50 protein-coding genes (2 of these 50 only partly in view) are annotated in these 57,208 nt (G+C 63.8%); 28 read left to right on the forward strand and 22 right to left on the reverse strand.

What is annotated here, in order from left to right; translation table 11 throughout:
- Positions 1–1,133, reverse strand: partial view of an amidohydrolase family protein gene (locus ACYG9R_RS07840; RefSeq protein WP_023816924.1) — the 5' portion only. The gene continues 148 nt to the left of window position 1, outside the view; only the first 1,133 of its 1,281 coding nucleotides appear in the window; its start codon is at positions 1,131–1,133; the stop codon falls past the left edge of the window.
- A gap of 175 nt (positions 1,134–1,308) precedes the next feature.
- Between ACYG9R_RS07840 and ACYG9R_RS07845 the strand changes: the two genes are divergently transcribed.
- Complete coding sequence (locus ACYG9R_RS07845) at positions 1,309–3,066, forward strand: ABC transporter ATP-binding protein (RefSeq protein ID WP_023823792.1); 1,758 nt, start codon at positions 1,309–1,311, stop codon at positions 3,064–3,066.
- 68 nt (positions 3,067–3,134) lie between these two features.
- Here the strand turns inward: ACYG9R_RS07845 and ilvD are convergent, their stop codons facing one another.
- Positions 3,135–4,979 carry a dihydroxy-acid dehydratase gene (ilvD, locus tag ACYG9R_RS07850; RefSeq protein WP_023823793.1) on the reverse strand — a complete coding sequence of 615 codons (1,845 nt, stop codon included), beginning with the start codon at positions 4,977–4,979 and terminating at the stop codon, positions 3,135–3,137.
- Positions 4,980–5,247: 268 nt separating this feature from the next.
- Here ilvD and ACYG9R_RS07855 point away from each other — a divergent pair, with 268 nt between their 5' ends.
- On the forward strand, positions 5,248–5,718 hold the full coding sequence (locus ACYG9R_RS07855; protein WP_023823794.1) for a VOC family protein: 471 nt from the start codon (positions 5,248–5,250) through the stop codon (positions 5,716–5,718).
- Positions 5,719–5,896: 178 nt separating this feature from the next.
- Here the strand turns inward: ACYG9R_RS07855 and ACYG9R_RS07860 are convergent, their stop codons facing one another.
- Complete coding sequence (locus ACYG9R_RS07860) at positions 5,897–7,489, reverse strand: peptide chain release factor 3 (protein ID WP_023692644.1); 1,593 nt, start codon at positions 7,487–7,489, stop codon at positions 5,897–5,899.
- 140 nt (positions 7,490–7,629) lie between these two features.
- Here ACYG9R_RS07860 and ACYG9R_RS07865 point away from each other — a divergent pair, with 140 nt between their 5' ends.
- Positions 7,630–8,703: an NAD(P)/FAD-dependent oxidoreductase gene (locus tag ACYG9R_RS07865; RefSeq protein WP_023823795.1), complete on the forward strand. Its 1,074-nt coding sequence runs from the start codon at positions 7,630–7,632 to the stop codon at positions 8,701–8,703.
- On the opposite strand, the gene ACYG9R_RS07870 is transcribed toward ACYG9R_RS07865, so the two are convergent.
- The 3 genes from ACYG9R_RS07870 to ACYG9R_RS07880 form a co-directional block, all read right to left on the reverse strand.
- The gene (locus tag ACYG9R_RS07870) at positions 8,697–10,070 is read right to left on the reverse strand and encodes an amidase (protein ID WP_023823796.1); all 1,374 of its coding nucleotides are present in this window, start codon (positions 10,068–10,070) and stop codon (positions 8,697–8,699) included. The two genes, ACYG9R_RS07865 and ACYG9R_RS07870, sit on opposite strands and share 7 nt — an antisense overlap.
- A gap of 293 nt (positions 10,071–10,363) precedes the next feature.
- Positions 10,364–11,158, reverse strand: a complete 795-nt coding sequence (locus ACYG9R_RS07875; RefSeq protein ID WP_023823797.1) for a class II glutamine amidotransferase — start codon at positions 11,156–11,158, stop codon at positions 10,364–10,366.
- A gap of 15 nt (positions 11,159–11,173) precedes the next feature.
- Positions 11,174–11,428: a DUF6356 family protein gene (locus tag ACYG9R_RS07880; protein WP_031199307.1), complete on the reverse strand. Its 255-nt coding sequence runs from the start codon at positions 11,426–11,428 to the stop codon at positions 11,174–11,176.
- 114 nt (positions 11,429–11,542) lie between these two features.
- On the opposite strand from ACYG9R_RS07880, the gene ACYG9R_RS07885 reads away from it, so the two are divergent.
- The 6 genes from ACYG9R_RS07885 (at position 11,543) to ACYG9R_RS07910 (ending at position 16,132) form a co-directional block, all read left to right on the forward strand.
- Positions 11,543–12,013: an Lrp/AsnC family transcriptional regulator gene (locus tag ACYG9R_RS07885; protein WP_023690042.1), complete on the forward strand. Its 471-nt coding sequence runs from the start codon at positions 11,543–11,545 to the stop codon at positions 12,011–12,013.
- An 85-nt stretch (positions 12,014–12,098) separates the two neighbouring features.
- Positions 12,099–12,584 carry a dUTP diphosphatase gene (gene dut / locus ACYG9R_RS07890; RefSeq protein ID WP_023698959.1) on the forward strand — a complete coding sequence of 162 codons (486 nt, stop codon included), beginning with the start codon at positions 12,099–12,101 and terminating at the stop codon, positions 12,582–12,584.
- The gene (locus tag ACYG9R_RS07895) at positions 12,585–13,244 is read left to right on the forward strand and encodes an HAD family hydrolase (protein ID WP_023725825.1); all 660 of its coding nucleotides are present in this window, start codon (positions 12,585–12,587) and stop codon (positions 13,242–13,244) included. It abuts the gene before it with no gap.
- Positions 13,245–13,420: 176 nt separating this feature from the next.
- A complete protein-coding gene (locus ACYG9R_RS07900; protein WP_245260047.1) occupies positions 13,421–14,239 on the forward strand; it encodes a hypothetical protein in 819 nt (272 codons plus the stop codon).
- Positions 14,240–14,316: 77 nt separating this feature from the next.
- Positions 14,317–15,120: an isocitrate lyase/PEP mutase family protein gene (locus ACYG9R_RS07905; RefSeq protein ID WP_023732504.1), complete on the forward strand. Its 804-nt coding sequence runs from the start codon at positions 14,317–14,319 to the stop codon at positions 15,118–15,120.
- A gap of 13 nt (positions 15,121–15,133) precedes the next feature.
- The gene (locus ACYG9R_RS07910; RefSeq protein WP_023743199.1) at positions 15,134–16,132 is read left to right on the forward strand and encodes a proline racemase family protein; all 999 of its coding nucleotides are present in this window, start codon (positions 15,134–15,136) and stop codon (positions 16,130–16,132) included.
- A gap of 5 nt (positions 16,133–16,137) precedes the next feature.
- Here ACYG9R_RS07910 and ACYG9R_RS07915 read toward each other — a convergent pair whose 3' ends face one another.
- Together ACYG9R_RS07915 and ACYG9R_RS07920 are read right to left on the reverse strand one after the other, a co-directional pair.
- Entirely contained in the window at positions 16,138–16,839 is a 702-nt protein-coding gene (locus ACYG9R_RS07915) for a sulfate transporter family protein (protein ID WP_023692652.1), read from the reverse strand.
- A gap of 198 nt (positions 16,840–17,037) precedes the next feature.
- On the reverse strand, positions 17,038–17,940 hold the full coding sequence (locus ACYG9R_RS07920; protein ID WP_023690035.1) for a DMT family transporter: 903 nt from the start codon (positions 17,938–17,940) through the stop codon (positions 17,038–17,040).
- A 215-nt stretch (positions 17,941–18,155) separates the two neighbouring features.
- Between ACYG9R_RS07920 and ACYG9R_RS07925 the strand changes: the two genes are divergently transcribed.
- Positions 18,156–19,148, forward strand: a complete 993-nt coding sequence (locus tag ACYG9R_RS07925; protein WP_023823800.1) for an adenosine kinase — start codon at positions 18,156–18,158, stop codon at positions 19,146–19,148.
- A 71-nt stretch (positions 19,149–19,219) separates the two neighbouring features.
- Here the strand turns inward: ACYG9R_RS07925 and ACYG9R_RS07930 are convergent, their stop codons facing one another.
- The 3 genes from ACYG9R_RS07930 to ACYG9R_RS07940 form a co-directional block, all read right to left on the reverse strand.
- The gene (locus ACYG9R_RS07930; protein WP_023823801.1) at positions 19,220–20,293 is read right to left on the reverse strand and encodes a GGDEF domain-containing protein; all 1,074 of its coding nucleotides are present in this window, start codon (positions 20,291–20,293) and stop codon (positions 19,220–19,222) included.
- Positions 20,294–20,417: 124 nt separating this feature from the next.
- Entirely contained in the window at positions 20,418–22,697 is a 2,280-nt protein-coding gene (locus tag ACYG9R_RS07935) for an NADP-dependent malic enzyme (RefSeq protein WP_023823802.1), read from the reverse strand.
- Positions 22,698–22,840: 143 nt separating this feature from the next.
- Positions 22,841–24,022 (reverse strand): glycosyltransferase family protein, encoded by a 1,182-nt coding sequence (locus ACYG9R_RS07940; protein ID WP_032886127.1) that lies wholly within the window; start codon positions 24,020–24,022, stop codon positions 22,841–22,843.
- 165 nt (positions 24,023–24,187) lie between these two features.
- Between ACYG9R_RS07940 and mutS the strand changes: the two genes are divergently transcribed.
- The 3 genes from mutS (at position 24,188) to ACYG9R_RS07955 (ending at position 28,076) form a co-directional block, all read left to right on the forward strand.
- The gene (gene mutS / locus ACYG9R_RS07945; protein WP_023823804.1) at positions 24,188–26,917 is read left to right on the forward strand and encodes a DNA mismatch repair protein MutS; all 2,730 of its coding nucleotides are present in this window, start codon (positions 24,188–24,190) and stop codon (positions 26,915–26,917) included.
- Positions 26,918–26,990: 73 nt separating this feature from the next.
- Positions 26,991–27,455, forward strand: a complete 465-nt coding sequence (locus ACYG9R_RS07950; protein ID WP_023712862.1) for a nuclear transport factor 2 family protein — start codon at positions 26,991–26,993, stop codon at positions 27,453–27,455.
- A 66-nt stretch (positions 27,456–27,521) separates the two neighbouring features.
- Positions 27,522–28,076: a TetR/AcrR family transcriptional regulator gene (locus ACYG9R_RS07955; protein WP_023712863.1), complete on the forward strand. Its 555-nt coding sequence runs from the start codon at positions 27,522–27,524 to the stop codon at positions 28,074–28,076.
- Between the two features lie 4 nt (positions 28,077–28,080).
- Here the strand turns inward: ACYG9R_RS07955 and ACYG9R_RS07960 are convergent, their stop codons facing one another.
- From ACYG9R_RS07960 to ACYG9R_RS07975, 4 genes are all read right to left on the reverse strand, one after another.
- Complete coding sequence (locus ACYG9R_RS07960; protein WP_023698948.1) at positions 28,081–28,839, reverse strand: MBL fold metallo-hydrolase; 759 nt, start codon at positions 28,837–28,839, stop codon at positions 28,081–28,083.
- A gap of 52 nt (positions 28,840–28,891) precedes the next feature.
- Entirely contained in the window at positions 28,892–29,737 is an 846-nt protein-coding gene (locus tag ACYG9R_RS07965) for an aldo/keto reductase (RefSeq protein ID WP_023823805.1), read from the reverse strand.
- 96 nt (positions 29,738–29,833) lie between these two features.
- Positions 29,834–30,217 carry a CopM family metallochaperone gene (gene copM / locus ACYG9R_RS07970; protein ID WP_023823806.1) on the reverse strand — a complete coding sequence of 128 codons (384 nt, stop codon included), beginning with the start codon at positions 30,215–30,217 and terminating at the stop codon, positions 29,834–29,836.
- 43 nt (positions 30,218–30,260) lie between these two features.
- Entirely contained in the window at positions 30,261–32,774 is a 2,514-nt protein-coding gene (locus tag ACYG9R_RS07975; RefSeq protein WP_023823807.1) for a heavy metal translocating P-type ATPase, read from the reverse strand.
- A 176-nt stretch (positions 32,775–32,950) separates the two neighbouring features.
- Here ACYG9R_RS07975 and ACYG9R_RS07980 point away from each other — a divergent pair, with 176 nt between their 5' ends.
- The 6 genes from ACYG9R_RS07980 (at position 32,951) to ACYG9R_RS08005 (ending at position 40,910) form a co-directional block, all read left to right on the forward strand.
- On the forward strand, positions 32,951–33,793 hold the full coding sequence (locus ACYG9R_RS07980) for a glycosyltransferase family 25 protein (protein ID WP_023690024.1): 843 nt from the start codon (positions 32,951–32,953) through the stop codon (positions 33,791–33,793).
- A gap of 33 nt (positions 33,794–33,826) precedes the next feature.
- A complete protein-coding gene (locus ACYG9R_RS07985; RefSeq protein WP_023822843.1) occupies positions 33,827–36,622 on the forward strand; it encodes a [protein-PII] uridylyltransferase in 2,796 nt (931 codons plus the stop codon).
- A gap of 76 nt (positions 36,623–36,698) precedes the next feature.
- Complete coding sequence (gene murJ, locus ACYG9R_RS07990) at positions 36,699–38,306, forward strand: murein biosynthesis integral membrane protein MurJ (protein ID WP_023703110.1); 1,608 nt, start codon at positions 36,699–36,701, stop codon at positions 38,304–38,306.
- Positions 38,307–38,479: 173 nt separating this feature from the next.
- Complete coding sequence (trpS, locus tag ACYG9R_RS07995; RefSeq protein ID WP_023823808.1) at positions 38,480–39,547, forward strand: tryptophan--tRNA ligase; 1,068 nt, start codon at positions 38,480–38,482, stop codon at positions 39,545–39,547.
- Positions 39,548–39,647: 100 nt separating this feature from the next.
- The gene (locus ACYG9R_RS08000; protein WP_023672856.1) at positions 39,648–40,139 is read left to right on the forward strand and encodes a universal stress protein; all 492 of its coding nucleotides are present in this window, start codon (positions 39,648–39,650) and stop codon (positions 40,137–40,139) included.
- Between the two features lie 201 nt (positions 40,140–40,340).
- A complete protein-coding gene (locus ACYG9R_RS08005; RefSeq protein WP_023685140.1) occupies positions 40,341–40,910 on the forward strand; it encodes a NifU family protein in 570 nt (189 codons plus the stop codon).
- A gap of 182 nt (positions 40,911–41,092) precedes the next feature.
- On the opposite strand, the gene ACYG9R_RS08010 is transcribed toward ACYG9R_RS08005, so the two are convergent.
- Entirely contained in the window at positions 41,093–41,710 is a 618-nt protein-coding gene (locus ACYG9R_RS08010; RefSeq protein WP_023692663.1) for a L,D-transpeptidase, read from the reverse strand.
- Between the two features lie 238 nt (positions 41,711–41,948).
- On the opposite strand from ACYG9R_RS08010, the gene cueR reads away from it, so the two are divergent.
- Positions 41,949–42,368: a Cu(I)-responsive transcriptional regulator gene (gene cueR, locus ACYG9R_RS08015; RefSeq protein ID WP_023823809.1), complete on the forward strand. Its 420-nt coding sequence runs from the start codon at positions 41,949–41,951 to the stop codon at positions 42,366–42,368.
- Between the two features lie 259 nt (positions 42,369–42,627).
- Here the strand turns inward: cueR and ACYG9R_RS08020 are convergent, their stop codons facing one another.
- Positions 42,628–42,975 carry a hypothetical protein gene (locus ACYG9R_RS08020; protein WP_023823810.1) on the reverse strand — a complete coding sequence of 116 codons (348 nt, stop codon included), beginning with the start codon at positions 42,973–42,975 and terminating at the stop codon, positions 42,628–42,630.
- Between the two features lie 59 nt (positions 42,976–43,034).
- On the opposite strand from ACYG9R_RS08020, the gene ACYG9R_RS08025 reads away from it, so the two are divergent.
- Entirely contained in the window at positions 43,035–43,535 is a 501-nt protein-coding gene (locus tag ACYG9R_RS08025; protein ID WP_023713558.1) for an MmcB family DNA repair protein, read from the forward strand.
- 53 nt (positions 43,536–43,588) lie between these two features.
- On the opposite strand, the gene nhaA is transcribed toward ACYG9R_RS08025, so the two are convergent.
- The 5 genes from nhaA to ACYG9R_RS08050 form a co-directional block, all read right to left on the reverse strand.
- Positions 43,589–44,776: a Na+/H+ antiporter NhaA gene (nhaA, locus tag ACYG9R_RS08030; RefSeq protein ID WP_023732524.1), complete on the reverse strand. Its 1,188-nt coding sequence runs from the start codon at positions 44,774–44,776 to the stop codon at positions 43,589–43,591.
- Between the two features lie 370 nt (positions 44,777–45,146).
- A complete protein-coding gene (locus ACYG9R_RS08035) occupies positions 45,147–45,710 on the reverse strand; it encodes an ActR/PrrA/RegA family redox response regulator transcription factor (protein ID WP_023672848.1) in 564 nt (187 codons plus the stop codon).
- 86 nt (positions 45,711–45,796) lie between these two features.
- On the reverse strand, positions 45,797–47,122 hold the full coding sequence (locus ACYG9R_RS08040) for an ActS/PrrB/RegB family redox-sensitive histidine kinase (protein ID WP_023823811.1): 1,326 nt from the start codon (positions 47,120–47,122) through the stop codon (positions 45,797–45,799).
- A gap of 32 nt (positions 47,123–47,154) precedes the next feature.
- The gene (gene hrpB / locus ACYG9R_RS08045) at positions 47,155–49,617 is read right to left on the reverse strand and encodes an ATP-dependent helicase HrpB (protein WP_023823812.1); all 2,463 of its coding nucleotides are present in this window, start codon (positions 49,615–49,617) and stop codon (positions 47,155–47,157) included.
- 41 nt (positions 49,618–49,658) lie between these two features.
- Positions 49,659–50,549: a DMT family transporter gene (locus tag ACYG9R_RS08050; protein ID WP_023694178.1), complete on the reverse strand. Its 891-nt coding sequence runs from the start codon at positions 50,547–50,549 to the stop codon at positions 49,659–49,661.
- 26 nt (positions 50,550–50,575) lie between these two features.
- Here ACYG9R_RS08050 and ACYG9R_RS08055 point away from each other — a divergent pair, with 26 nt between their 5' ends.
- From ACYG9R_RS08055 to ACYG9R_RS08085, 7 genes are all read left to right on the forward strand, one after another.
- On the forward strand, positions 50,576–51,274 hold the full coding sequence (locus tag ACYG9R_RS08055) for a PIG-L deacetylase family protein (RefSeq protein WP_023711244.1): 699 nt from the start codon (positions 50,576–50,578) through the stop codon (positions 51,272–51,274).
- A gap of 254 nt (positions 51,275–51,528) precedes the next feature.
- A complete protein-coding gene (locus tag ACYG9R_RS08060; protein ID WP_023713419.1) occupies positions 51,529–52,860 on the forward strand; it encodes an ABC transporter substrate-binding protein in 1,332 nt (443 codons plus the stop codon).
- A gap of 227 nt (positions 52,861–53,087) precedes the next feature.
- Positions 53,088–54,035: a carbohydrate ABC transporter permease gene (locus ACYG9R_RS08065; RefSeq protein WP_032886129.1), complete on the forward strand. Its 948-nt coding sequence runs from the start codon at positions 53,088–53,090 to the stop codon at positions 54,033–54,035.
- Positions 54,032–54,982, forward strand: coding sequence for a carbohydrate ABC transporter permease (locus ACYG9R_RS08070; protein WP_023711245.1), 951 nt, complete (start codon positions 54,032–54,034; stop codon positions 54,980–54,982). Before ACYG9R_RS08065 ends, ACYG9R_RS08070 begins: the two co-directional genes overlap by 4 nt.
- Positions 54,983–55,196: 214 nt before the next feature.
- Positions 55,197–55,400 carry a hypothetical protein gene (locus ACYG9R_RS08075; RefSeq protein WP_023823814.1) on the forward strand — a complete coding sequence of 68 codons (204 nt, stop codon included), beginning with the start codon at positions 55,197–55,199 and terminating at the stop codon, positions 55,398–55,400.
- A 2-nt stretch (positions 55,401–55,402) separates the two neighbouring features.
- The gene (locus ACYG9R_RS08080; protein ID WP_023823815.1) at positions 55,403–56,515 is read left to right on the forward strand and encodes an ABC transporter ATP-binding protein; all 1,113 of its coding nucleotides are present in this window, start codon (positions 55,403–55,405) and stop codon (positions 56,513–56,515) included.
- Positions 56,508–57,208 carry the 5' portion of an ABC transporter ATP-binding protein gene (locus ACYG9R_RS08085; protein ID WP_023823816.1) on the forward strand. It continues 313 nt past the right edge of the window, so 701 of the gene's 1,014 nt are visible here — the first part of the coding sequence; its start codon is at positions 56,508–56,510; its stop codon lies beyond the right edge, outside the window. The genes ACYG9R_RS08080 and ACYG9R_RS08085 overlap by 8 nt, the downstream gene beginning before the upstream one ends.

Below are 57,208 nucleotides of genomic sequence, written 5' to 3' on the forward strand. Positions count from 1 at the left end.
CCGGCATCGAGAATGACGAAGCTGGCGCGCTTGCCCACGGCAAGGCCGAGATGATCGAGGCCCATGATGGCGGCGTTGACGTTGGTGACCATGTCGAAGCAGCGTGCCATGTCGGCAGGGCTCGACATCTGAGCGACGTGAAGCCCCATGAAGGCGACGTCGAGCATGTCGGCGGTGCCCAGCGAATACCAGGGGTCGAGAACGCAATCCTGGCCCCAACCGACCCGGATGCCGAGCGCCAGCATCTCCTTGACCCGGGTCATCCCGCGGCGTTTGGGAAACGTGTCGTGGCGGCCCTGCAGCATGATGTTGATCAACGGATTGGGGATCGCCGAGACACCGGCCTCGGCGATCAGCGGCAGCAGCTTGGAGACGTAATAATTGTCCATCGAGTGCATCGAGGTGAGGTGCGAGCCGGCCACCTTGCCCTGCAGGCCAAGGCGCTGCGTCTCATAGGCAAGCTGCTCGATGTGGCGCGACAGCGGATCGTCGGTCTCGTCGCAATGCAGGTCGACCATCAGCCCGCGCTTCGCCGCGATTTCGCACAATTCGGTCACCGAGCGCGTGCCGTCGGCCATGGTGCGTTCGAAATGCGGGATGCCGCCGACGATGTCGACGCCCATGTCGAGCGCGCGCAGCGTGTTCTGGCGCGCCGTCGGCGAACGGTAGAAGCCATCCTGCGGGAAAGCGACCAGTTGCAGATCGATATAGGGCGCGACAATCTTCTTGACGTCGAGCAGCGCCTCGACCGCCAGCAGCCGGTCGTCGCAGACATCGACATGGGTACGGATGGCGAGCAGGCCCATCGAGACCGCCCAGTCGCAATAGGCGAGCGCCCGCTCGTGAACCGCGTCATGCGTCAGGAGCGGCTTCAGCTCGCCCCATAGCGAAATGCCCTCCAGCAGCGTACCCGAAGCGTTGATGCGTGGAATGCCGTAGGACAGCGTCGCGTCCATATGGAAATGCGGATCGACGAAGGGCGGCGAGATCAGATTGCCACGGGCGTCGATCGCCGTGCCGGCGCTGACATGCAGTTCGGACTCGATGGCGACGATCGTCTCGCCGATGATGCCGAGGTCGGCGACGGTGCCGTCGGGCAGCGTTCCGCCACGCACAACAAGATCGAAATCCATCTGTCGTCATCTCCCTGCAGATCAGTCGCCGCAATCGTGGCGCAAAAGACACCGTGCCGCAGCCGATTGTCTCCGCGACAGCGAAAGGTTCCATCCGGCCACAACTCGCTCTATAAGCCGCCTTTCGCCCCGGTGGCGAATCCGAAATTCGTCAGTCAGGCATGGGATCGGCCATTTGTTTCGCTTCTTCCGTTCGACGGAAAACCAGCGCCTTATCGCAAGGCTTTTGCGGGAATCCTTTCACGCACATAGATTTGGCTACGCTGCGGCCATTCTGTCGATGCTGGTGGTGGCGGCAACGACAGCAGCCAGCGCCTATATGCTGCGCGAAATCACCAATGAATTCGTGGTTTACAAGAGGATTGGGCAGGTCAATCTGATCGCGGCGGCGACCGGAGCGATTTTCATTCTCAAGGGCTTCGCAAACTTCATCCAGGCCTACTTCATGAGCAGGGTCGGCAATGCCATCATCGCAGACCGGCAGCGCAAGATCTATGACAGCATTCTGGCACAAGGCATCGAATTCTATCATTCGACCTCTTCGTCCGAACTGATTTCGCGCATGACGAACAATGCCCAGGCCGCGCGCAGCGTGCTCGACCAAATCGTCACGTCCTATGTTCGCGACCTGGTGACGCTGGCTGCGCTGGTGGGTGTGATGGTCTGGCAGCAGCCGGCGCTGTCCCTCATCTGTCTGGTGATCGGGCCGATCGCCATTTACGGCGTCAATCGTATCCTCAAGCGCGTCCGAAAAATTGCCTCGCAAGAATTCCGTTCGCTCGGCCAGATCGTGCAGGTGATGCAGGAAACGGCGATCGGCGTGCGCGTCGTCAAATCCTTCGGTCTCGAAGGCGCCATGCGCGAGCGCATGTACAAGGCCGTGTCGGACGTGGAGAGCCGCGCCAACAACATCGCCACGCTGGAGGCCGCCACCAGCCCGGTGATGGAAACGCTTGCGGGGCTGGCCATCGCTGGCGCCGTTTTTGTCAGCGGCTTCCTGGTTCTGGGCGGCGGCGGTCAGATGCCGGGCAACATCATGGCCTTCATCGCGGCGCTGCTGTTGGCCTATGAGCCGGCCAAGCGCCTGGCCCGCGTACGCATCTCGCTTGAAACCGGCATTGTCGGCGTGCGCATGATGTTCCAGCTCGCCGACCGGCCGCTGACGCTGGCCGAAAAGCCGGATGCAAAGCCGCTGCGGGCCGGGCCGGGCGAGATCCATTTCGACAATGTCAGCTTCGCCTACCCCGAAAGCGCGCCGGTGTTCGAGGGACTGGACCTGACGCTTGCCGCAGGCAAAATGACGGCGCTCGTCGGACCCTCGGGCAGCGGCAAGTCGACCATCCTCAACCTGATCATGCGCATGTACGACCCGCAGGTCGGCAAGGTGATGTTCGATGGCCAGGACATTTCTTGTGCCACGCTCACCTCGGTCAGGGAAAAGATCGCGTATGTCAGCCAGGACACGTTCCTGTTTGCCGGCACGATCATGCACAACATCAGGCTCGGGCGCGAGGGCGCCACCGACGAAGAAGTAATGGCCGCCGCAAGGGCCGCCAATGCACATGACTTCATCAGCGCCCAGGCGAAAGGCTACGACACGGATGTCGGCGAGAATGGCGCGCTGCTGTCAGGCGGCCAGCGCCAGCGCATCTCGATCGCACGCGCCATGCTGCGCAATGCCGAAATCCTGCTTCTGGACGAGGCGACCAGCGCGCTCGACGCCGAATCCGAGGCGCTTTTCCGCGACGCGCTGCAGCAGCTGACGGTCGGGCGCACCACCATCGTCATTGCCCACCGCCTGTCGACCGTGCACCAGGCCGACACGATCGTGGTGCTGGAGGCCGGCAAGGTGGTGGAAAGCGGCGCGCATCGCACGCTGCTCAACCAGGGCGGGCTGTATCAGAAGCTTTATGAGTATCAGCTGATGCCGTGAGCTTTACCCTCCCCCTTGTGGGGAGGGTCGCTGCGCAGCAGCGGGGTGGGGGTCGGCGCCGCCCCCCCTCACTCCGGCACGTGCCGCACCGCGCCCTTGTCGGCGCTGGTGGCGAAGGCGGCGTAAGCGCGCAGCGCGGTCGTCACCTTGCGTTTGCGCTTTTCCTCGGGCTTCCAGGCCATGGCGCCCTTTGCCTCCATGGCCGCGCGGCGCGCGTCGAGTTCAGCGTCGCTGACAGCAAGCCGGATCGTGCGGTTGGGGATGTCGATCTCGATCGTATCGCCTTCCTGCACCAGTCCGATCGTGCCGCCTTCCGCTGCTTCGGGCGAGGCATGGCCGATCGACAGGCCTGATGTGCCGCCGGAGAAGCGGCCGTCGGTGACCAGCGCGCAGGCTTTGCCGAGGCCTTTCGACTTCAGATAGCTCGTGGGATACAGCATTTCCTGCATGCCGGGACCGCCGCGCGGTCCTTCATAGCGGATGACGACAACATCGCCGGCCTTGATCTCGTTGGACAGGATCGCCTTGACGGAGGCGTCCTGGCTTTCGAACACGCGGGCCGGGCCGGTGAACTTCAGGATCGATTCATCGACGCCCGCGGTCTTCACGATGCAGCCGTCGAGCGCCAGATTGCCTTTCAGCACGGCGAGGCCGCCGTCTTTCGAGAACGGCGTCTTGGCTGAGCGGATGACGCCCTTCTCGCGGTCGAGATCGAGCTCGTCCCAGCGGCGGTCCTGGCTGAAGGCGACCTGCGTCGGCACGCCCCCCGGAGCGGCGAGGAAGAAATCGCGGACGCTCTGGCTCAACGTGCGGGAAATGTCCCAATGGTCGAGCGCTTCGGCAAGGCTCGCCGTATGCACCGTGGGCAGGTCGCGATTGAGCAGCCCGGCATTGTCGAGCTGGCCAAGGATGGCCATGATGCCGCCGGCGCGGTGGACGTCTTCCATATGCACGTCGGACTTGGCCGGTGCGACCTTGCATAGCACCGGAACCCGCCGTGACAGCCGGTCGATGTCTTCCATGGTGAAGTCGACTTCGCCCTCGTGCGCGGCGGCCAGGATATGCAGCACGGTGTTGGTCGAGCCTCCCATGGCGATGTCGAGCGTCATGGCGTTCTCGAAGGCGCCCTTGGAGGCGATGCTGCGCGGCAGTGCGGACTCATCATCCTGCTCGTAGTAGCGCTGGGCGAGATCGACGATGAGATGGCCGGCCTCGACGAACAGCCGCTTGCGGTCGGCGTGGGTTGCCAGGGTCGAGCCGTTGCCGGGTAGCGACAGGCCGAGCGCCTCGGTCAGGCAATTCATCGAATTGGCGGTGAACATGCCGGAGCACGAGCCGCAGGTCGGGCAGGCCGAGCGTTCGATGACCTTGACGTCCTCGTCGGAGATCTTGTCGTCGGCGGCGGCAACCATGGCGTCGACCAGGTCGAGCGCCTGTGTCTTGCCGGCGAGCACCACCTTGCCGGCTTCCATCGGCCCCCCGGAGACGAAGACGCTTGGGATATTGAGGCGCAAGGAGGCCATCAGCATGCCGGGCGTGATCTTGTCGCAATTGGAGATGCAGACCATGGCATCGGCGCAATGCGCGTTGACCATATACTCGACCGAATCCGCGATCAGCTCGCGCGACGGCAGCGAATAGAGCATGCCGTCATGGCCCATGGCGATGCCGTCATCAACGGCGATGGTGTTGAACTCCTTGGCGACGCCGCCGGCCTTCTCGATCTCGCGCGCCACCAGTTGGCCAAGGTCCTTCAGATGCACATGGCCGGGCACGAACTGGGTGAAGGAATTGACCACCGCGATGATCGGCTTGCCGAAGTCCGAATCCTTCATGCCGGTGGCGCGCCACAGGCCGCGGGCGCCGGCCATGTTGCGGCCGTGGGTGGTGGTGCGGGAGCGATAGGCAGGCATGAATTTTCCTTGGCTGGCTGGCTGCGCTCAACGCGGAGCGTGGCGGCGCTTAATTTGGACCGCAGGGTTTATAGACCGGCAAGTATGGTCTGGCCACATTTTTGCAATGCGCCAGAGTCTCGCTGAAATCAGGGTTTCGAAAAAGATTGCCGGCCAGTGTCGGATCGCTAGCCCGGCATCCGTCCTTGGACGACGGCAAGGGAATGGCACCATTTCTATACGTCAGCAGCTTCACCTGTAACCGCAACCAAACACCGAGGAGCATGACATGCAAAAGATCACCACCTGCCTGTGGTTCGATGGCCAGGCCGAAGAGGCGATGAATTTCTACGTCTCCATCTTCAAGAATTCGAAGGTGCTGAGCGTGCTGCGTTGGCCCGAAGGCCATGCCGATGCCGGCAAGGCGCTGGTGACCACGTTCGAACTCGACGGCGTGCAGTTCCAGGCACTCAACGGCGGACCGCAATTCAAGTTCAACGAGGCGATGTCACAGTCGATCGACTGCAAGACCCAGGAAGAGGTCGATTATTTCTGGGACAAGCTCATCGAAGGCGGCGGCGAACCGTCGCAATGCAGCTGGCTGAAGGACAAGTTCGGCGTCTCCTGGCAAGTCGTGCCGGAGCAGCTGCCGCGCCTGCTTCTGGATCCGGACCGGGCCAAGGCCGGGCGGGTGATGTCGGCGATGATGCAGATGAGCAAGATCGATATTGCCAAGATCGAGGAAGCTGCGAAGGGGTGAGAAGCGACCGCGTAGCGGACGAAAAGCCAATTGCTTTGCTTTTCGAGCTTCGAACGCCCTGAGCCATGCGAACGGCCGGCGCGCGTTGGAGCCAATTGACCCTTCAACGTCGGCGCTGCCCCTCATCCGCCCTTCGGGCACCTTCTCCGCGTAAACGGGCAGAAGGAAAAGGGGCGCCTTACGCCGCCTTGTCGCGGACCTGGTAGTCCTTGATGGTAGCGAAGCGGATGGCTTTCCAGCGTTCGGCTTCGTAGTTCAGCGAGAAGGCGTGCTGGGCCAGAAACACCGGATCGTTGTCGAGGTCGCGGGCGATATCGCCGCGATGCGCCTCAATGAAGCGAAGCGTCTCGGCCTTGTCGTCGGCGGAGATCCAGCGGCAGACCGAGAAGCGCGACATTTCGAATTCGACCGGCAGCGTGTATTCGAAATTCAGCCTTTCCTTCAAGACGTCGAGCTGCAGCGCGCCGACAACGCCGACGATGGCCGGCGAGCCGTCTTCCGGCGAAAACAGCTGCACGACGCCTTCCTCGGCCATCTGGTGCAGCGCTTCCTTGAGTTTTTTCGCCTTCATCGCGTCGCCGAGGCGCACACGGCGCAGGATTTCCGGCGCGAAGTTGGGTACGCCGCGGAACAGTATCTCCTCGCCTTCGGTCAGCGTATCGCCGATACGCAGCGTGCCGTGGTTGGGAATGCCGACGACATCGCCGGCAAACGCTTCGTCGGCGGTGACGCGAGTGCGAGCGAAGAAGAATTGCGGCGCCGACAGGCTCATCGGCTTGCCGGTGCGCACCAGCTTGGCCTTCATGCCGCGCTCGAGCTTGCCCGAGCAGACGCGCACGAAAGCGATGCGGTCGCGGTGGTTGGGGTCCATATTGGCCTGGATCTTGAACACGAAGGAGGTCATCTTCTCCTCCGTCGCCTCGACCTTGCGGGTGTCGGCCTCCTGCGCGCGCGGCGGCGGGCCGAAGGCGCCGAGCGCCTCGATCAGGTCGCGCACGCCGTAATTGCGCAGCGCGGAGCCGAAATAGACCGGTGTCAGATGGCCTTCGCGGAACGCGTCAATATCAAGAGGTCGGCAGGCCTCGCGCGCGAGTTCCAGCTCCTCGATGAAGGCTTCGCGCTCGTTTTCCGGCAGCAGGCCGGCGACGCGGTTGGAGTCGGGGCCGTTGACCGGTGTGCGGTCTTTCTCGGCATCGCCCCTGCGCACAGCGTTGAGCGCCAGGTGGTAGGTGCCGGCAAAAGTCTTGCCGCGGCCGATCGGCCAGGTGATGGGGGCAGTGTCCAGCGCCAGCTTCTGCTCGATCTCGTCCAAAATCTCGAAGGGGTCGCGGCTTTCGCGGTCCATCTTGTTGATGAAGGTGATGATGGGGATATCGCGCAGCCGGCAGACCTCGAACAGCTTCAGCGTGCGCGGCTCGATGCCCTTGGCGGCGTCGATGACCATGACGGCCGAGTCCACCGCCGACAGCGTGCGGTAGGTGTCGTCGGCAAAATCCTCGTGGCCGGGCGTATCGAGCAGGTTGAAGACATTGTCCTCGTATTCGAAGGTCATCACCGAAGTGACGACCGAAATGCCGCGCTCGCGCTCGATCTTCATCCAGTCGGACCGGGTCTGGATGCGGTCCTTCTTGGCCTTGACCTCGCCGGCAAGCTGGATGGCGCCGCCGAACAGCAGCAGCTTTTCGGTGAGCGTCGTCTTGCCGGCGTCGGGGTGGGCGATGATCGCGAAAGTGCGGCGGCGCGATACCGCCTGTTCGATGTCTTCAGCCAATTTCTGGAATCCTGTCTGTGGCGCGGGCTTCTAGCAGCGCATTGCCAGCCTGTCGACCGTTTCGGGCCGGCAGGCCTCGACCGCCCTTGAGCTTAACCCGCTGCGGTGGCATCAGAGGAGCCCATTTTGAGAGGTCCGGTATGAGCAGCGCTAAAGAAGTCATCGTCATCGGCGCCGGCATTATCGGGGCGTCCATCGCCTGGCACCTGACCAAGGCCGGGGCGCGGGTGTCGGTGGTTTCGGAGAGCGGTGCGGGCGGTATCGCCACACCCAATTCCTTTGCCTGGATCAATGCCAGCTGGGGCAGTCCCGAAATCTATTTTCGGCTGCGCATCCGTGCGATGGCCGAATGGAAGCGGCTGGCAAACGAGCTGCCCGGCCTGCCGCTCGCCTGGTGCGGCGGGCTGTGCTGGGATCTGCCGGCCGACAGGCTCGAAGCCTACGCGGCTGAGCATGCTTCCTGGGGTTACGGCATCGAACGCGTCGACGCCGGGCGGGCAGCGCAAATCGAGCCCAATCTCGTCGAACCGCCTGAATTCGCGGTTAATGTCGCGGAGGAAGGCGTGGCCGAACCGGTTGCGGCGGCCAAGGCGCTGCTGGCCGATGCAGAACGGCGCGGCGCGCGCATTCTTTCCAGTTCTGTAACCGCGATTGTCCAGACAGATGGCAGGATTAGCGGTGTCGATACATCGCATGGGCTGATGGCAGCCGACGAGGTGGTGATCGCAGCCGGTGTCGGGGCACCCGATATTGCCGCTACCGCCGGCATCAAGCTGCCGATCGAGACGCCGCCCGGTCTGATCGTCCACTCGCAGCCCTACAAGAAGCTCCTCAACGGGCTGGTGCATGCCGAAAAGCTGCATATGCGCCAGACGGCGGAGGGCCGCATCATCGCCGGCTCGGATTTCGCGGGGAGCGATCCCGGTGAGAATCCCGACGCCACGGCGCGCGAGCTGTTTGCAGCAATGAAGGCGGCCTTGCGCGGCGCCGACGAACTGGAATTCGATTTCCACACGGTTGGCTACCGGCCGACGCCGATCGACGGCTTTCCGATCATAGGCCGCGCCGAGGGCGCCGACGGCCTCTATGTCGCCGTCATGCATTCCGGCATCACGCTGGCGCCGGCGGTCGGGCTGTTCGCCACGCGCGAAATTCTCGACGGCGAGCGTGATCCGCTGCTGACGCCTTATGGGTTGGGTCGGTTTGCTCAGTAGCCCGGCGGACGCTTGAAGCCGCCGGTGAACGCTTCGATTGCCTTCCCGATGCCAAGCAGGCGCGATTCCGACCAGCGCTTGCCGACCAGTTGCAGGCCGATGGGCAGGCCGTCGCGGTCTTGCCCGCAGGTCAGCGAGAGTGCCGGATGGCCGGAATAATTGAAGACCGCGCCATAGGCCGGTAGCATCCAATAGCTTAGCTCCTTGCCGTCGACTTCGATCGGCGTGCCGGGCTCACAATGCGCGAAGGCCGTGGTCATGGCGACCGGGCACAGCAAGGCATCGCAGGTTTCGAAGAACCTGTCCCAGGCCAGGATGGAGCGGTCGCGGCGAGCGAGCGCCTCGAACCAATTGGTGATCGGCGTTGGCTGCTCCGGTGGTTCGGGCTGCGCTGCCTCCAACATCATGCCGATCAGATCGCCGCCCTGCTCCAGATCGTCATGCAGATCGATCTCAGGCAAGTTCGCTTCTTCCACAATCACCCCTGCTGATTGCAACCGCTTGGCCAGGATTTCGACTGCGGCAGCGATTTTGCCAGCCACCGGAAAGCCGGGAAAGGACGGCGCGGCGGCGATGCGCAATGTCTTGAGGTCGAGCCTGGGCATGGCCTCTAAATGCACCGGCGCGAGGTCGGTGTCTGCTCCGTCCGGGCCGGCGATGATTTTGTAGATCAGCGCAAGATCGTCCACGCTGCGCGCCAGCGGGCCGAGGCAGGACATCAACCGCACGCTTCGCGCCGCGCCGTTCGGATCGGGGAAGGCGCCGGCCAGCGACACGCGGTGCTCGGTCGGTTTCAACCCGTAGACACCGCAAAAAGCCGACGGCAGGCGGATCGAATCCTGCATGTCGGTTCCGACATCGAACGGCGTCATGCCGGTCGCCACCGCTGCCGCGGCGCCACCGCTGGACCCGCCTGACGTGCGCGAGCGGTTCCACGGATTGCTGGTGCGACCGAACAGCGGGTTGTCCGACTGCCAGTCGCCCAGCATGGTCGCGACATTGGTTTTGCCTATCAGGACGCCGCCTGCGGCTTTCAATCGGGAGACGACCGGGCTGTCCGATTTTGCCGTATGGTTGGCGAAAGGCGGGAAACCGACCGTGGTCTCCATGTCGGCCGTTTCGTGCGTATCCTTCAGGGTGAAGGGCACGCCATGCAGCGGGCCGAGCGCATCGCCATGCGCCAATGCCACGTCGGCGTTTTCAGCGCGCTCACGGGCGCCTTCGCGGTCGAGATTGACGATGGCGTTGACGGCCTCGTTGTGTCGGTCGATTTGGACCAGATGGGCGTCCAGAGCTTCGACGGCGGAGATCTTTCGCGCCGCGATTGCGGCGGCGAGATCGATGGTCGAGGAAAAGGCGAGGTCCATGATTGCTCCGGCTGCTGCCAAACGTATCGCGGTTTAAAACCAAGTTCAGCATTCGGAGATCATCGGCGCTTGATCAAAATTGCGCTTGCCGGTCGGTTGAGGTTGGCGCTCTACGGCGCCCCCCTCTGTCCTGCCGGACATCTCCCCCACTTTGGGGGGCGATTGGCAGCTTTGGCTTCGGCGCCCCTTTTCCTGCGTTGAAAATTGGCGAAGGCCGCCGTGACCTCCAATCTCCCCCCTCGTGGGGAGGGCAGGACAGAGGGGGGCGCGAAGAATGCGGCCTAGACTAGGGCCTAGACGACCAGTGCCAGCCTTGCCACAGCCGGCACGAACGGCCGAATGCTCATCCCATCACCCGTAATGGTCACAAAACTCGCCGGCGGGATGGCCTGCCATTCCCCGCCCTCGCGATCGAAAGGCTCCGACACGATGCAACGGCCGGCATTGCGCACCGACGTGTACAGCGTCGGCGCGTGGGCGTCGCTGGCGTAGCGCACGGCATAGAGCGCCTGCCCATCCGAGAACGCTGCGGTCAGTTTCACGGCTGGCTCCAGACCGGCGTGGCGTGACGCCTCTAGAACCCGAGCGGTGGCGCGCGATACTGCCCCTTGCGGGTCGCCAGCAAGACCCTCATCGATCATCAGCAGGAAAAACAATTCGGAATCGGTGGTGCCCTCGCGCTGGTCGAAGACGGCGTCGCAGAGCGAGTTCTCCAGCGCGCGGCGGATCTTTTCGAAGCCGCCGATCTGGCCATTGTGCATGAACGACCAGCTGCCGGAGATGAAGGGATGGCAGTTCATGCGGCTGGTGGCGCCGCCGGTCGACGCCCTGACATGGGCGAGGAACAGGCCGGATTTGATCTGCCGGCACAGGCTTTTCAGATTGGGATCCGACCAGGCCGGCAGGATGTCGCGGTAGAGGCCGGGCTCGGGCCGGTCGCCATACCAGGCAAGGCCGAAACCGTCGCCATTGGTCGGCGACTTGGCTTCCTGGGCGCAATGGCTCTGGGCAATCAGCGAGTGGCAAGGCGCGGTGACGACGTCTTCGAGGAAGACCGCTTCACCCAGATAGGCCGCCCATCGGCACATCGCTTCTAACCAATCCTAGGCGCGATCCAAGAGAGCCTGGGGCTCCTTGAACGCGTGCGAGCCTCTGTTGTGCGTCCGCTCGTAGAGTTCGCGAACGATTCGGCTTGCCGCAGTTTCGAAGAGAAACGGCAAGAAAGCGTGAACGAGTGCCGCACCAGCGGCCATCAGGAGGCGCGAGCAGAACCAGGCGGCAAAGGCCATATGGCTGAAATAGGTCTCGCCCACCTTGGCCGGGTGAGAGGTGAACAGCTTCGAAAACAGCGTCGTCATGGTGATCCCTCCTGCCGGGATAAGCCCCGATGTGGGTATCCTGCCACGGGGTAAAGGTTCATCGGTCTCAATTTGTCCTTGTCTAACGCCGTGGTTCGGGACATTCATCCCAACATGGCGCTTGAATTCGATGAAATCGACCGAAGATTGCTGGCCGAGCTGCAACGCGACGGCACACTGTCGGTCGATCAGCTCTCCGAAAAAGTGTCGCTGTCGCGCAACGCCTGCTGGCGCCGCGTCAAGCGGCTTGAAGAGGACGGCGTCATCACCGGACGGGTGGCGCTGGTCGATGCCGACAAGCTCGGGCTCGGGCTCTCGGTGTTCATCCTGATCCGCACCTCCAATCATGACCCGGACTGGCTGCAGAAGTTCCGTGCGGCGGTGACTGGTTTTCCCGAGATCACCGGGGTCTATCGCATGTCCGGCGATCTCGACTACGTGCTGCGCGCCCGCGTCGCTGACATGAAGGCCTATGACCGGCTCTATCAGCGGCTGATCGCCAAGGTGGCGCTGTCGGACGTTTCCGCCTCCTTCGTCATGGAGGAGATCAAGGAGACGACCGTCGTTCCGGTGGAATTGCGCTAGGTCACACTGACGCCTGAAAGAAAGCCGTTGATAGGCCTGCGGACGAGTTGACCGAATCGCCGTTCGCGCCGATAGGATCGATTTTATGCGCGCAGCCTTCCAAAATTCCTCCGTCATTGGTCCCACTGTCGGCTTCGTCAGGTTGCCGCATGGAGATGGACTTCCTCTTCCCGCCTATGAAAGCACCGGCGCCGCCGGCATGGATCTGCGCGCCGCGGTGCCGGAAGACCGGCCGCTGCTGATCCTGCCTGGCAAGCGCGCCTTGGTGCCGACCGGTCTGATCCTGGAAATTCCCGAAGGAATGGAAGGCCAGGTGCGGCCGCGCTCCGGCCTTGCCTTCAAGCATGGGCTGACCGTCCTCAATTCACCAGGCACGGTCGACAGCGACTATCGCGGCGAGGTTAAGGTGCTGCTGGTCAACCTCGGCGACGAGGATTTCGCGGTGACGCGCGGCATGCGCATTGCCCAGATCGTCTTTGCCGCGGTGACGCAGGTGACGGTTGAGGAGCGCTCGCTGGCCGGCGCCACGACGCGCGGCGCGGGCGGGTTCGGATCGACCGGCACCGCCTGAATGAGCATACCGAAACTGGTCATCTTCGACTGCGACGGAATCCTGGTCGACACCGAGAACCTTGCCAACCGGCGGCTTGCCGAGTGGTTTGTTGCCGCCGGTTATCCCACCACATTCGAATATTGCCGCAAATATTTTTCCGGCCGCAGCATGGCTTCGGTGCAGAAGGAAATCGAAGAGACGACCACGGTGCGGCTCGGCGCCGATTTCGTCGATCGCTGGAATGCCGGCCTGCCCGATCTGTTTGCGCATGGGGTCGAGGCGATCCCCTATGTGCGCGACTTCATCGAGGCGGTTCGCGCGGCCGGCATTCCCTATTGCGTCGCCACTTCTGCGCGTATCTCGAAGATGCACATCACGCTCGGCCAGACCGGGCTACTGCCGCTGTTCGAGCATGCCATGTTCTCTTCGACCATGGTCAGCCGCGGCAAGCCGTTCCCGGACCTGTTCCTGCATGCGGCAAAGACCATGGGTTTTGCGCCGGCCGACTGCATCGTCATCGAGGACAGCGTTGCCGGCACGCAGGCCGGCATTGCCGCCGGCATGCGTGTCTATTCCTATCATGGCGATCCCTATTCCGACCGCGATGGCCTGGCCGGCGCTGGCGGCGTCCTGTTCGACGACATGCGCGAACTTGCCGGGCTGGTGCCGATCCACTGAAGCTGTGTTAGGTTCCGCGCGGCCAGCCTGAGGCACCCATGCCAACGAACCTGCTTCGCTCCATCCTAAAGCGTTTCACCGTTTCATGGAAACGGCGAACCGCTCTATCTTTTTGTTTTGTCGCAATTTCCGGCCGGAAAACCGCACACACTTTTCCTGAAATTGCTCTAGCGCTTGTGCTGCTGCCGTGGCTTTGGACCGCAGCCAGCGCGCAAGCCGTCAGCTTCCCGGAATTCGGCAGCGCCATCCCCGATCACATGGATGTGACCTATCTGGACCTCGCAAGGATGGTCATTCCCGGCCTCGCAGGTGACAGCAACGGTTTCTACCGGGGTGGATTGCCGATCGAGATGCGCCACATCGAGGGACCGGATGGCGGCGGTTCGCCGCCTGAGACATCGGGCCTCTCCAACGCCGGCGTGCTCGCCATCAAGGCCGGGGGTAAGGACCGGCTGGCGATGCTCTACGACCTCGGCGACTCCCCCGACAGCGCCGAAGGCTATGCCGTGCTGGCGCTCTACGACATCACAGACAGGCCGAAGCTGCTCGACGTCGTCAATGTCGCGCTCGACCGCGGCACCTATTTCCGTGAACCGGGCAAGCTTTCCGTTGGGCCGAACGACGACATCGTGATCACCATGAGCGCGCATTTCAATTCAAGCCAAAACTACGCGATCACGCCGCTGATCATGGTGCGCGACGACAAATTCCAACTGATCGACATGATTTCCACCTTCGATGAGAACCTGTGCGCCTACAGCCGCAAGCAGGATGTTGCTTTCCAGACGATCGCTGACGGACAGCCTTATGCCGCGGTCAAAGTGACGGTGACCGACGCCACGGTGCTCAACGGCGAGAGCTGCGACGACCAGCCGCCCAAGCCTGAAGCCCACACAATTTCCGTTACCTATCATTGGGACAAGAAGACGTTGCACTACGTCAAGGATTCCGATGCGCTGGACAAATTGGCAGGAGAGAACGCCAAACGCTTCTGAGCCAACCGCATTTGTTTGCCCGGTGCATTGCTGCACGATAGAATCTGCCGGCATTTCCGCATCTGAAGGGAGCACTCATGGACAAGGGCAAGATCTTTCGCGACCTGCACGCCTCGACCTTCGTCATGCCCAACCCCTGGGATGTCGGCACGACCAAGCTCCTGGCCTCCTTCGGCTTCAAGGCGCTGGCGACGACCAGCGCCGGTTTTGCCTTCTCGCGCGGCCTGCCCGATGGCGCAGTGACCTTCGAGGCGATGATCCACCATTGCCGCGAGCTGACGGCGGCGACCAGTCTGCCGGTGTCGGCCGATCTCGAGAAAGGCAAGGGCGACAGCGCGACGAGTGCCGCCGAGACGGTTTTTGCGGCCGAAGCGGCAGGTCTCGCCGGCTGCTCGATCGAGGACCATACCGGCGATCCCGACAAGCCCATCTATGAGTTTTCACACGCCGTCGAGCGCGTTGCAGCTGCTGCTGAGGCCGCACGGGCGCTCAAGCATGATTTCGTCTTCACCGCACGGGCCGAGAATTTCCTTTGGGGCAAACCGGATCTCGACGACACGATCAAGCGGCTGCAGGCCTTCGAAAAGGCCGGCGCCGATGTGCTCTATGCGCCCGGCCTCAAAGATGTCGAGACCATCCGGAACATCTGCTCGGCGGTGAGCAGGCCGGTCAATGTCATGGCACTCCCGGCCTTCACCATCGCCGACCTTGCCATGGCCGGGGTCAAGCGCATCTCGCTCGGTCCGTGGCTGACCAATTTCGCCTTCGGCATGCTGGAAACCGCGGCGCGCGAGATCCAGCAGGACGGCACGTTCGGCTTCACCCGGGCCGCCATCCCGTTCGGCAAATTGCAGGCGCTGTTTTCCAAATCCTCAGGCTAGGGGGTCCCGGCGCATGACGCTCACCGTCGTCGACATGCACACCGGCGGCGAGCCGCTCAGGATCGTCACCGGCGGCTATCCAGACATTCCCAAAGGCACGATCCTGGAAAAGCGCGCCTATGTGCGCGACCACCTCGACCATTTGCGCAAGCTGCTGATCTTCGAGCCGCGCGGCCACTACGACATGTATGGCGCGCTGCTGGTGGAGCCCGACCTGCCCGGCGCCGAGCTGGCCGTGCTGTTCATGCACAACGAGGGCTATTCGACGATGTGCGGCCACGCCATCATTGCGCTTGGCCGCTACGCCGTCGACGAAGGCCTGGTGGCGAAACAGGAGCCAATCACCATGGTCAACATCGAGGCGCCGTGCGGCTTGGTCGTCGCTTCGGTGGAGGTCAAGGACGGCAAAGCGGGATCGGTGTCGTTCGAAAGCGTGCCGGCCTTTCTGTTTGCCCATGACCAACAAATCGAATTGGGGGGATACGGCAAGATTGCGTTCGACATCGCCTATGGCGGCGCCTTCTACGCGCTGGCCGACTGCCATCAATTCGGCCTGGAGTTCGGCCGCAGCCGGGTGCGCGATTTCGTCGACGCGGCAACCGCGCTGACCGAGCGGCTGAAGGCGGCGTTCCCTCTATCGCATCCCGACCATGCCGATCTCGCTTTCCTCTACGGCACCATCCTCACCGATGGACACGATGCGTTCTCCGGCGAGGCAACAAAAAACATCTGCGTCTTTGCCGATGCCGAGGTCGACCGCTCGCCGACCGGCTCCGGCGTCACCGCGCGGCTGGCGGCAATGCATGCCAAGGGTGAGATCAACCCTGGTCAGGAGCGGTCCTTCGAAAGCATCGCCGGCTCGCGCTTTTCCGGAGCGGTGGCGCGCACGACCATGGCCGGCCCGCATGATGCGATCATCGCCCGCGTCGGCGGCCGCGCCTACTATTCGGGCCGGGCGGAATTCACCGTCGAGCCGGATGACGAATTGGGACGCGGTTTTCTTCTGCGTTGATAGGCCTATCGCCCGGCGCTCTCCCGCGCGCCGACCGCCTTGTGCAGATGCACCATCATGGCGGCGGCAAAGAGCGGCGTCAGCAGGTTGAGCAGGGGCACGGCGAGGAAGGCAGCGATGAGCAGCCCGGCCAGAAAGACGGTGCCGGCATATTTCCGGCGCAACGCCCTCGCCTCATCTTCCGGGCGGAAGCGCATGGCGGCGAATTCGAAGAATTCACGTCCGAGCAGATAGCCGTTGACGATGAAGAAGGCGGCGATGTTGACGCCTGGAACCAACAGAAGGAGCAAGGCGACGATGTTGCCCAGGATGACGACGCCGAAGAATTTCACCGACAACACGAGCGAGCGCAGCGCCGGCATGGCGCGTCCGACGGGATCGGCCGGATAGTCGGTGCGCTCGACCACTTCGGCGATGTCGTCGAGAAACAGGCCCGCCACGATTGCCGTCACCGGCGCGATCAGCAGCGCCATCCCGAAGGCAAGAGCGATGGCCGCGATAATGCCGCCCAGCCATCCGGCCCAGGACGGCAGGCCGGGCAACAAGGAGTGAACCCATGGCAGCGCCAGCCAATCGACAAGCCCGGTCAAGACGAACCACAAGGCGACCAGCGCCAGGACGGTCAAGCCCAGCGTCTTCAGGAAAACCGCGCGGAATTCGGGAGAAAACAGCCGGCTGAAGGCGGCGCGGGCAGCGTTGGAGATCACGGCGTTTCCACCCCCAGGAACAAACGGACATCTCCGACATAGGCGGAGACCCTATCAGCCGCAAGCCTGCTGGAGCGGGCGCAATTCCGGACGGGAACTAGAGCATGATCCCAAAAAGTGGGTACCGGTTTTTGGAAAAGATCATGCTCCAACAAAGGGTTAGATCATGATGAGATTTCAACCAAATCTCATCACGATCTAGCGCGCCAGCGCCCGGGAGCGGGCGGGGATGGTCATTGCCGCAACGCCGGCGACGACGCAGCCCATGCCCCAGAAAGCTGTCGGCCCAAGGCTCTCGCCGAGGAACACGACGCCGATGCCGACGCCGATCGGCACGCGCAGATAGGCCTGCGACGTCGTGCCGACCGAACCAAGCGTGTGGATTAGGCGGAAAAAGATGCAGAAGGCCAGCGCCGTGGAGAACACCGACAATGCCAACAAGGCCAGTATCGACGCCATTGAAGGCGACAGGGTCCACGGGCGGTCGAAGGCCAGGCTCAAGGGGACGAGGATGACTGCGCCGCACAGCATCGAGCCGGCGGCCGGCAGCATCGGGTCGAGTCCCCTAAAGCCGCGGCCGAAAATGGCGGCGCCGGCATAGCAGACCGTGGCGGCAATGACGGCAAGCTGCGCCCACAATTGATGGCCGAGCCCGCCAAGCGCCTGGGTGCCGACGATCAGGCAAATACCGGCGATGCCGGCACCGACGCCGAACAGCTTGCGTGCGGTCACGGATTCGTGGCGGGTGATCAGCGCGGTCAGCAGAAAGGTGAAGATCGGCGAGGTCGCGTTGAGAATGGTGGCCAGGCCGGCATCGATGGAACGCTCGGCGGCGGCGATCAGCGTGAACGGCACGACGCTGTTGAGGCAGGCCTGGACCATGAACCGCCACAAGGTCGCGCTGTCCTTGGGCATGGCGAGGCCGCGCCAGCGGATCAGCGCGAGCAGGATGGCGCCGGCAATCAAGGTGCGGGCAGCGATGAAGGATATCGGCGGGATCGTCTCGACACCGATCTTGATGAAGGTATAGGACGCGCCCCACAGGGCGGCCAGCACGCCAAGCAGCGCCAGTTCGGTGGTCATGTCGGTCTTTGCTTGCATGCGGGTGCTTCCAGCGCTTGATTTGAGGCCAAGCTTGTAGGCGACCCGGCGGTCAGATGCTTCGGCCACGGTCGAACTGTGATGGAGCCTCGTCCCAGGCGCGCGCGCCGGCTTGGGCCGGCAAAGGATGGAAATCGGTTGCCATTTTTCGGGGTGATGCTGTAGACCCGCCCGGGCGCGGCAGAAAGCCGGCAGGTTCCGAGGCGGAGACATTGATGCCGGATTTTGACGTGCTTTGCATCGGCAATGCCATTGTCGACATCATCGCCCAGTGCGACGACGCTTTTCTCGAGACCAACGGCATCATCAAGGGTGCGATGAACCTCATCGACACCAAGCGCGCCGAGCTGCTCTACAGCCGCATGGGGCCGGCGATCGAGGCCTCGGGCGGCAGCGCCGGCAACACGGCGGCGGGCGTCGCCAGCTTCGGCGGCCGCGCCGCCTTCTTCGGCAAGGTGTCGAACGATCCGCTCGGCGAAATCTACGCCCATGACATCCATGCCCAGGGCGTTGCCTTCGACACCAGGCCGCTTGAGGGACAGCCGCCGACGGCGCGCTCGATGATATTCGTCACCCCCGATGGCGAGCGTTCGATGAACACCTATCTCGGCGCCTGCGTCGAACTCGGCCCGGAAGACGTCGAGGCCGACAAGGCATCCGGCGCCAAGGTTACCTATTTCGAGGGCTATCTGTGGGATCCGCCGCGCGCCAAGGAGGCGATCCGGCAGACGGCGAAGCTCGCACACGAGGCCGGGCGCGAAGTGTCGATGACGTTGTCGGATTCGTTCTGCGTCGACCGCTACCGGGACGAGTTCCTCGAGCTGATGCGCTCGGGCACTGTCGACATCGTCTTTGCCAACAGCCACGAGATCAAGTCGCTCTACCAGACAAAATCCTTCGACGAGGCGCTGGCGGCTATCCGCAAAGACTGCAAGATTGCCGCCGTCACCCGCTCCGAAAAAGGCTCGGTGATCGTGCGTGGCGACGAGACCGTCACCATTCAGGCGACGACGATCCGCGAACTGGTCGACACCACCGGCGCCGGCGACCTCTACGCCGCCGGCTTCCTCTACGGCTACACGACCGGACGCAGCCTGCAGGATTGCGGTGATCTCGGCTCGCTGGCAGCCGGGCTGGTGATCCAGCAGCTCGGGCCACGGCCGCGGCAAAACCTGCGCAGCGCGGCCCAATTGGCGGGGTTGCTGTAGGGCCGTCTTTCGGCGCGCAGCGCCGAGCCAGATGAGGGGTTCCCGCCGGATCAGGCTGTCCGGCGCTCCGCTCAGGCGGTGCGGCGAAGGTCGTCGGACGTAGGCCCGGGTTCCAAAGCCCCGGCGGTGACCAGCCGGTTGCGGCCGCTCTTTTTGCCGATGTACATCAGTCGGTCGGCGAGCGTTATCAGCGCCTCCGAATCGGACGCTTCCGCCGGGTAGATGGCGACGCCAACGGTGCAACCAACATGGATGGCTCCATTCGGCGTCGGCACCTTGATCCGCAGCTTTTCCAGGATACGTTCGGCGACGCCCACGGCCTTCTGTCGGGCCCGGCTAGCCTCTCCTGAAAACAGGAATGCGAACTCGTCTCCACCGAGCCGCGCCACGAAATCAGCGCTGCGCAGGATGGTGCGAAGCTGACCCGCCACCTCATGCAGCAGCGCGTCGCCGGCCTCGTGGCCGAGCGTGTCGTTGACCTTCTTGAACCTATCGAGGTCGATGAACAGCAGGCCGGCCGCCTGGCCGGTGCTGTCGCAGCGGTCGATCACCGACCTCAGCTCGTTGTGAAAGGCGCGCCGGTTGGGCAGGCCGGTCAATGCATCGTGGTTGGCCGAGTGGTCGCTGTGCTGCTTGGCCAGCTCGATCTCGCGCTTTTGTACGGAGAGTTCCTCATTGGCGGCCTTGAGTTCGAGCAGCAGCTCGGCGTTGAGATCCTCGACGACCTTGCGGTCGCTGATGTCGACGACGAAACCTTCGAGGAATTCCAGTTCGCCGGCACCATCCCAGACGCCGCCGCCGATCTCGCGGACCCAGAGCGGCTCGCCGACCTGCGGCACGATGCGGTAGTCGACGTTCCAGTTGCAGCGCGCCTCGAGCGCGGTATCGACGGCGGCATAGACGGCAGCGAGATCATCCGGGTGGATGGCCGAGACATAGTCGCGCACGGCATTTTGAATGAAGTCGCTCGGCCGATAACCGCTGACGGTGAAAATGCCGTCGCTGATGTAGAGCATGGTGTAGGACGCATCGTTGCGGCAACGGTAGAGATAACCGTCCATGCGGCCGGTGATGCTCAGCAGCGCATCCAGGCGCTCGTCGTGATAGACCCCCTGGCCGACCACAGATGCCGTGTCATGCTTCATGGCCGCACCCCCGTTTTGGCGGTCTGAGCGCGCCGCCAATGCCATAAGGCCATAGGGGGCGAGAACGTTCCCTATAGCAGCCGAATATTATCAATCTCTTATGGGTTGGCGATTTTGCCGCCAATCAGGCTCCCGCGCTATAGGCCGCGATCGCAGCCATGTTGACGATGTCCGAATCCTTGGCGTTGAGCGAGACGATCTGGACCGGCTTGTTCAGCCCGACCAGCAGCGGGCCGATGACGGTCGAGCCGCCGAGTTCCTGCAGCATCTTGGTCGAGATCGAGGCCGAGTGGAACGCCGGCATGATCAGCACATTGGCCGGGCCGGTCAGGCGAATGAATGGATACTGGGCCATGGCGCGGGCATTGAGCGCCACGTCGGCGGCCATCTCGCCATCATATTCGAAATCGACGCGGCGCTTGTCGAGGATGCGTACCGCTTCCTGGACGCGTTCCGAGCGCTCGCCCTGCGGGTGGCCGAAAGTCGAATAGGCCAGCATGGCGAGCCTCGGCTCGTAGCCCATGCGGCGGGCGAAGCCCGCCGCCTCCTCGGCGATATCGGCGATCTGCTCGGCATTGGGCATATCGTGCACGGCGGTGTCGGCGACGAGCACGGTCTTGCCCCGGGCGAGCACGATCGAGACGCCGATGACGCGGTGGCCGGGCTTGGCGTCGATGACGCGGCGGATATCGTCAAGCGCCGTGGAATAGTTGCGAGTGACGCCGGTGACGATGCCGTCGGCATCGCCCAGCGCCACCATGCAGGCAGCGAAATGGTTGCGGTCGTTGTTGATCAGCCGCTGGCAGTCGCGGAACAGGAAGCCTTTGCGCTGCATGCGCTCGTAGAGATAATCGGTATAGATGCCGTTGCGGCGCGACAGCCTGGCATTGATGATCTCGATGCCTTGCTTGTTGAGGTCGATGCCGGCGTGCCTGGCGTTTTCCTTGATGACATCGTCGCGGCCGAGCAGGATCGCGGTGCCGAGCTTCTGGTTCACATAGGAGACGGCGGCGCGCATCACCTGTTCTTCCTCGCCCTCGGCAAAGACGATGCGCTTGGGCTGGCGGCGGACGCGATCGTAGATGCGCTGCAAGGTCGAGGCTATCGGGTCGCGGCGGGCCGACAGCTCCTGCGCGTAGCGGTCGAGGTCGAGGATAGGCTTGCGGGCGACGCCCGACTCCATCGCCGCCTTGGCCACCGCGAGCGGGATGGCCGAGATCAGGCGCGGGTCGAACGGCACCGGGATGATGTAGTTCGGGCCGAATTTCGGCCGATTGCCCTGATAGGCGGCGGCGACATCGTCGGGCACGTCCTTGCGCGCCAGTTCGGCCAGAGCGCGCGCGGCAGCGATCTTCATGTCGTCATTGATGGTGGTGGCCCTGACATCCAGCGCACCGCGGAAGATGTAGGGGAAGCCCAGCACATTGTTGACCTGGTTCGGATAGTCGGAACGCCCGGTGGCCATGATGGCATCGGTGCGGATCTCGGCCACTTCCTCGGGCGTGATCTCCGGGTCGGGGTTGGCCATGGCGAAGATGATCGGGTTCTTGGCCATCGACTGCACCATCTTGGTGGTCAACGCACCCTTGGCCGACAGGCCGAGGAAGACATCGGCGCCGTCGAGCGCCTCGGCCAGGCTGCGCGTGTCGGTCTTGACCGCATGCGCCGACTTCCACTGGTTCATGCCTTCGGTGCGACCCTGGTAGACGACGCCCTTGGTGTCGCACAGGATGATGTTGTCGGGGGCAAAGCCCATCGCCTTCATCAGTTCGATGCAGGCGATACCGGCCGCACCGGCGCCGTTGCAGACCATTTTCGTGGTCTTCATGTCGCGGCCGGTGATCTCCAGCGCGTTGATCAGCCCGGCGGCCGAGATGATGGCGGTGCCGTGCTGGTCGTCGTGGAAGACCGGGATGTCCATCAGTTCGCGCAGGCGCTGCTCGATGATGAAGCATTCCGGCGCCTTGATGTCTTCCAGGTTGATGCCGCCGAAGGACGGCCCGAGAAAGCGCACGCAATTGATGAACTCGTCGGCATCCTCGGTGTCGACTTCGAGGTCGATGGAGTCGACATCGGCGAAACGCTTGAACAGCACCGCCTTGCCTTCCATAACCGGCTTGGAGGCCAGCGCGCCGAGATTGCCGAGGCCGAGAATGGCGGTGCCGTTGGATATGACGGCGACCATGTTGCCGCGCGTCGTGTAGTCGAAAGCGCGGCTGGGGTCTTCGGCAATGGCCAGCACAGGAACCGCGACACCCGGCGAATAGGCGAGGCTCAGATCGCGCTGCGTCGCCATCGGCTTGGTGGCGACGATCTCCAGCTTGCCGGGGCGGCCCATGGCGTGGAATTCCAGCGCCTCCTCGGCGCTGACGGAGGGGCCGCTGTTTTCGGTTTTCTTGGCCATGATGCTTTTGATTTCCTCGCCGGTGCCGCACCCTTGAGACGGGTGCGTGTTTTTGAAACTTCTGAATCAAGGCTACACGCCACCGCTGTAAACCGCCAAGCAATCTTCACGCCCGCAGCGAAATCTCCCGAGGTCGAACGGCGTCACGTCGGCTCTGGCTCGCTGACGAAGGCAGCGATTTCGCGCACCGTTCCCCGACGCATCATGCCGTCTGTGCCGGGGAAAGGCCAAGTCTCGATGGGTGGCGCACGGCTTCCCTTGCGCCGCAGCAATGCAGTCAGGAACGCCATGAGTTCGATGCGCTGGGCGTGAACCTTCTCCAGCGTGCGGCGGCGGATGTGCTGACGCGGTATGGCACGATCTCGCAGCGTCTCGACGGCGCGGCGAATGGCAGCCGGTTCCGGATCGGCGACGATGCAATAATCCGGATCGAAATAGACGTCGCGACCGCCAAGGCTCGGCGTACTGACGATCGGCAGGCCGGCCATCAGATATTCCATCGAGGAGTACATCGCTCCTTCCACGGCCGACAGGCACAGCCCGACGGCGGCCTGGTTGTAGACGTGGTTGACCTGTTGCGCCGTCAGCTTGCCCGGCCAGCCGTCGACGAGCGGATTGGCGATCTGGTGCAGCAGCGATTGCGCCTGCAGTCGCCGGACAAAGGCGCGGGCGGCAACCGGCGGCAATTCGCCGATCGAATAGGTGATGTGGGCCAGCCGCTCTATGTCGAAGGCCAGGTGATGGCGTTTGATCGGCGAGATGCGGCCATTGTAGACGGCGTCGAATTCGACCGGCACGTCCGGCAGCGGCCGGAAGATATCCTCCGATACCATCAGATTGTGGTTGGAGAAGATGGCATTGCCGCCCGCAGCCGCGACGAGACGGCGCTCTTCCTCGGTGTTGCACAGGAAGATGATCTCGTGCAGCGGAAACCGGCCGGCGTACCAGGCGAGGTCGCGGCCCATCCGGGAGATGACCGCCGGCCGCTCCATGGTCCAGGTCTGCATCGTCAGGAAGGTGACGCGCCGTCCCGCCAGGCGCCGGCCAAGGGCCGCGAGCGGATAGAGCGGACGGGCTCCGCCAATCGGGACATAGAGCACCAGCGGGTCGCGGCTGAGCACATGCAGGGACATCTCGATGCCGTTATCGAGATCGGACAGCGGTCCCCGTGTCGGCAGAAGGAAGGGGACGCGCTTGCGCACTGTCCCCCTAAGCTTGCTTTTGGTGCGGTGGACGCGCCGCGCCGCCAACAGCAGCAGGCGCTCAAGCGCCGATCCAGCCGGACCGATCAGCTCTTCGAACGCCTCCTGTTTGTCCTGATCCATGCCGCTTATTCCCGCCATGGCGATCATAGGGTCTGGTTGGCGCCCGAAGCAACCAACGGCTTCACCCGGCGTAGAGGGAGCACAAGCCGCCGTCGAGGCCGGTCGTCCCCTGCTTTTCGAGCCGCCGGCATTAAACCCCGCACCCACATCTGCTAGCGTGCGGGCATGAACATGCACACTTCAGCAGAAACCGACGCCCCAGAGGTGACACCGCCTGCGCCCGTCGGCAGCGTCACGCCGATGATGGAGCAGTTTATCGAGATCAAGGCGGCGAACCCGGATTCTCTGCTGTTCTACCGCATGGGCGATTTCTACGAGCTGTTCTTCGACGACGCCGAAAAGGCGAGCAAGGCGCTGGGCATCGTCCTGACCAAGCGCGGCAAGCACCAGGGTAACGACATTCCGATGTGCGGCGTGCCGGTGCATGCGGCCGACGACTATCTGCAAAAGCTGATCGGCCAAGGTTTTCGCGTTGCCGTCTGCGAGCAGATCGAGGACCCGGCGGAAGCCAGGAAGCGCGGCGGCAAATCGGTCGTACGCCGTGACGTGGTGCGCCTGGTGACGCCAGGCACCATCACCGAGGATAAATTGCTGGCGCCGTCGGAATCGAGCTTCCTGATGGCGCTCGGGCGGGTGAAGGGCGGCAACAGCGGTGACGCCTTCGCCCTGGCCTGGATCGAGATCTCGACCGGCGTCTTCCGCGTCGCCGAAACCACGGCCGACCGCCTGCTGGCCGATGTCTTCCGCGTCGACCCGCGCGAGCTGATCGTCGCCGAGCCGGTGTTTTACGATCCCGAGCTGAAGCCGGTGTTCGACTTCATCGGCCGCGTCGCCAGCCCGCAGCCGCCGTCGCTTTTCGATTCGGCTTCGGCAGCGGGGCGGATCGCGCGCTTCTTCGAAGTGGCGACGCCGGACAGTTTCGGTGCCTTCTCGCGCGCCGAATTGTCGGCGATCTCGGGCGCCATCGCCTATGTCGAAAAGACGCAGAAGGCCGAGCGGCCGCCTTTGTCGCGTCCCGAACGCGAGGAGCAGGGCTCGACGCTGTTCATCGATCCTGCGACACGCGGCAATCTGGAACTGTTGCGCACGCTGTCGGGCAGCCGCGACGGCTCGCTGTTCAAGGCTATAGACCGCACGGTCACCGGCGGCGGCGCCAGGCTGCTCGCCGACCGGCTGATGGCGCCGCTAACCGATCCGGCGGCGATTGCTGCCCGGCTTGATTCGGTATCGTTCTTCCGCACCGAGACGCGGCTCTGCCAAGCTGTGCGGTCAAGCCTGAAGAGCGTCGCCGACATGCCGCGGGCGCTGTCGCGGTTGGCGCTCAACCGCGGCGGTCCTCGCGATCTCGGCGCGCTGCGTGCCGGCTTCGAAGCGGCGGCCACCATTGCCGAACTGTTCGGAACGACCGTCCTGCCCGCTGAGCTGACCGCGGCACTTGCCGCGATAAAGGCGCTGCCGCGCTCGCTGGCCGGGCATCTGACCCAGGCTCTTCGCGAGGAACTGCCGCTGCTCAGGCGCGACGGCGGCTTCGTGCGCGGCGGCTACCATGCCGAGCTCGACGAGATGCGGGCGCTGCGCGATGAGTCTCGCAAGGTGATCGCCGGGCTGGAGCGCTCGCTGATCGAGGAGACTGGCATCCGCTCGCTGAAGATCCGCCACAACAATGTGCTGGGCTATTACATCGAGGTGACCGCCAACCATCATTCGATCATGACCGGCAGCGATGGCGCCAAGGCACGCTTCATCCACCGCCAGACCATGGCCAATGCCATGCGTTTCACCACGACGGAACTTGCCGAACTCGAGACCAAAATCGCCAATGCCGCTGACCGGGCGCTGAGCATCGAGCTTGCCGCTTTCGATACGCTGACGGCTGAGGCGGTCGGCGAGGCGCAGAAGATCCGCGCCGGCGCCGATGCGCTCGCCGTGCTCGACGTGTCGGCGGCGCTCGCGCTGTTGTCGGAGAGCGAAGCCTGGTGCCGGCCGCTGGTCGATTCCAGCCTTGCCTTCGACATTTCGGGCGGGCGCCATCCTGTGGTGGAACAGGCGCTGCGGCGTTCGGGCGAAGGGCCGTTCGTCGCCAACGATTGCGATCTGTCGCCGCAAGACGGGGCCAAGGCCGGCGCGATCTGGCTGCTCACCGGTCCGAATATGGGCGGTAAGTCGACCTTCCTGCGGCAAAACGCACTGATCGCAATCCTCGCCCAAACCGGTTCCTTCGTGCCGGCGACATCGGCCCATATCGGCGTCGTCGACCGGTTGTTCTCGCGCGTCGGCGCCTCGGACGATCTGGCGCGTGGCCGCTCCACCTTTATGGTCGAGATGGTCGAGACGGCGGCGATCCTCAACCAGGCCGGTGAGCGGGCGCTGGTGATCCTCGACGAAATCGGCCGCGGCACCGCCACTTTCGATGGCCTGTCGATCGCCTGGGCGGCGGTCGAGTACCTGCACGAGAAGAACCGCTGCCGGGCGATCTTTGCCACCCATTTCCACGAGATGACGGCGCTGTCCGGCAAACTGCCGCGCCTTTCCAACGTCACCATGCGGGTCAAGGAATGGGAAGGCGACGTCGTCTTCCTGCACGAGGTCGGCAAGGGTGCCGCCGATCGCTCCTATGGCGTTCAGGTCGCTCGCCTTGCCGGTCTGCCGGAAGCGGTGGTCGGCCGCGCCAAAGAGGTGCTGCATCAGCTCGAGGAAGGCGATGTCTCCGGCAAGGCCAACCGACTGGTCGACGATCTGCCGCTGTTTTCGGTGGCAATGAAGCGGGAAGCGGCAAAGCCTGCGAAGAGCGACGCATTGGGCGCAGCGCTGGGTGAGATCAATCCAGACGAGATGACGCCGCGCGAGGCGCTGGAAGCACTCTACCGGCTGAAGGGGCTCGCGGGGAAAACCTAGTCCGATTTCAGCCTTGATCAATTGTACCGATTGGTACAATGCTCGCCATCGCCTTTCCCGATGGGAGAATGACATGAGCCGTCCGCCGCTGCCGCCCTTCACCGCCGAGACCGCCGCGCAGAAGGCGCGCATGGCCGAAGACGCCTGGAACAGCCGCGACCCAGAACGGGTTTCGCTCGCCTATACGCAGGACAGCACCTGGCGCAACCGCGCCGAGTTCGTCTCGGGCAGAAATGAGATCGTCTCCTTCCTCACACGCAAATGGGCGCGCGAGCTCGACTACCGGCTGATCAAGGAGGTCTGGACCTGGACCGACAACCGCATCGCGGTGCGCTTTGCCTATGAATGGCGCGACGACAGCGGCCACTGGTTCCGCTCCTACGGCAACGAGAACTGGGAATTCGACGCGGCCGGGTTGATGCGTCGGCGCGTTGCCAGCATCAATGACCTGCCGATCGCCGAGAGTGAGCGCAAATATCACTGGCCGCTCGGCCGCCGGCCCGACGACCATCCCGGCCTGACCGAACTCGGACTCTAGAGCATGATCCCTAGAACTGTGTCGCGGTTTTCGGCAAAGATCATGCTCAAGCGGAAAAACTAGCGCATGCGCAGGATTGCGCCCGATCGCGCCGGTTTGCTCTCCATAATCGGCGAGGTTTTCCGCGAACACGGCTATGAAGGGGCGAGCGTGACGCGGATCGGCGCGGCGACCGGCTTAGGCAAAGGCAGCCTTTACCACTTCTTCCCCGGCGGCAAGGAAGAGATGGCGGCGGCTGTCATTGCCCATATAGATGGCTGGTTCGAGGAGAATGTCTTCGTGCCGCTGCAGGACCATGCTGACCCACACGCCGGCATCGAGCGCATGCTGAAGGCGACCGACAGCTATTTCCGCTCAGGCCGTCGGGTCTGCCTGATCGGCGCCATTGCGCTGGACGAATCGCGCGATCTCTTCGCCAAGGCGATCAAAAGCTATTTTGGCCGCTGGGTAGCGCATCTTGCCGAGGCGCTGACTCGTGTCGGACACAGCCCGGCCAAAGCAGACGAACTCGCCGAAGAAACGGTCGGCGCCATCCAGGGCGCGCTCACGCTGGCGCGCGCCTTCGACGACACCGCAGTGTTTTCGCGCGCGTTGCGACGGGCGCGGGCGGCGCTCGGCTAGAGTGCTACAAGGGCTCGAAGCGGAAAGCCGTCTCGGTTCGAAAAACCCGGCCGACGCCGGGCGAATCAAGATGCGCGCCGGCAACGTAGCAGTCGTTGTTGGCCGCAAGCGCCAGCATTTGCAACCGGCTTGCCCTCGCCTGCTGCTGGTCTGCGTCGAATTCCCACGTGATCTCGGGTCGATCGAATTGAAGCGACGGCACATGTACGATGTCGCCCCAGATCAACAGTGTTTCGCCTGCGCTCACAACGCGAAAGCAAGTGTGGCCGGCTTCATGGCCAGCGGAGCCGATCGTATCGATGTCAGCGCTGACGCGCTGTCCAGCATCGAGAGGCTGGGCGCGATCGTGGAAGCGTTCCAGCCTCGCCACGTCGCGAAACATGCCGAGCTCAGCGCGCGGGACAAGCAGGCGAGAGAGCTGCGGGAAGCCGTCGCCACCATCGGCAAGGATGAGCCCGTGTATATGGTCGAGATGGGTGTGGGTGAAAGCAACAGTCCGAATCCGGTCGGTGGCGATCTTCGCCTCGCGCAGCGCCTCGGGCAGGTGCCCCATTGTCGGGTGCCAGGCGTTCGAAGCCCCTGTGTCGATCAGCGTGATGTCGTCGCCGTCATCGATGGCGAAGGCGTTGACCGACAGCCTGAGCGCACCGTCGACGAGCGGTACATGCGAGGGCAGGTTGTCACCGAATGTCCGGTCTCCGGGCTGGCGCAGCCGCCTGATTGGCATGTCGACGTAACCGTCGCGCAGCGACGTGACCGTCATGGCTCCGACTCTATACGCCGTATGATGATACCCGGCCGAAACCCGTTCCAATCTAGATCATCTCCAGCCCGCGCTTGCGCGTCGGCGGTGGAAAGGCGCGGTCGAGTTCGGCGAGGTCTTCGGCCGTCAGCCTGATATCGAGCGCGGCGACATTCTGGCGGACGTGCTCCTGGCTGCTCGCCTTCGGGATGGCGATGACACCGGGCTGGGCAATCACCCAGGCCAGGGCGATCTGTGCTGCCGTGGCGTTGTGGCGGGCGGCGATGGTTTCCAGCCTTGAATTGCGCGCCAGCGCGCCCTGCTCGACCGGCGAATAGGCCATCAGCGGGATGCCGCGCTGCCGGCTCCACGGTGCGAGATCGAATTCGGGGCCGCGCCGCGACAGATTGTAGAGTACCTGGTTGGTCTGGACATGATCTCCAGACGACAGGCCGGTCAGCTCCTCCATTTCGTCGGTGTCGAAATTGCTGACGCCCCAGTGACGGATCTTGCCGGCCTTCTTCAACGCCTCGAAAGCGTCGACCGTTTCGCCTAGAGGCACACTGCCCGGCCAATGCAGGAGATAGAGATCGATGCGGTCGGTGCGCAGGCGCTTCAAGCTGTTTTCGCAGGCCCGCGCCACACCGGTGCGCGAGGCATTGGACGGCAATACCTTGGAGACGAGAAAGAGTTCGTCGCGGCGCCCGGCAATGGCTCCCGCCACCACCTCCTCGGCGCCGCCGCTGGCATACATTTCAGCGGTGTCGATCAACGTCATGCCGAGGTCCAGCCCGAGCTTCAGGGCATTGACCTCCCCGGCGCGGCGGCGGGAATCCTCGCCCATCTTCCATGTGCCCTGTCCCAGCACCTGGACGGCCTCGCCCGAAGGCAGCGTGGTGGTTCTTATGGTCGTGGGCATGGAGGCTCCTCGTATGGCGGTCAATGCGCATGGCATCACAAGCACAGGGAGAAATCCAGAATGGATCCCGCATTCTTCTCCGCAGTCGTTGCTGCGCTACTTGACCGGATGGGCGGCGAGCCAGGCCTGCATCTTGGTGATCTCCGCTTCCTGCGCGGCGATGACATCTTCGGCCAGCTTGCGGATTTCGGGATCCTTGCCATTGGCGAGTTCCACCTTGGCCATGTCGATCGCGCCCCGATGATGCGGGATCATGCCGCGCACGAAATCGACATCGGCATTGCCGGAATATTCGATCATCATGTCGGTGTGCATCTTGTCCATCGCCGCCTTGTAGCCGTCGGTCGAAGGACCTTGCGCGCCCATCGCGCCCATGTCGTGTTTCATCTCTTCGGATTGCGCCGGGACGCTTTCGAGGAAAACGGCAAGCAGCATTCCCGCCGCCATCATCAAAAGCACGATTTTCTTAGCCAAGGTCATCCATGATCTCCTGTTGATTGAAATTCGTATCTGGGGGCTTTGCTCAGAGTTTCAACGTCCGCAGCCGCAATGCGTTGGCGATGACCGAAACCGAAGACAGGCTCATGGCCGCCGCCGCCAGCATCGGCGACAAAAGCGTGCCGGTGAGCGGATAGAGCACGCCGGCAGCAACCGGCAAGCCAAGCACATTGTAGAGGAAGGCGAAAAACAGATTCTGGCGGATGTTGCGGATCGTCCCCTGGGCGAGCGTTCGCGCCCTGACGATGCCGTTGAGATCGCCCTTGACCAGCGTAATGCCGGCGCTCTCGACAGCGACATCGGCGCCGGTGCCCATGGCGATGCCGACATCGGCGCTGGCCAGGGCCGGCGCATCGTTGACGCCGTCGCCGGCCATGGCGATGCCGGCACCTTTCGCACGCAACTCCTCGACAAGGGCTGCCTTTTGTTCCGGCAGAAGGCCGGCGCGCACCTCGTCAATGCCAAGGCTTTTGGCGATGGCGCGCGCCGTGCGTTCATTGTCGCCGGTCGCCATGATGATCCGCAAGCCTCTGTCATGCAGCGCCCTGATCGCCTCGGCTGTCGTTGCCTTGACCGGATCGGCGACGGCGACAATGCCGGCCAGTCTTTTGTCCACCGCAACGAACATCGCCGTCTTGCCTTCTGCCTGCAGCGCCTCGGCCCTGGCCGACAGGGAAGCGGTATCGATGCCGACATCGGCCATCATGGCGGCGTTGCCGAGCGAAACCTTCCTGCCAGACACCGTGCCGGATACGCCCTTGCCGGTGACGGCGTCGAAGCCGCCGGCCTCAATGAGCGTCAGGCCGCGTTCGCCGGCGCCGCCGACAATGGCCTCGGCCAGCGGATGCTCCGAGCCTTTTTCCAGGCCGGCGGCGAGCGCCAGCAATTCATTCTCAGACAGGCCTTCGGCAGCGACGACATCGGTCAAGCGAGGCTTGCCTTCGGTCAAGGTGCCGGTCTTGTCGACGATCAACGTGTCGACCGAAGCGAAGCGCTCGAGCGCGGCCGCGTCCTTGATCAGCACGCCCGCGTGCGCCCCGCGCCCGGTGGCGGTCATGATCGACATCGGCGTCGCTAGGCCGAGCGCGCAGGGGCAGGCGATGATCAGCACCGAGACCGCCGAGACGATGGCAAAGATCAAGCTGGGTTCGGGACCGAAGATCGCCCAGGCGGCAAAGGCCGCGAGCGCGACCAGCACGACTGCCGGCACGAAGTAGAAGGAGACGCGATCGGCCAGACCTTGAATCGGCGCGCGCGAACGCTGCGCCTTTGCGACCAGCTCGACGATGCGCGAAAGCGTCGTTTCGGAGCCGACCTTTTCGGCGCGCATGATCAGCGAACCGTTCTTGTTGAGCGTGCCGCCGGTCAAGGCATCGCCTCTCGTTTTTTCGACCGGCAGCGGCTCGCCCGAGATCATCGATTCGTCGATGGAGGAACGGCCTTCCGTTACGATGCCGTCGACCGGCACGGCGTCGCCCGGACGGAGGCGCAGGTGGTCGCCGGTCTTGACCGCATCGAGCGGCACGTCGGTGTCGGAGCCGTCCTCCCCGATCAGCCGTGCCGTCTTCGGCGCCAGGTCGAGCAGCGCACGGATGGCCGACCCGGTCTTTTCGCGCGCCCGCAATTCGAGCACCTGACCGAGGAATACCAGCGCGACGATGACGGCGGCTGCCTCGAAATAGACCGGCACTGTGCCGCCATGACCGCGGAACTGGTGTGGAAAAATGTCCGGGAACAGAGTGGCCGCCACGCTGTAGAGATAGGCAGCGCCGACACCGAGCGAAATCAGCGTCCACATATTGGGGCTGCGGTTGACCAGCGAATCCCAGCCGCGGTGGAAGAACGGGAAGGCCGCCCACAGCACCACTGGGCTGGCCAGCGCCAATTCCAGCCAGACCATCGTTCGCCCGTCGACAAACGCCTGGAACGTCAGGCCGAGCATCGGCGCCATGGCAACGATCAGCAGCGGCAGGGACAGCACCGCGCTGACCCAGAACCGTCTGGTGAAGTCTACCAGTTCGGGGTTCGGGCCCTCATCGCCAGTGGGAACGCCCATCGGCTCAAGCGCCATGCCGCAGATCGGGCAGGAGCCGGGCTTGTCTCTTATCACTTCGGGATGCATCGGGCAGGTGTATTGCGTGCCTTTCCGCACTGGCGACGGCGTCGGCCTGTCACCGAGATAGTTTTGCGGCTCGGCCTCGAACTTCGCCCGGCAGCCGGCCGAGCAGAAATAGAAACCCTGGCCTTCGTGGCGGAAAAAATGCCTGGCGGTAGCGCGGTCGACACTCATGCCACAGACGGGGTCGGTGGCGGTCAGGTATTTTTCGGGCCCGGCGACGAATTTCGTACGGCAACCCTCGCTGCAGAAGTGAAAGAGACGGCCGCCATGCTCGGCCGTCGGCTTACCGGCTGCCGGATCGACGCTCATGCCGCAGACCGGATCGCGCACCACTGCTTCGGCGGCCGGCTCAGCAGCCTTTGCCGTACAGCAGTTGCCATCGGCCGCGTGCGCGTGGTGGTGATGCTCGGAATGCGCCATCGAAAAGTGCCTTATATCTGTCTGGGTGAGGAGGTAGTGCTTCCAGTAACTGGAAGGTCAAGGGGCGATTTCCACTTTTCGATCGTGGCCGTCATCGCGCACATCGAGGGAAAATCGCTTACGCAACTTTGTTCCCATGCTATGGACGCGCGTCCCACTGCATCGATCCCACCCAAATGAAATGCCTGATTATCAATCTCGATCGGTCCCGCGATCGCCTCGCCCATGTAACGGCGGAGTTCGCGCGCATCGGCATCGCCTTCGAGCGGGTCGCCGCCATCGATGCGCGAGATCGGCCGGATCTGGCCGAAATGCCGCAGGGCAAGAAGCATTTGCGCCTGGCCGACGCCGAGATTGCCTGCCTGCTCAGCCACCAACAGTGTTGGTCGACGATCGCTGCAGGTGAGGATGCTTACGCGGCGATTTTCGAGGACGATGTCGTTTTCCCGGACAAAGCCGGCGCTTTGCTTGCCGATGCGGGCTGGATTCCCGCCGATGCGGACATCGTCAAGTTGGAAACGTTCTTCAACCGGACCGTAATTTCACGCAAGCAAGTTGCCTGCGGCCACGGTTTTTCTGCGAGCAGACTGCACGGGCTCCATATCGGTACGGCGGGATACATCCTGTCCAGACAGGCCGCGCGGGACCTTCTTGCGGCAACGAATGAGATCAGCATTCCCGTCGATCACCTCATCTTCAATCCGCGTTTTGCTACCTCGTCCGACAAGGTCATTTACCAACTCGTCCCAGCATTGTGCCTGCAGGCACAATTCCTCGGCGACAGTCCGGTGAGATTGCCAAGCCTGCTCAAGCAGGAGCGAACAGAGGAATGGGTGGCAAGCGGGATAGGTAAACGGCGCCCCAGGCCAATCACCGCCAAGGTAAGGATCGAGACCAGGCGGTTGACGCGGCAGATCGCCGATCTCTTCCGGCTCCGGCGCGAGATGATCATCCCTTTCTGGTATCGCGGCCGACGCGTCCGTCCGCCCCATACACAGCGCCGTGAAAACGCGCTATAGACGCCGCGCAAAGGCGAGGCCCACCGGCAATCCATGGCAAAAATCTCCCTCAAGCTCGACGCGCTGATCGACAGCGAGGCTTTGCGCCGCGACATGACGGCGCTGATCTCGGCGGCCAGCGGCATCGAGCCCGGCGCGCGCGTCGGTGCGCTCCGGCTGCTGAAGGATCGGCTGACCGAGGGCCGCAAGGTTGCCGAGCGCATGCTGATGGACGATGGCAGCGGCACGGCATGCGCCGCCCGGCTGTCGCATCTGATGGACGAGATCATCCGCGCCCTCTACGAGTTCGCCGCGACCCACGTCTACCGGGTGAAAAGCCCCTCGACCGCAGAGCGCATGGCGGTCGTTGCCGTCGGCGGCTATGGCCGCGGCACGCTGGCGCCGGGCTCCGACATCGACCTGTTGTTCCTGCTGCCCTACAAGCAGACGCCGTGGGGCGAACAGATCGTCGAATATATGCTCTATATGCTGTGGGACCTCGGGTTGAAGGTTGGCCACGCCACCCGCAACATCGACGAGTGTCTCAGGCTGTCGCGCAGCGATATCACCATCCGCACCACGATCCTGGAAGCGCGGTTCCTGTGGGGCGAACAGAAGCTCTTCGACGAATTGCTCGCTCGCTTCGACCATGAAGTGGTGCGCACCACCGGACCGGAATATGTGCAGGCCAAGCTCGCCGAACGCGACGATCGCCATGCCAAGGCCGGCGAAAGCCGCTATCTGGTCGAGCCCAACGTCAAGGACGGCAAGGGAGGCCTGCGCGATTTGCAGACGCTGTTCTGGATCGCCAAATACTTCTATCGCGTGCGCACAGGCGAGGAACTGGTCGACAAGGCTGTGTTCACCGAGGCCGAATACCGGGAATTCCTCAAGGCCGAGGATTTCCTGTGGGCGGTGCGCTGCCACATGCATTTCCTCACCGGCAAGCCAGAGGAACGGCTGCATTTCGATATCCAGCGCGAGATCGCCGAACGGCTGGGCTACACCACGCATCCCGGTCTGTCGGCGGTCGAGCGCTTCATGAAGCACTACTTCCTCGTCGCCAAGGATGTCGGCGACCTCACCCGCATCTTCTGCGCCGCGCTCGAGGAAGAGCAGGCCAAGCATGTGCCCGGCTTCAACCGCATCTTCCTCACCTTCCAGCGCCGCAAGCGCAAGCTGGCAGGCACGTCGGACTTCATTGTCGACAATCACCGCATCAACGTCGCCGACGACAGCGTGTTCGAGCGCGACCCGGTCAATCTGCTCAGGCTGTTCTGGTTCGCCGACAAGCACGGGCTGGAGTTCCATCCCGATGCGCTGAAGCTGCTCACCCGCTCGCTCGGTCTGGTCAACAAGTCGCTGCGGCGCGACGAGGAGGCCAACCGGCTGTTCCTCGACATCCTGACCTCGGACCGCAATGCCGAGCTTAATTTGCGGCGCATGAACGAGGCCGGCCTGCTCGGCAGGCTGATCCCCGATTTCGGCAGAATAGTCGCCATGATGCAGTTCTCGATGTACCACCACTATACGGTGGACGAGCACCTGATCCGCTGCATCGGCGTCTTGGCCGAGATCGAGCGCGGCGACGGCGAAAAGGTGCATCCGCTCTCGCACACGCTGATGCCGGGGCTAGAGAAGAGCCGCGAGGCACTCTATGTCGCGGTGCTGCTGCACGACATCGCCAAGGGCCGGCCGGAGGATCACTCAGAGGCCGGCGCCCGGATCGCACGCCGCATCTGCCCGCATATGGGGCTGTCGGCGGCCGACACCGAGACCGTCGCCTGGCTGGTCGAGAACCATCTGGTGATGTCGATGACGGCGCAGACGCGCGACCTCAACGACCGCAAGACGATCGAGGATTTCGCCTCGATCGTGCAATCGGTCGAGCGGCTGAAAATGCTGTTGATCCTGACCGTCTGCGACATCAGGGGTGTCGGGCCGGGCGTGTGGAACGGCTGGAAGGGCCAGCTCCTGCGCACGCTCTACTACGAGACCGAACTGCTTTTGACCGGCGGCTTCTCGGAAGTGTCGCGCGCCAAGCGGACGGCGGCGGCGCGCGAGCGGCTGGCCGAGGCGCTGGCCGATTGGCCGGACAAGGCCCGCAAGCGCTATGTCGGCCTGCATTACGAGAACTATCTGCTGACGGTCGACCTCCCCGATCAGCTGCGCCATGCCGAATTCATTCGCGAAGCCGACGCGGCAGGCAAGAAGCTCGCCACCGTGGTCAGGACCCACCAATTCGAGGCGGTGACCGAGATCACCGTGCTGGCGCAGGATCATCCGCGCCTGCTTTCGGTCATTGCCGGCGCCTGTGCCGGCGCCGGCGGCAACATCGTCGACGCGCAGATCTTCACCACGTCCGACGGCCGCGCGCTGGACATCATCCTGATCTCACGGGAATTCGACCGCGACGAGGATGAGCGCCGTCGCGCCGAGCGCGTCGGCCGGCTGATCGAGGACGTGCTGTCGGGCAAGAGCTGGTTGCCGGAGATGATCGAGAAGCGCACCCGGCCGCGGCGCGGCGCCAAGGTGTTCAAGATTCCGCCGCGCGCCGAAATCCGCAACACGCTGTCGAACCGGTTTTCGGTGATCGAGGTCGAGGGACTGGACCGGCCTGGGCTGTTGTCGGAAATCACCAGTGCGTTGTCCGATCTCTCGCTCGACATCGCCTCGGCCCACATCACCACCTTCGGCGAGAAGGTGATCGACACTTTCTATGTCACCGACCTGACGGGGCAGAAGATCGACAATCCGGCGCGCACCGCCGCCATCCACACAAGGCTGATCGCGGCACTTGAAGGCGTTGTCCCGGAGCGCGGCGGCAAGGCCAAGGCGGCGGCCGAGTGACCATCACTTTGTCCCAATCACCCCCTTTGTCCCAATCATCCCCTTTGTCCCAACCATCCAGGCAATCTCCCCGCGCATGAGCCTCGTCAAGAAATTCGCCACGGTTGCGTCCGGCACGCTGATGAGCCGCGCCCTTGGCTTTGGCCGCGAAATGCTGATGGCTGCCGCACTCGGCACCGGGCCGGTGGCGGACGCCTTCAACGCCGCCTTTCAGTTTCCCAACACGTTTCGCCGGCTGTTTGCAGAAGGCGCCTTCAACGCCGCTTTCGTGCCGCTGTTTGCCAAGGAGATCGAGACCCACGGCACCGACGGCGCCAAGCGCTTTTCGGAGGAAGTGTTCGGCGTCCTGTTCACCGCACTTCTGGCGCTGACCATCGTCATGGAATTGGCGATGCCGCTGATCGTGCGCTATCTCGTGGCGCCGGGCTTTGCCGACACGCCGGGCAAATTCGAGACGACCGTCCTGCTGGCGACGATCATGTTCCCGTATCTCATCTGCATGTCGCTCGCAGCCATGATGGCCGGCATGCTGAATTCGCTGCGCCGCTATTTCGCGGCTGCCGTGGCGCCCGCATTCCTCAACATCATCCTGATCAGCGTGCTCGGCTACGCCTGGTACCACGGCATGGATGCCCGTGAGGTTGGTTTCAGCCTGTCCTGGGGCGTGCTGGCGGCGGGGCTGGTACAGCTTGCCATTGTCTGGGTGGCGGTGCGCAATGCCGGCATCGCCATCGGTTTTCGCCGGCCGAAGATGACGCCCAACGTCAAGCGCCTGCTGATCCTGGCGCTGCCGGCGGCGATCACCGGCGGCATCACCCAGATCAACCAGCTGATCGGCACGGCGATCGCGTCGGCGCAGGACAGCGCCGTGTCGTCGCTTGCTTACGCCGACCGCATCTACCAGCTGCCGCTCGGCGTCGTCGGCGTCGCGGTGGCCATCGTGCTGTTGCCGGAGCTGTCGCGGGCGCTGAAATCGGGCAATCTGGTCGAGGCAGCCAATCTGCAGAACCGCTCGGTCGAGTTCACCCTGTTCATGACCTTGCCGGCGGCGGCGGCCCTTTGGGTAATGGCGGAGCCGATCGTGCGGCTGGTCTATGAGCGCGGCGCCTTCGCCGCCAACGGCTCGACGCCGACCGTGGCCGCGATCCTGGCGATCTTTGGCCTCGGCCTGCCGGCCTTCGTGCTGATCAAGGCCTTCACTCCCGGCTATTTCGCCCGCGAGGATACGCGCACGCCGATGATGTTCGCCGCCATTTCGGTCGGCGTGAACGTGATCACGGCACTGACGCTGTTCCCGAGCATGGGCGCGCCCGGCATTGCGGTGGCCTCGGCCGTGGCCGGCTGGGTCAACGCTGTGATGCTGCTTGCCGTGCTGATCCGACGTGGCCATTGGGGCCGCGACGCGCCGCTGCTGAAGCGCATTCCGCGCCTGGTGCTGTCGGCTGCGGTGATGGCGACAGCACTCTATTTCGCCGAGCACTGGCTGGCCGTCAGGCTCGGCCCCGGCTCCCCACTGGTGATCAAGGCCGTGACGCTTCTCTCATTGGTGGCCGGCGGGGCGCTGCTCTACTTCGTCACGGCTTTCGCCACCGGCGGCGCCGATTTCGGAATGATCCGGCGCAATGTGAAACGCGGCTCGGGCAAGGCAGCGGCGCCAGCGCCAAACGCCGATCTGGACGAATAGTCCGGGCGAGCTAACAGCAACACCGGTCTTGATCCTCTCCGCCCCTTCGTCCATAAGCGCGCCGTCGCAAGACTTTCGCCGCGCGTGGTTTCCAGCCGCGTGATTGGCTCCGAAAGGTCTGCAACTTTTCGGAAACACGCTTAATACGGCCCTCCACAAGCCATGAGGAACCCATGACCGCCTTCAAACAGCTCGTCTTTTCCGGGGTACAGCCGACCGGCAATCTGCATCTCGGCAACTATCTCGGCGCCATCAAGAAATTCGTTGCGCTTCAGGACACGTCAGACTGCATCTATTGCGTCGTCGACCTGCATTCGCTGACGGCACAACTCGTCCATGATGACCTCGCAGACCAGACCCGCTCGATCACCGCCGCCTTCCTCGCCTCGGGCATCGACCCGAAGAAGCACATCGTCTTCAACCAGTCGCGGGTGATGCAGCATGCCGAGCTTGCCTGGATCTTCAATTGCGTGGCGCGCATCGGCTGGATGAACAAGATGACGCAGTTCAAGGACAAGGCCGGCAAGGACCGCGAGAACGCCTCGCTGGGCCTGCTTGCCTATCCCTCGCTGATGGCCGCCGACATCCTGCTCTACCGCGCCACCCATGTGCCGGTGGGCGAGGACCAAAAGCAGCATCTGGAGCTGACCCGCGACATCGCGCAAAAGTTCAATAATGATTTTTCGAGCCGCATCGCCAGTCTTGGCGTCGGCGTCGAGATGCAGGTTGGCGAAGAGACGGTAAACGGGTTCTTCCCGATAACCGAACCGGTGATCGGCGGGCCGGCGGCGCGCATCATGAGCCTGCGCGACGGTTCGAAGAAAATGTCGAAGTCGGACCCGTCCGACCTGTCGCGCATCAATTTGACCGACGATGCCGACACCATCTCGAAGAAGATCCGCAAGGCCAAGACCGACCCGGAAGCGTTGCCAAGCGAAACCGACGGCCTGGAAAGCCGCCCGGAAGCGGAAAACCTGGTCGGCATCTATGCCGGGCTGGCCGAGATGTCGAAGGCGGACGTGCTGAAGGAATTCGGCGGCCAGCAGTTTTCCGTGTTCAAGCCGGCGCTCGCCGACCTTGCCGTGGAAAAACTGGCGCCGATCGCCGGCGAGATGCGCCGTATCGAGGGAGACCGCGCCTATGTCGACGCGGTGCTGAGAGACGGCGGCGAACGCGCCGGCGCGCTGGCTGGGACCACCATGAAGACGGTACGCGACATTATCGGCCTGTTGCAGGGCTGATCCTACCGTCAGTGCACCGCACCATTCTGGCCCAAGGCCGGCGGCTTGCCGCCGGTCTGTCGCGGTGGCAGATTGCGGCCGAAACATCGAGTAGATAGACATGGTCTCCAAACGCCTCAGTCGCGAAGCCGGCCATCGCAGGAAATTCCTGACGATCATCGACGACACGCCCGAGTGCGAGCGCGCCGTCGCCTACGCCTCCAAGCGGGCGCAGAGCACCAGCGGCACGCTGGTGCTGCTCTACATCATCACACCGGACGACTTTCAGCACTGGCTGGGCGTCGAGAAGATCATGCGCGAGGAAGCCAACGCCACGGCGCGCGCGGCACTCGACGGCTACGCCAACAAGGTGCGCCAGAAGCTCGGCATCGAGCCCGAGATGGTGGTGCGCGAAGGCAAGCCGACCGAAGAGATCCACAAGCTGATCGAGGAAGACCAGGACATCGCCATCCTGGTGCTGGCGGCAGGTGCCGGCAAGGAAGGACCCGGGCCGCTGGTCGGGGCTGTTGCCGGCAAGGGCGCCGCCTTCCCTATTCCCGTCACGGTGGTGCCGCAGAACCTTTCCGACGAGGAGATTGACAGCCTCGCGTAGAGAGTGATGCGGGAAAGTGTGAAGCGGTTCGGATAACATCACGATCCTGGATTTATAGCCCGCGCGGGATTCCTTCCCAGCCAGCAAAAACATTCCGCCAGCCAGCCATTTTGAGCGATGCGTTTCGCTTGAATGTACAGCCGATTGAGCCTATTTAGAACTATTCCAAACTAGCTGCCCGACTGGGGCACGGAGACGGCCATGTTCATCCAGACCGAATCGACGCCGAACCCGGCAACGCTGAAGTTCCTGCCCGGCAAGGAAGTGCTTGTCGAAGGCACCGCCGATTTCCGCGACGCCGACAGTGCAGCCAGCGCCTCGCCGCTGGCCGGCCGCCTGTTCGAGATCCCCGGCGTGACCGGCGTCTTCTTCGGCTATGACTTCATCACCGTGACCAAGGACGGCCCGGACTGGCAGCACCTGAAGCCGGCGATCCTGGGCGCCATCATGGAGCATTTCATGTCGGGCGCGCCCGTCATGGTCAACGCCGGCCCCGCCGCCGAGACCAGCCAGACCGGCGAATTCTACGACAAGGCCGATGAGCAACTGGTCATCACCATCAAGGAATTGCTCGACACCAGGGTGCGCCCGGCGGTTGCCCAGGATGGCGGCGACATCACCTTCCGCGGCTTCGAGAACGGCACCGTGTTCCTGCACATGAAGGGCGCCTGCGCCGGCTGCCCGTCCTCGACGGCGACGCTGAAGCACGGCATCCAGAACCTGCTCCGCCACTTCGTGCCGGAAGTACAGCAGGTCGAGCAGGTCTCCTAAGACCCCTTCACGCATTCGAGCGAGCAACAAAAAACCGGGCCAGATTGCCCGGTTTTCTGTTTTGGACGTCCGTTGTTGCCTAGACGGTCCGCGTACGAAGGGTAACGCCTACTTTGACCATGATCTTCCCGAAAACCGGTTCCACTTTTCGCTTTCGTGGACCTCGGTTCCGGATCATGGTCCTACATCACGATGACCTTGGCGCCGACCGACGTGCGGTCGTAGAGGTCGATGATGTCCTGGTTCATCAGCCGGATGCAGCCTGACGACATCGCCTTGCCGATCGAATTCCATTCCGGACTGCCGTGCAGGCGGTAGCCCATATCACCGCCCTTGTTGAACAGATACATGGCGCGCGCGCCGAGCGGGTTCTTCAGGCCCGGCTCCATGCCGCTCGCGAACTTCGCTAGCTCCGGCTGGCGCTGGATCATCTGCCGCGGCGGCGTCCAGGTAGGCCATTCGCGCTTCAGCGCGATATGGGCGGTGCCGTGCCATTCAAAGCCTTCGCGGCCGACGCCGATCCCGTAGCGGATCGCCCGGCCGTCGCCTTCGACGAAGTAGAGAAACTTGTTCTGGGTATCGACGACAATGGTGCCCGGCTTTTCCGAGGTGTCGTAGTTTACCTCTTGCCGGTGGTACTTCAGCGGCACCCTCTCGATCGGGATGCGCGGCAGTTGGTAGCCTGCATCGTTCACCGAACCGTAGTTGTTGGTGAACAGCTGCGAGCCGATCGTGCTGCAACCCGAGATCGCGGCCGACAACGCAAGTGCGGCGACGATTGCAAATGACTTCATGCGCATGAAATGGTCCGATGCCCCGCCAAGATGTCGCGACACGTTACGGCCGCTTTTCCTGAAATCATTCATGCTGGCATTTGCTTTGCTTGCCAAGCGCGCGATGCCTATATGCAGGAGCTTACGTGCCGGTAAGCCGTCAACTATGGCATTTCGGCAACAGGACTCACGGGATTGTGAAGGAAAAACAATGGTCGGTCCTGTCGGATAGCCTAGAATCAGGGAACCACATCGAGGAATCACAATGAATGTAGGCGACGCCGCGGCGCGGTCCGGCCTGCCGGCCAAGACCATCCGCTACTATGAAGAGATCGGCCTGATCGCGCCGGCGCGCGCCGGCAATGGCTATCGCAATTATTCCAGCGACGACATCCATCGGCTGGCCTTCCTGCGCCGCGCCCGCAACCTCGGCTTTTCAATCGAAGATTGCCGCCAGCTGATGGCGCTCTACCGGGATCGCAGCCGCGCCAGCCACGATGTGCGCGAGATCGCCGCCGCCCATGTCAGCGCCATCGAGGAAAAGGTGCGCGAGCTGCAGTCGATGCGCACGACCTTGCAGACGCTGATCCAGGCCTGCCATGGCGACGACCGGCCGGACTGCCCGATTTTGGATGATATTGCGGGGGCTGCGCTGCTCGAGAACAGGCCGGCTTCGGCCATATAGGTAGTATCTCGACTGACTAAAATACGGGAACGTCCAAGGGACAAGAACGGAACCAAAGCGGTTACATCAGACCTTTGCGTTCACGGCGCAAGACTTTAGTCCGGCCGCCTTATAGCTAAGAACGGAAGTTGATCGGCGGACGCAGGGGCGTTCCGGAGCAATACCAGACCGCGCCGATACAGATATGGTGCGATCGCGGAAGGCGCTCGGATCAAGTCGTAGCCTCAGTTCTGTAAACCGTATAATCGCCGCCATTCCCCTACGGCTGGGTAGCGCTCGTGAGCAGTGGGTCATCTAGCTCTGCCTTTGTCTTCAGGACGGCATCAACGAGGGAACCGAACTCCTCGACGCTGAATGTGCAACTATCCTGGACCGCTCCCATATGGCTGAGGCGGAAGCGTGCGAATTTCCGGTTTTCGGCTGGGATGCGCTTCACCAGAAACATGAATGAATAGGGACCCGCGATCGCTGAGTACCGGCGCAACTCTTCGGTCGCGGGGAAAAGCCGGTTGATGAATCCCAAAAACCCCATGGTGTCTCCCCTCGTGCCAAGGACCGTGCTTCTTATCATTGCGAGAGAAAATTCGCCTATGGGTTTGTCAACCATACGATCGCCATGGTCACACAGGGTTCAAACCGTGAACAAAATCTGGCATGGTGGCTGCCATGCCGATCATTTCACCGATTCCCCTCAATCCGCTGATCGATGGCCGCCAGTCGGAACGCGCCATGCTGGTGCGGCGTGGCGTGCAGAGGCTGTTGATGCAAATGGGCATGCATGTGCTGCCCGAACTGTCGCTGGCCACCGGGCGGCGCGCCGACCTTGTGGCGCTGACCAGGCAGGGCGACATCTGGATCATCGAGATCAAATCCTCGATCGAGGATTTTCGCGTCGACCGCAAATGGCCTGATTACCGGTTGCACTCCGACCGCTTCTTCTTCGCCACGCATCCCGGCGTGCCCTCGGATATTTTTCCGGAGGAATGCGGCTTCATCCTGTCCGACGGCTACGGCGCCGAGATTTTGCGCGAGGCGCCCGAGCACCGCATGGCCGCAGCAACGCGCAAGGCGCTGATGCTGCGCATTGCACGGGCGGGTGCGGCGCGGCTGCTGGCGGCGGAGCTGGCGGGTGTGGCGGTGCCGGCGCTGGCGGGAGAGAGCGAGTAGACGAAGCTCAAGTTCCTCGCCCCGCTTTGCGGGGGCGAGGAACCCAAGAACACCTACTCCACCACCTCCTCCACCCCTGCCGCCGGCGCCATCAGGAGCACGGCGGCACCCAGCAGCGCTGCAACGAAGGACCCCGCCAGGATGCCGACCTTGACGGCGTCCTGCAGCGCCATGTCGTTGGCGAAGGCGAGCAGGCCGATGAACAGGCTCATGGTGAAGCCGATGCCGCAGAGCAGCGAAATGCCGATCATGTGCAGCCAGCCGGCATTGACCGGCAGGTCGGCGAAGCCGAGCCGGATCGCCAGCGCCGAGGAGCCGAAGACGCCGGCCAGCTTGCCCAGCACCAGGCCGGCGGCAACGCCGAGCGTCAGCGGCTCGACCAGGGCAGAGGCGCTGAGGCCGGCCAGCGACACGCCGGCATTGGCAAAGCCGAAAATCGGGATGACGAAGAACGGCACGATCTTGTGCAGGCCGTGCTCCAACCGGTGCAGCGGCGAATGGTCGAGATCGTGCCCGCTGCCGGGAGAAGTTTTCAGCGGAATGGTGAGCGCCAGCGCCACGCCGGCCAGCGTCGCATGCACACCCGATTTCAGCACGAGCACCCACAGCACGGCGCCGAGCACGAGGTAAGGCGTCAGCCTCGTCACCCGCATGCGGTTGAGCACGATGAGCACCGCGATGACGGCGAAGGCCGCACCGAGATAGGCCAGCGACAGGCCGCTTGTGTAGAAGATGGCGATGATGATGACGGCGCCGAGATCGTCGATGATGGCGAGCGCGGTGAGAAATATCTTGAGCGACGCCGGCACGCGGTTGCCGAGCAGCGACAGTACGCCGAGCGCAAAGGCGATATCGGTGGCGGTCGGGATCGCCCAGCCGGAGAGCGCGGCGGCGTTGTTGCGGTTGATGGCGACATAGACCAGCGCGGGAACCAGCATGCCGCCGGCGGCGGCGACGCCCGGCAGCACGCGGCGCGGCCAGGTCGAGAGCTGGCCGTCGAGCATCTCGCGCTTGATCTCGAGGCCGACCAGCAGGAAGAACACCGCCATCAGCCCATCATTGATCCAGTGCGACACGCTGAGCGGGCCGAGATAGGCGTGGAGAGCGGCGAAATAGGTTTCGGCCAATGGTGAATTGGCGACGATCAGCGCAAGGGCTGCCGCAACCATCAGGATGATGCCGCCCGCCGCCTCGCCATCGAGGAATTCGCGAAGGATGGATTTCGGCTGCTTGTCGCGCATCTGTGCTCCGTTGCCGGGTTTTCCGGCGGCGTTATTGCCGATGATGGGCAAAGGTCGATGGCACGGCAAGCGCAACTGTTTCCAGCGTTGGCGCCCCCCTCATTGTCCTGCCGGACGTTCGTCATTCGAAAAGCCAAGCAGTTGGCTTTTCGTCCGCTTCGCACACCATTCCTCAACTCCCCGCATAGCGACGGGGAGAAAGAGGCAGCTTCAGCCTCGCCGTCGTCTCCTGCAACGCCGGCGATTGGCGAAACCGGCGATGAGAGCGCCCCTCTCCCCCGTCTCTATACGGGGAGAGGATGCCGGCAGGCAGGTGAGGGGCAGCGCTGAGGTTCGGCAATTGGCGGCCGGCGCCGCCGGCGCGTGAACCTCAGCGTGGTGCGCGCTTGGCGAGTATGCGCTGCAGCGTGCGGCGATGCATGTTGAGCCGGCGCGCGGTTTCCGACACGTTGCGGTCGCACATTTCGTAGACGCGCTGGATGTGTTCCCAGCGCACGCGGTCGGCCGACATCGGATTTTCCGGGGGGGCGGCGCGCTCGCCGGCGGTGCGGGTGAGCGCTGCAAACACGTCGTCGGCGTCAGCCGGCTTCGACAGATAGTCGATGGCGCCGAGCTTCACCGCGGTCACCGCGGTGGCGATGTTGCCGTAGCCGGTGAGGATGACGGTGCGGGCATCGTCGCGCTTCTCGCGGATGGCGGCGACGACGTCGAGGCCGTTGCCGTCGCCAAGCCGCATGTCGACCACCGCATAGGCTGGCGGGTGGGCGCGCGCCTTGGCCACTGCCTCCTCGACGCTCTCGGCCGTCTCGACCACGAAACCCCTGGTTTCCATGGCGCGGGCCAGCCGCGTCAGGAACGGCTTGTCGTCGTCGACGATGAGCAGCGAGGTGTCCTCGCCTTCGACCATTGCGCCAATTGCTTCTTCGCCAGTCATTATCTTAAAAAATCCTGCTGCCTTAATTTTACGCAGATATAGTTCCTGAACGCCATTGTCCAATTTTGCCGCCTCCGCCAAGGCTTTTACGCGGTGTCGAACATCGAGATCCCCACCGATTCCGGGTTGAGGAAGACCGTGCGCGGCCACGATATCTGCACGATCGCGCCTTCGCCCAGTCCGCTCGAATTGCGGAAATCGAGCGTGGCGCCGGAGCGTTCGAGCAAGGTCTTGGCGATGAACAGCCCGAGACCCAGGCCACCGCCGGCCTCGTTGCCCTGGCGCGTCGACATATAGGGCTCGCCGATGCGGTCGATGATTTCGGGCGGAAAGCCCGGCCCGTCGTCGATGATCGAGAAGGTGACGTCGAGCTCGTCCCAGCTCCAGCGCACCGTCACACTGGTGCGGGCGAAGTCGACCGCGTTCTCGACGAGATTGCCGAGGCCGTAGATGACGCCGGGGTTGCGCCGTCCCACCGGTTCGGGGCCGACGCGCTCGCCCGGCCGAAGCTTGATCGAGATGCCGAAATCGCGGTGCGGCGCCGTCACCTCCTCGACCAGCGAGGTCAGCGGCAGACGCGACAGATGCGCCTCGCCCTCGGAGGACAGGCTGGTCAGCCGCTTCAGGATCTCGCGGCAGCGCTCGCTCTGCGAGCGCAACAGCTTCACATCCTCACCATATTTCGGATCGTTACCCAGCGCCTTCTCCATTTCCTTGGAGACAAGCGCGATGGTGGCGAGCGGCGTGCCGAGTTCGTGCGCGGCGGCGGCGGCGAGGCCATCGAGCGCCGACAGATGCTGCTCGCGCTGCAACACCAGTTCGGTGGCGGCAAGCGCATTGGCGAGCAGGCGGGCTTCCTCGGCAACGCGGAAGGCATAGATGGCAGTGAAGGCGATCGAGGAAAACACCGCCATCCATATGCCGGCGACATAGATGAATGGCATGGGCAGCGGCGCGCCCTCGTACCATGGCAGCGGCTGGTGGAAGAAGACCAGCAACGTGGCCGCCGCCATGACCAGCGCGCCGAGCACCGCAGTTAACCGCAGCGGCAGCGACGCCGCCGAGATGACGACGGGCACGGTCATCAGCACCGAGAACGGGTTGGTGAGGCCGCCAGTCAAAAAGAGCAGGCCGGCAAGCTGCAGGCTGTCGAAGGTCAGGATGAAAAAGGCTGAGAACGGGGTCAGCCGGTGCGCTGCCGGATAGCGGAAGGTCAGCACCAGGTTAAGCCAGGCCGAGCAGGCGACCAGCGCGAAGCAGAGGCTGACCGGCAGCGGGAATTTGAGCCCATAGGCGACGACCAGCACCGCCAGGCTCTGGCCCACGATGGCCAGCCAGCGCAGCCGGATCAGCGTGTTGAGGCGCAGCCGCTGGCTTTGCTGGAAGTCTGGCGCGTGCACGATGTTGATCATGGCCAAGGATTATAGCCGGGAAAGGACGAGCGCTAGGTCCCTCGCGGTTTGGCGCGGGCGGTGGCCGCAGCGAGCAGCGGATTTTCCGGCCAGACATGGCGGGGATAGCGGCCGCGCATGTCGGTGCGCACATCGGCCCAGGAGCCGCGCCAGAAGCCGGGCAGGTCGCGCGTCGTCTGGATTGGCCGGTGCGCCGGCGACAACAGCTCGAGCGTCAGCGGCACGGTGCCGTTGGCGACTGCCGGATGGCGGTCAAGGCCGAATAGTTCCTGCACGCGGATCGCCAGCACCGGCCATTCGCCGTCATAGCGGATCGGCACATGGCTGCCGGACGGCGCGTCGAAATGGGTCGGCGCCAGTGTGCCGATCTTGCGCTGCAAATCATGCGGCACCAGCGCCATCAGGCCCGATGACAGCGTGCCGGGGTCGATGGCGGCGAAGGACGCCTTGCCCGACAGGAACGGCAGCAGCCAGTCGTCGAGGCGTTCGAGCAGGGCGGCTTCCGAAACATCGGGCCAAGGCGCGCCTAGGCCGCGATGCAGCCAGCCAAGCCGTTGGCGCAGCGTCTCGCCGTCCTTGCTCCATTCCAGCAGCGACAGGCCGTGCTCGCGCAAGGCATCCAGGATGGCGCGGTCGGCGTCTGTTCCAGTTGGTGCGGGCAGCATGCGCTCCGACAAAGTGATGGCGCCGAGCCTGGCGGTCTCGCGCACGCGCACCGCGCGCCGCTCGCGGTCGAAGCTTGTCTCGCGGCGCGTCTCGATCCTGTCGGCGAGAGCGGCACGGATGTCGGTCTCGTGGACCGCGGCCGCGGCGGTTATACGGGCGTTTTGCGCCTTGCCTTGCAGATCGGCGACGACCAGCCAGGTCTCACCGGCCAGCGGATCGGCGGCTTCGAGCATGGCGCCGGAGCCGTTGGCGAGCACGAAACGCCCGCGCTCGCCGCGCGCTCTGGCGACACGGTCCGGCCAGGCGTGGATGAGGAGAAGACCGGCAGAAGCGGTTTCGCTGCTCTTGGGGCCGCCCGCCTCCTTCGCCAATCGCCCGGCAAGCTGCCTTGCCGCAACGGCGCGCGGTGACTTTTCGGTGCGGAAGCGCATCAAGCGCCGTTCGAGGTCGGCGCCGTCGCCGCCGAGACCACGCTCGGTGAGCAGGACGGCTAGCATCGCAGCCTCGAGCGCTTGGCCGCCGCCAGCGGCTTCAGCGACCATGTGTGCGAGCCGCACGGGCAGGGCCAGCTTGCGCATCGCGCCGCCCGCCTCCGTCAGCCGGCCGGCCGCATCGATGGCGTGCAGCGCCAGGAGCAGCGCCCGCGCCTCGTTGAGCGCGGGAATGGGCGGCGGATCGAGGAAGGACAGGCTTGCGGGATCGGCGACGCCGAAGGCGGCGCAATCGAGCAGTAGGCCGGACAGGTCGGCTTCGAGAATCTCGGGTGGGGTGAAGGCGGGAAGGGCCGCCGTCTGCTCGGCCCGCCACAGGCGGATGGCGACGCCTGGCTGTGTACGCCCGGCGCGGCCGGCACGCTGATCGGCCGACGCCCTGGAGACACGCACCGTCTCCAGCCGCGTCAGGCCGCTCGCCGGTTCGTATCGTGGCAGCCGCGACAGGCCGGAATCGATGACGACGCGCACGCCGTCGATGGTGATCGAGGTCTCGGCGATCGACGTCGCCAGCACCACCTTGCGGCGGCCGGGCGGCGCCGGTTTGATGGCGGCATCCTGCGCCCTGTTGTCGAGCTGGCCGTAGAGCGGCACGATGTCGGTGTCGGCGCCGAGGCGGCCCTGCAGCCGCTCGGCGGTGCGCTCGATCTCGCGCTGGCCGGGCAGGAAGGCGAGCACGCTGCCGCTCTCCTCGGCAAGGGTGGAGCGGATAGCCTTGGCCATGGTGTCTTCGACGGGAACGCCGGCCGGCCGTTCGTCGTAACGGATGTCGACGGGAAAGGCGCGGCCTTGGCTTTCGATCACCGGGGCGCCGGACAGGAGTTTCGCGACGCGCGCGCCATCGAGCGTTGCCGACATCACCAGCAGCCGCAAATCCGGCCGCAGCGCGCCCTGCACGTCGAGCGCCAGCGCCAGGCCGAAATCGCCGTCGAGCGAGCGCTCGTGGAATTCGTCGAAAATCACCGCCGAGACGCCGGGCAGCTCGGGATCGTCTAGGATCATGCGCGCCAGGACGCCTTCGGTGACGACCAGGATTTTTGTCCGGGCCGATGTGCGGTTTTCCATGCGCATGGCATAGCCGACAGTGGCGCCGGGCTCTTCATCAAGCAATTCGGCCATGCGGCGGGCGGCGGCGCGGGCGGCGAGCCGGCGCGGTTCGAGCAGGACGATCTTGCCGGCGACCAGCCAGGGCGCATCGAGCAGCGCCAGCGGCACCAGCGTCGTCTTGCCGGCGCCGGGCGGCGCCATCAGGACGGCGCTGTTGCCGGAGCCGAGCGCCTCGCTCAGGGCCGGCAGCACGGCGGATACCGGAAGCTCCGGCAAGGATCTCGTCGTCATTGCGTCCGCATATCAGCGGTCACTATGGCCATGCAACCGGATCAAAGCCTCGTGCGCGCAAACGGGTTCCAGCGCACCGTGCCCAGCCGCACCTCCTCGCGCACCATGGTGAGCAGGCCGGACGCGCCAACGACGGCCAAGCCGACCAGCGATATCCAGTCCGGATACTCCTGGAAGAACAACGCACCGAGGATCACCGCCCAGACGATCTGCGAATAATGCGTCGGCGCGATGCGGTTGGCCGGTGCGTATTTGGCGGCCAGCAGCTGCAGCAATTGGCCGCCGGCGGTAAAGGCGCCGCCCAGCACCAGCCACAGCAGTTGCATGGCGTTGGGGAGGGTGAACGATGTGGCGATGGTGCCGGCCCCGTTGAACAGCAGCCCGTAACCGATGAGCACGCCGAGCATGGTGGTGCGCTTTTCCTGCTGGGCGAGCGACCGCATCAGGATGACGCTGGCCGCGGCAAGGAAGGCCACCGTGAACGCGGCAAGGTGTCCGAGATGCAACTCGCGAAAACCTGGCCGCACCACCAGCATGACGCCTGCAAAGCCGGCAACCACCGCCAGCCAGCGCCATGGACCGACCTTTTCTTTCAGGATGACGGTCGAGAGAATGGTAACGCAAAGCGGCGCCAGGAAGATCAGTGCATAGGTCTCGGCCAGCGGAATGGTGGTGAAGGCGTAGACGCTGAGCACGCCCGAGGCGATGCCGGCCCAGGCGCGGGCCTGCACCGCCCATGGCCGCCCGGTGCGCCAGAAGTCGCGCCAGCGCTCATCGACTGGGCGGCTGAAAAACAGGAAGCAGCCGGCAAACAGCGTGATGAAGAAGCCGATCTCGAAGACGGTGAACTGTCCGCCAAGGCTCTTGATAACGGCATCGCTGCACGAATAGCTTGCATAGGCGATGAGGGCGAGCAGGATTCCGTTCGTCACGTTTTTCCATTTCCGGGGAGAGTGCAGTGAAGGTATTGGCGCTCGGCGCGCATCCCGACGACATCGAGATATTCATGTTCGGTACGCTGGCTGCCTATGCCACGCAAGGCGCAGAACTGACTTTTGCCGTGGCCACGGATGGCGCCAGGGGCGGCATGGGCGACCCGAGCGTTCTGGCTCGTGTCCGCCGCGACGAGGCGGCGACCGCTGCGGCGTTGCTCGGCGCAACCCTTCGCTTTCTCGACTTCCCCGACAGCGAACTGGTGGCCGATGCGGCGCTGATCGCTTCGCTGAAAGCGCTGATACGCGAGACAGCGGCGGATCTGGTGATCACGCATGCCCCCAACGACTATCACGCCGACCATCGCGCTTTGTCGGACGGCGTGCGCATCGCGGCCTCGTTCGGCGTCCCCGTGCTGCATGCCGACACAATGGGCGGCACCGGCTTTGCGCCGACGCATTATGTCGACATTTCCGCCTACGGCGATATCAAGACGCAGGCGATCCGCGCGCACCAGTCGCAGTGGCCGGAGCAGTATGTCGACAGAGCGCGCGTCCAGAATGAGTTTCGCGCCGGGCAATGCAACAGCGTTCCCGGCTCCCTGGCCGAGGCCTTCCGATTCGAGCCGACATTTCCCTTCGCCGACATCCGCGCGCTGCTGCCGCCCGCGCCCCCTGTTCGGCCGGTGACGCCGCAGACGAAAATTATAGGCGACCCCGGCTAAGCAACTTCCGGGCGAGCCGTCCGGCAATCATTTCCCAACGATTTCAATCGCCGTTTCGCCATGTTGCGGCGCAGCGACGAATTCGCTTGCCTTGTTTAGTAAAAATTGCATCACTAAACAAATTACTAAACATCTGCGGCGCACCGCGCCGCCCTGGCGACGCATAGCGCGCCGTGTTTAGCCCCTCGGAGGAGCGAGGGTTGAGGGGTTCTTGAAACGGCCATCCGGGCGCGTTTCGCAAATGGGAGGAAGGCATGAAATCGAGCTTGAAACTGGCGTTGGGACTGACCTCGGCGATTACCGCGTCGACAGCCGTCTCGAACGTTGCGCACGCTGAAGACCTGACGCTTTGCTGGGCCGCCTGGGATCCGGCAAACGCGCTGGTCGAACTGTCCAAGGATTTTACCAAGGAAACCGGCATCGGCATGAAATTCGAATTCGTGCCGTGGACCAACTATGCCGACCGCTTCCTCAACGAGCTCAACTCGCACGGCAAACTGTGCGACCTGATCATCGGCGACAGCCAGTGGATCGGCGGCTCGGCCGAGAACGGCCACTACGTCAAGCTGAACGACTTCTTCGACAAGGAGAAGATCAGCATGGACGACTTTGTGCCGGCAACAGTCGTCGGCTATTCCGAATGGCCGAAGAACACGCCGAATTACTGGGCGCTGCCGGCCATGGGCGACGTCGTCGGCTGGACCTACCGCAAGGATTGGTTCTCCAAGCCGGAGCTGCAAAAGGAATTCAAGGAAAAATATGGCTGGGATCTCGGCCCGCCGACCACCTTCGACCAACTGAAGCAGGTCGCCGAATTCTTCCAGAAGCGCGAGATCGACGGCAAGACCGTCTATGGCGCTTCGATCTACACCGAGCGTGGCTCGGAAGGCATCACCATGGGCGCCATGGACGTGCTCTACAGCTACGGCTTCCAGTATGAAAACCCCAAGAAGCCCTACGAGATGGAAGGCTTCGTCAATTCGCCAGACGCGGTCAAAGGCCTGGAGTTCTACAAGTCGCTCTACGATTGCTGCACGCCTCCGGGTGCCTCGAACAGCTATATGGGCGAAGGCGTCGACGCCTTCAAATCCGGTCAGGTGGCCATGCACATGAACTTCGCCTTCACCTGGCCCGGCCTGCAGAAGGACGAGAATGTCGGCGGCGACAAGATCGGCTACTTCGTCAATCCGAAGGGTCCCGGCGGCGCCCAGTTTGCGCAGCTTGGCGGCCAGGGCATTTCGGTCGTGTCCTATTCAGACAAGCAGGAATCGGCGCTGAAATACATCAAGTGGTTCGCCAACAAGGATGTGCAGGCCAAATGGTGGTCGCTCGGCGGCTATTCCTGCCTGAACGCGGTGGTCAAGGACCCGGCCTTCCCGTCCAGCCAGCCTTATGCGCAGACCTTCCTCGACTCGATGGCGATCGTGAAGGACTTCTGGGCCGAGCCGAGCTACGCACCGCTGCTGCAGGCGTCGCAGAAGCGCTTCCACGACTATGTCGTTGCCGGCCAGGGTTCGGCCAAGGACGCGCTTGACGGCCTGGTCAAGGACTGGACGCAAGTGTTCCAGGACGACGGCAAGATGTAACCGGACCAACGGCTCCTCCCGAGCCTGACCCCAGAGGCGGATGATTTTCAGGCCGAATCGACCAGAAATCATCCGCCTCGGGCTAAAAAGAGAGAGAGCATGATGTCGTCCGAAACCGCTTCACACTTTTCGGCTTCATGCTCTTGGTCCCGTGCCGCCCTTGGCACGGGACGCAGTTCAGATAAATTCCAGTGTCGAGACTTGACGTGACCGAAGCAGGACTCACCATGCTCAATCGGACTGCGGAGAACGTTGCCCGGGCGACCCCGGAGCCGTTGGCCCGCAAGGTCCGGGGCATCAGCGACAAGGGCCTCGCCTGGCTGTTCATCTCGCCGACGATCCTGTTGCTCTTGGCCATCAACATCTTCCCGCTGTTCTGGGCGATCTACCTGTCCTTCACCAACTTCCGGGCGAACCGCCCGAACGAGGTGGTGAAGAACCTCGGCTTCGCCAATTACCAGCGCATCCTCGGCGACCAGGACATCTGGATCGCCATGCAGACGACGGCGCATTTCGTGTTCTGGACGATCCTGCTGCAGACGCTGATCGGTTTCACGCTGGCATGGCTGATCGACAGGAAGTTTCGCGGCCACGCCTTCTGGACGACCATCATCCTGGTGCCGATGATGCTGTCGCCGGCGGTGGTCGGCAATTTCTGGCGCTTCCTCTACGAGCCGCAGATCGGCCTGTTCGCCTATGCCATCTCGTTCGTCACCCGGATAGCACCGACCGACATCCAGATGCTGTCCAACGTGTCGCTGGCGCCGTGGTCGATCATCATCGTCGACACCTGGATGTGGACGCCCTATGTCATGCTGATCTGTCTCGCCGGCCTGCGCTCCATCCCCGAATACATCTATGAAGCCGCCGAGGTCGACCGCGCGTCCAACTGGCGGCAGTTCTGGTCGATCACGCTGCCCATGGCGCTGCCCTTCATCATGCTGGCGGTGCTGTTTCGCGGCATCGAGAACTTCAAGATGTTCGACATGGTCAACCTGCTGACCGGTGGCGGGCCGGGCTCGACCACCGAGGTCGCCTCGATCACGCTGAAGCGGCAGGCCTTCGAGAGCTGGCGCACCGGATATTCCTCGGCCTTCGCCATCATCCTGTTCGTCGCGGTGTTTGGGCTGGCCAACATCTACGTCAAGGCGCTGAACAAGGTGAAGCAGAGATGAGCCTGACCACCGCCCACTCCGTCGTCGCCCCCTCGGCCAATTCGAAGCGGATCGCCGGCACGATCATCGTGCTCTACGCGCTGATCTCGATCGTGCCGTTGCTGTGGATCTTCGCCACCAGCTTCAAGACGCCGCCGGATTCGATCGCCTATCCGCCCAAGATTCTGTTCCAGCCGAGCATCGAGGGCTATTGCAACCTGTTCACGACGCGCACCAGGCAAACGCCCGAGTATATCAACTCGCTCGGACCCGCGACCGGTTTCTGCGACGAGACCTCGCGCAAGCGCAACATGGTGATTGCCGGCCCGTCCAATTTCCTGCCGCGCTTCGTCAATTCGCTGATAATCGCCTTCGGCTCGACCTTCTGCGCGGTCTTCCTCGGCACGCTGTCTGCCTATGGTTTCTCGCGCTTCAAGGTGCCGCTGGCCGATGACCTTCTGTTCTTCATCCTGTCGACGCGCTTCATGCCGCCGATCGCGGTCGCGATTCCCATCTACCTGATGTACCGCGAGCTCGGCCTGTCCGACACCGCGCTGGGCATGATCCTGCTCTACACGGCGGTAAACGTGTCGCTGGCGGTGTGGCTGCTGAAAGGCTTCATCGACGAGATCCCGCGCGAGTATGAGGAAGCGGCGATGATCGACGGCTACACCAGGCTGCAGGCCTTTTGGCGCACCGTGCTGCCGCAAGCGACTACCGGCATCGCCGCGACCGCCATCTTCTGCCTGATCTTCGCCTGGAACGAATATGCGTTCGCCGCACTCCTGACCTCCGGCACCGCGCAGACCGCGCCGCCCTTCATCCCGACCATCATCGGCGAAGGCGGCCAGGACTGGCCGGCGGTGGCGGCCGGCACGACGATCTTCCTGGTGCCGATCCTGGTCTTCACCATCCTGCTTCGCAAACAATTGCTGCGCGGCATCACCTTCGGCGCGGTACGCAAATGATTGGTGTGTCAAGTCGACCCCCACTCCGTCGAGCTTCGCTCGACACCTCTCCCCCGATCGACGGGGTAGAGGAAGGACGCGAACTTCATTCAGGCAGGCTGCCTTCCTCTCCCTCCGGAGGGGGGAGAGGTGGCGCTGCGAAGCAGCGACGGAGTGAGGGAACCACCTGGCAACCGTCTCGCCCCGTTGCCGGGCAGATGGAAGGCAGCTACGCATGACGCGCCCAGCCATCTTCAAAAAGTCATCCTGGCCCCGCTGGGCCCGGCGCGGCCTCATGGAAAACATTGCGACGGCGCTCATCGCCGTCGGCTTCCTGATGCTGTTCCAGCCCTTCGCGCTGGCGCTCTACACCTACTCCTTCATCACCATGCTCGCCGGCACGGTGATGTTCATCATCGTCTCGAAGTTCCCGGAATAATCATGGCCGAAATCCGCGTCCAACATTTGAGAAAGGCCTTCGGCGATTTCGTCGCGGTGCAGGAGTCCAGCTTCGTCGTCGAAGATGGTGAGTTCTTCGTCATGCTTGGTCCCTCGGGCTGCGGCAAGACGACGACGCTGCGCATGGTCGCCGGCCTCGAATTGCCGACCGGCGGCCAGATCCTGCTCGGCGGCGAGGACGTCACCATGCGCCGGGCGCGCGAACGCGACATCGCCTTCGTCTTCCAGCTGTTCGCGCTCTATCCGCATATGAACGTGCGCAAGAACATCGGCTTCCCGCTTCTCGCGCAAGGCATGCCCTCGGCCGAGATTCGAAGCCGTGTCGAGGAAACGGCGAAGCTGCTGCGCATCGACCATCTGCTCAACAAATCGGTCTCGGGCCTTGCCGGCGGTGACCGCCAGCGCGTGGCGCTCGGTCGCGCCATCGTGCGACGGCCAAAATGCTTCCTGATGGACGAGCCGCTCGGCACGCTCGACACCGAATTCCGCGATCTGATGGTGCATGAGCTGCGCGAGCTGCACAACCGCATCCACGCCACCACCGTCTATGTCACGCACGACCAGATGGAAGCGATGTCGATGGCCGACAAGATCGCCGTCATGAACCATGGCGTCATCGAACAGTTCGGCAGCCCGCGCGAAATCTACGACCGCCCGGCAACCATGTTCGTCGCCGATTTCATTGGCTCGCCGCCAATGAACTTTCTCGGCTTTGACGGCGGATTGGCGAAGGGGGCGAAGGAGATCGTAGTGCAAGGCGCCAAGGTGGCGGTGCCGGAAGTGCGCGAGGATATCGCGCCGGCCGACATGGCGCTCGGCATCCGCCCCGAACACATTCGCTTCGACGACGCCTCGAAACTGCGCGGCGCCATCTATGGCACCGAATATCTCGGCACGACGCAGATCGTGGCGGTGGAGACGGCGGACGGCATCATCAAGGCGCGGGTGCCGGCCGAAATCCGGCTCGCTGCCGGCGATCATGTCGGGCTGACGTTGAACAGCGCGCGGCTGTCGCTGTTCGACAAGGGCTCGGGTCGGGCGGTGCGCACCGCGATCCACGATACCGCCTCTCAAGGGAGAGCGCAGCATGGCTGACGTGCACATCAAGGGCGTGACCAAAAGCTTCGGCGACCATGTCGCCGTCGATGGCCTCGACCTTAACATCGCCGATGGCGAATTCGTCGTGCTGCTCGGCCCGACCGGCGCCGGCAAGACGACGACGCTGAGATTGATCGCCGGACTGGAGCGGCCGGATGGCGGCACGATCCATATTGGCGGCCACGATGCGACGACGCTGTCGCCGGCCGAGCGCGACACCGCCTTCGTGTTCCAGCAATATTCGCTCTACCCGCATCTGTCGGTCTACGACAACCTCGCCTTCCCGCTGCGTTCGCCAGCGCGGAAAGTACCGGAGGACCAGATTCGCCGCCGCATCGAAGAGGTGGCGAAGATGGTGCGCATCCACCACAAGCTGAACAACCGCTCGACCAAGCTTTCGGGTGGCGAAATGCAGCGCGTCGCCATTGGGCGCGCGCTGGTGCGCAAGCCGTCGATCTATTTGATGGACGAGCCGCTGTCGTCGCTCGACGCCAAATTGCGCGCCGATCTCAGGCTCGAACTCAAGCGCATCCAAGCCGAGCTCGGCGCCACCATGCTCTATGTCACGCACGACCAGATCGAGGCGATGACCATGGCGGACCGCATCGGCATCCTCAACAATGGCGTGCTGGTGCAGATCGGCACGCCGCGCATGATCTATTCGGAGCCGGCAAACCTTCATGTCGCGGC

This window comes from Mesorhizobium sp. RSR565B, assembly GCF_054719465.1.

Bases quoted from the DNA above. Each gene is read 5' to 3' on its own strand.
- dut (WP_023698959.1), top strand. From the start codon at position 12,099: ATGCGCGCAGCCTTCCAAAATTCCTCCGTCATTGGTCCCACTGTCGGC.
- murJ (WP_023703110.1), top strand. From the start codon at position 36,699: ATGAGCCTCGTCAAGAAATTCGCCACGGTTGCGTCCGGCACGCTGATG.
- mutS (WP_023823804.1), top strand. From the start codon at position 24,188: ATGAACATGCACACTTCAGCAGAAACCGACGCCCCAGAGGTGACACCG.
- ilvD (WP_023823793.1), bottom strand. From the start codon at position 4,979: ATGCCTGCCTATCGCTCCCGCACCACCACCCACGGCCGCAACATGGCC.
- ACYG9R_RS08005 (WP_023685140.1), top strand. From the start codon at position 40,341: ATGTTCATCCAGACCGAATCGACGCCGAACCCGGCAACGCTGAAGTTC.
- ACYG9R_RS07905 (WP_023732504.1), top strand. From the start codon at position 14,317: ATGGACAAGGGCAAGATCTTTCGCGACCTGCACGCCTCGACCTTCGTC.
- ACYG9R_RS08010 (WP_023692663.1), bottom strand. From the start codon at position 41,710: ATGCGCATGAAGTCATTTGCAATCGTCGCCGCACTTGCGTTGTCGGCC.
- copM (WP_023823806.1), bottom strand. From the start codon at position 30,217: ATGACCTTGGCTAAGAAAATCGTGCTTTTGATGATGGCGGCGGGAATG.
- ACYG9R_RS07955 (WP_023712863.1), top strand. From the start codon at position 27,522: ATGCGCAGGATTGCGCCCGATCGCGCCGGTTTGCTCTCCATAATCGGC.
- ACYG9R_RS08065 (WP_032886129.1), top strand. From the start codon at position 53,088: ATGCTCAATCGGACTGCGGAGAACGTTGCCCGGGCGACCCCGGAGCCG.
- ACYG9R_RS08035 (WP_023672848.1), bottom strand. From the start codon at position 45,710: ATGACTGGCGAAGAAGCAATTGGCGCAATGGTCGAAGGCGAGGACACC.
- ACYG9R_RS07910 (WP_023743199.1), top strand. From the start codon at position 15,134: ATGACGCTCACCGTCGTCGACATGCACACCGGCGGCGAGCCGCTCAGG.
- ACYG9R_RS07880 (WP_031199307.1), bottom strand. From the start codon at position 11,428: ATGACGACGCTGTTTTCGAAGCTGTTCACCTCTCACCCGGCCAAGGTG.
- ACYG9R_RS07895 (WP_023725825.1), top strand. From the start codon at position 12,585: ATGAGCATACCGAAACTGGTCATCTTCGACTGCGACGGAATCCTGGTC.
- ACYG9R_RS07935 (WP_023823802.1), bottom strand. From the start codon at position 22,697: ATGGCCAAGAAAACCGAAAACAGCGGCCCCTCCGTCAGCGCCGAGGAG.
- ACYG9R_RS08075 (WP_023823814.1), top strand. From the start codon at position 55,197: ATGACGCGCCCAGCCATCTTCAAAAAGTCATCCTGGCCCCGCTGGGCC.
- ACYG9R_RS07960 (WP_023698948.1), bottom strand. From the start codon at position 28,839: ATGACGGTCACGTCGCTGCGCGACGGTTACGTCGACATGCCAATCAGG.
- ACYG9R_RS07950 (WP_023712862.1), top strand. From the start codon at position 26,991: ATGAGCCGTCCGCCGCTGCCGCCCTTCACCGCCGAGACCGCCGCGCAG.
- ACYG9R_RS07925 (WP_023823800.1), top strand. From the start codon at position 18,156: ATGCCGGATTTTGACGTGCTTTGCATCGGCAATGCCATTGTCGACATC.
- ACYG9R_RS08070 (WP_023711245.1), top strand. From the start codon at position 54,032: ATGAGCCTGACCACCGCCCACTCCGTCGTCGCCCCCTCGGCCAATTCG.
- hrpB (WP_023823812.1), bottom strand. From the start codon at position 49,617: ATGACGACGAGATCCTTGCCGGAGCTTCCGGTATCCGCCGTGCTGCCG.
- ACYG9R_RS08080 (WP_023823815.1), top strand. From the start codon at position 55,403: ATGGCCGAAATCCGCGTCCAACATTTGAGAAAGGCCTTCGGCGATTTC.
- nhaA (WP_023732524.1), bottom strand. From the start codon at position 44,776: ATGCGCGACAAGCAGCCGAAATCCATCCTTCGCGAATTCCTCGATGGC.
- ACYG9R_RS07920 (WP_023690035.1), bottom strand. From the start codon at position 17,940: ATGCAAGCAAAGACCGACATGACCACCGAACTGGCGCTGCTTGGCGTG.
- ACYG9R_RS07965 (WP_023823805.1), bottom strand. From the start codon at position 29,737: ATGCCCACGACCATAAGAACCACCACGCTGCCTTCGGGCGAGGCCGTC.
- ACYG9R_RS07855 (WP_023823794.1), top strand. From the start codon at position 5,248: ATGCAAAAGATCACCACCTGCCTGTGGTTCGATGGCCAGGCCGAAGAG.
- ACYG9R_RS07930 (WP_023823801.1), bottom strand. From the start codon at position 20,293: ATGAAGCATGACACGGCATCTGTGGTCGGCCAGGGGGTCTATCACGAC.
- ACYG9R_RS07865 (WP_023823795.1), top strand. From the start codon at position 7,630: ATGAGCAGCGCTAAAGAAGTCATCGTCATCGGCGCCGGCATTATCGGG.
- ACYG9R_RS08060 (WP_023713419.1), top strand. From the start codon at position 51,529: ATGAAATCGAGCTTGAAACTGGCGTTGGGACTGACCTCGGCGATTACC.
- ACYG9R_RS07980 (WP_023690024.1), top strand. From the start codon at position 32,951: ATGAAATGCCTGATTATCAATCTCGATCGGTCCCGCGATCGCCTCGCC.
- trpS (WP_023823808.1), top strand. From the start codon at position 38,480: ATGACCGCCTTCAAACAGCTCGTCTTTTCCGGGGTACAGCCGACCGGC.
- ACYG9R_RS07975 (WP_023823807.1), bottom strand. From the start codon at position 32,774: ATGGCGCATTCCGAGCATCACCACCACGCGCACGCGGCCGATGGCAAC.
- ACYG9R_RS07875 (WP_023823797.1), bottom strand. From the start codon at position 11,158: ATGTGCCGATGGGCGGCCTATCTGGGTGAAGCGGTCTTCCTCGAAGAC.
- ACYG9R_RS07870 (WP_023823796.1), bottom strand. From the start codon at position 10,070: ATGGACCTCGCCTTTTCCTCGACCATCGATCTCGCCGCCGCAATCGCG.
- ACYG9R_RS07985 (WP_023822843.1), top strand. From the start codon at position 33,827: ATGGCAAAAATCTCCCTCAAGCTCGACGCGCTGATCGACAGCGAGGCT.
- ACYG9R_RS08040 (WP_023823811.1), bottom strand. From the start codon at position 47,122: ATGATCAACATCGTGCACGCGCCAGACTTCCAGCAAAGCCAGCGGCTG.
- cueR (WP_023823809.1), top strand. From the start codon at position 41,949: ATGAATGTAGGCGACGCCGCGGCGCGGTCCGGCCTGCCGGCCAAGACC.
- ACYG9R_RS08020 (WP_023823810.1), bottom strand. From the start codon at position 42,975: ATGGTTGACAAACCCATAGGCGAATTTTCTCTCGCAATGATAAGAAGC.
- ACYG9R_RS08000 (WP_023672856.1), top strand. From the start codon at position 39,648: ATGGTCTCCAAACGCCTCAGTCGCGAAGCCGGCCATCGCAGGAAATTC.
- ACYG9R_RS07885 (WP_023690042.1), top strand. From the start codon at position 11,543: ATGGCGCTTGAATTCGATGAAATCGACCGAAGATTGCTGGCCGAGCTG.
- ACYG9R_RS08025 (WP_023713558.1), top strand. From the start codon at position 43,035: ATGCCGATCATTTCACCGATTCCCCTCAATCCGCTGATCGATGGCCGC.
- ACYG9R_RS07940 (WP_032886127.1), bottom strand. From the start codon at position 24,022: ATGGATCAGGACAAACAGGAGGCGTTCGAAGAGCTGATCGGTCCGGCT.